Source organism: Mesorhizobium sp. M0815, assembly GCF_040319995.1.
Lineage (GTDB): Bacteria > Pseudomonadota > Alphaproteobacteria > Rhizobiales > Rhizobiaceae > Mesorhizobium.
Window position 1 is genome coordinate 166854 of the sequence record NZ_JAMYOU010000005.1, and the last position, 56404, is coordinate 223257.

The following is a 56404-nucleotide window of genomic DNA, read 5'->3' on the forward strand; positions in this document are numbered from 1 at the left end:
CGGCCGAATAACGCAATTCGCGCAGCGGTTTTACCCGGCTGGTGGTCTCTGCATAGAGCGGATGCGCCTTGTAGGCGGCGAGCGCTGCCTCGTCTTCGAACTCGGCGTAGACGACCACATCGATTTCATCCGAGAGCGGGTCGACCTTGGTGTTGAGCGTCACCTCGAAACGGCGCGAGTGGGGTATCTTGCCGAGCGCCAGCAGACCCGTACGCACCGCCTCGACGTCCACTTTACGACGCGCGCTGAAGAAAACGATATGCCGGATCAACCCAGCCTCCTCGACCGTTGGACCGGCGTTCTTTTGTGTCAGCGGGAGCGTGCCGTCAATCGGCAGGATGTCGCGTCGGCGAACCGTGGCGAAGAAGAGAAACTACACCATACTGGTTACATAGTGCACGACGCGGGTCACCTCCCTGATGGTCCTGTCGAGGTAGCGGCCTTGGTTGTAAATGCCGTCCCAGATCAGGAAGAAGGTGACGGTCGTGATGATGATGACATAACGCATGGCTAAAACTAGCGCATATGGGTGGTTGCAACCATAGTGATTCCGGCCCTGCTGGGACCCTCCCCGAATTTTAACGGTCTTTGGTCTGTCTGCTGCGATGCTTGCTGGCCAAACTGGCGCTACCGCTGCAGGCGGCTTGGAAAGATAACCCCGCTCGGCTTCGACGACCGCTTCAGGAATCATACCATGCGAAAACGGACGATCTCCCTCATTGCAGTTCTTGTCGCTGCAGGCGGCATCTGGCTCAACAACACTTCGCTGCTGTCGAGCCGGCCGGCCGTCACCCCTTCGGTGCTTGCCCATCGCGGCCTGGCTCAGGATTTCGACCGTACGAACCTCGGATCGGAAACATGCACGGCCGATCGCATGCTGACGCCGCGCCATTCCTTCCTCGAAAACACGATACCCTCGATGGAAGCCGCCTTCGCGCTCGGTGCGGACGCGCTCGAACTCGATGTCCATCCCACTACGGACGGCAAGTTCGCCGTCTTCCACGATTGGACGCTGGATTGTCGCACCAACGGCAAGGGAGAAACGCGCCGCCATGCGATGTCCGAATTGAAGACGCTCGATATCGGTTATGGCTACACTGCCGATGGCGGCAAGACCTTTCCGTTTCGCGGCAAGGGTGTCGGCATGATGCCGTCGCTGGATGAAGTCTTGCAGCGCTTCCCGAACCGGCGTTTTAATATCAACATCAAAAGCAACGATCCCAAGGAAGGCGAGATGCTGGCCGCCTGGTTCGCCACATTGACGCCGGCCGAGCGCGCCAATCTGACGGTCTATGGCGGCGACAGGCCTATAGAAGCAGTGAAGGCAGCGTTGCCGGACATGCATACGCTGAGCCGCGCATCCCTGACGCGCTGCATTCTTCGCTATGCTGCGCTCGGCTGGAGTGGCTACGTTCCGGATGCCTGCCGCCAGGGCACCTTGCTCATCCCCGTCAATGTCGCAAAGTGGATGTGGGGCTGGCCCGCCCGTTTTCTCGACCGTATGGACAGCGTCGGCAGCCGCGTCTACCTGCTCGGTCCTTATTCCGGCGGCGGCTTTTCACAAGGCCTCGACGACCCCGCCTCGATCGACCAACTGCCGGACGATTATTCCGGTGGGATTTCGACGGATGCGCTGGATCTGGTCATGCCTGCCGTCAAGCGGCGTTTCGCACCACCTGCCTGAAGAGGCTGCCTGCCTCAAACGGATCGGCCGTATCGGGACAGTATCTTAACGCTGAGACAGTTTCGAGCCGACGCTCAAATCCTCGCCTCAAAGAGTGATGCGGTATTTGGAAAACCCCGCTTCGCCCTCGCCCGCCGGCTCGATCTTCAGCGACTTCACTTGCGCAATAAATTCTCTCGCCTTGGCGCCGGTCTCGAACACGACGCTGGTTTCCGGCAGCGGCGCAAACGACCAGTTGGCATCCGCCGACGGGTTGATGGTGCCTTTGCTGACGATATAGCGCACGATCACGTCGCGGTTGGTGTCGGGCGCTTCGTAGATGATCTTCGAGGCATTGATCTCCGGGAAATTGCCGCCGCCGCCGGCCCGGTAGTTGTTGGTTGCGACGACGAATTTCCGCATGGGATCAATTGGTTTGCCGTCGAACATCAAGTCAATGATGCGGTTCGAGCCGGCGTTCACCAGTCCGCCCTTCGAATCATATTTCGGTGGCTGCGACAGGTCGATCCGGTAGGTGACGCCGTCGATCACGTCGAAATTATAAGACGGGAAGTCGGTGTTGATGAGCGCCTGGTCAGCTTTGCCCGGCTCGATCCGGTTGAAGATGCCGGCCGACATTTCCAGCCATTCCTTCACCTCTGCCCCCGTGATTTCGACGGCGCGCACCGTGTTTGGATAGAGATAGAGGTCGGCGACGTTCTTTATGGCGATATCGCCCACCGGCACGTCGGTGTAATAATCTGCGCCGTTGCGCCCGCCCGCCTTGAACGGTGCCGCCGCTGACAGCAGCGGCATATCCTTCCACTCGGTGTTCTTCAGGATGTCCTTCAAGTACCAGGTCTGCGCCTGGCTGACGATCTGCACCGATGGATCGTCGGCGACCAGCGCAAAATAGGAATAGAGCGGCGCCGAGGTTTTGCCGACCGGCCGACGCACATAGGCAAGCGTCGCCTCGTGGTCCTGTTTGAGCGCGTCGACGATGCGCTGGTCGTCAGCGACGGTCGGCTTGTTCGTCTTGTCGGCCCGCTCAAAGATAGGCCTGGCCTCAGAGGTCGCCGAGACGATTTTCCATGTCGATCCGTCGCGCTCCAGCAACAGATCGATCAGCCCCATATGCGAGCCCCAGAAGCCGGCCATGACGGCGGGCTTACCTTGCAACGTGCCTTTCGCCGTATCGACGGCTTCCAGCGACTGAAAGTCCTTCTTGCCAGGGAAGACCAGATGCTGGTGGCCGGTGAACACAGCATCGATACCTTCGACGCCGGCAACGAAGAAGGAGGCATTCTCCATCATGTCGCCTTGCTTCACGTCGATGCCAGAATGGGAGAGCGCAATGATGATGTCGGCGCCTTCTTCCTTCATCTGCGGCACCCACGCCTTGGCCGCCTCGACGATGTCGCGCGTCTTGACGCTGCCCTCGAGATTTTTCAGATCCCAGACCATGATCTGCGGCGGCAGGAAGCCGATGATGCCGATCCTGATCGGCTGCTCGGCGCCCGACCCGTCTTTGATCTTCCTGTCGAGGATGACGAAAGGTTTGAGATAAAGCTTGTCGTCGCGCGGGTTCGCGGCAAGCTCCGTGCCGCGGATCAAATTCGCGCAGACAAACGGGAAATTGGCACCGGCCAGCACCTTGTCCATGAACGACAGGCCGTAGTTGAACTCGTGGTTGCCGAGCGTCGAGCATTCGTAGCCGAGCAGGTTCATGCCCTTCATCACCGGATGCAGATCGCCGTCCTTCATGCCCCTCTCGTAGGCGATGTAGTCGCCCATCGGGTTGCCTTGCAAAAGGTCGCCATTGTCGATCAGCATCGCGTTGGTTGCTTCCTTGCGCACGGCTTCAATCAATGATGCCGTTCGCGACAGCCCCATCGTGTCGTTAGCTTTGTCGGCGTAGTAATCGTAAGGCAGCACGTTCACGTGGATGTCGGTCGTCTCCATAATCCTCAGATGCGACTGATTGGCTTGAGCCCGGGCGGAGAACGGGTGCAGCATGATCAGCGCTCCACCGGTGGCGACGCCGGCGAGGAAATCGCGGCGTGAGACGAGGTGGCGCAATTGGGACATTCGTTTCTCTTTCTTCCACGACGTGACAAGTCCTGCCCGAAGCAAAGCTTCGCGCCGAAATCCAGCCGAGTCCAGAAGTCGATTCCATCAAGAGGAGGTGACGCGCTGATGAATGTCCGGCAGCGAACAATCAGCCCTTGTCGTCGTCGCCCTGGGTGATCAATCGCGCGCTGCGCTGACCGGTGAAGTAGATCCATAGCCAGCTCAGGGAAACCGCAAGCCGGTTACGAAAGCCGATCAGGAAGTAGATATGCGCCAAGCCCCATAGCCACCAGGCAAGCCGGCCGGTGAGCTTGATCCAGCCGAAATCGATGGCCGCGGCGCGCTTGCCGATCGTCGCCAAATCGCCGTCATGCCTGTAGTGGAACGGACGTACCGTTGTGTCGCCGGCGAGCCTGGCCTTGATTGTCGCGGCGACGTGCCGTCCCTGCTGCTTGGCTGCGGGCGCGACGCCCGGCACCAGGCGGCCATCCGGCCGCAGGACGTGCGCTGCGTCACCGATGACGAAAATCTCCGGATTTCCCGGCACAGTGAGGTCGGGCTCGACAAGCACCCTGCCCGCGCGGTCGGCTGCCGCGCCGAGCCATTCGGCGGCCGGCGAAGCGGCGACGCCCGCCGCCCAAAGAATTGTCCTGGCCGGCAAATGCCTGTCGCCGAAGACGACACCCTCGGCATCGCAGCGCGTAACCGCCCGGCCGAGTTCGACGGTCACGCCGAGCCGTTCGAGCGCCTTCATTGCATAATCGGAGAGGTCCGGCGCGAAATTGGCAAGAACGCGGTCGCCGGCCTCAATCAACACCACACGCGTCTCGCGCGTGTCGATGTTGCGGAACTCGCCGCGCAGCGTGTCATGCGCCAGTTCGGCAATCGTGCCGGCCAATTCCACGCCGGTCGGCCCGCCGCCGACGATCGCCAGCGTCAGCAGTGCCTGGCGCTTGGCGGGATCGGTTTCCCGCTCGGCCTGCTCGAAAGCCAAAAGAATACGCCGTCGGATGGTGGTGGCGTCCTCCAGCGTCTTCAGGCCCGGCGCGAACGGCTCCCATTCGTCATGGCCGAAATAGGCGTGCCGCGCACCGGTGGCCAACAGCAACGTGTCGTAGGCGGCCGCTCCGCCATCATGCAGCAGCACGCGCTTGCCGGTGCGGTCGATGCCAGTCACGGTCGCAAGCAGCGTCGTCACGTCCTTGCGTTTGCGCAGGAGATGGCGGATCGGCCAGGCGACTTCGGAGGTTGCCAGCGCCGTCGTCGCCACTTGGTAGAGTAGCGGCTGAAAGAGGTGATGATTGCGCCTATCGATCATGGTGATGCGCACCGGCGCGCCGGTAAGTGCGCGGGTGAATTCGAGGCCGCCGAATCCGGCGCCTACGACGACGACGTGATGGTTGGCTGTGTTCATCTCACTCATCCCTCTCGCCAAGGCTGATGTAAGTATCCTTGTGCAGTGCAGCAATGCCTGCGCTGCACCTGCCTGGGACTCGTCGCTTGATGTCGTGAATACGCATGCTGCAGACTCATTCCCGGATATAGCCTACGTCCCGGATAGGACTTGGTCGGAACAGTATATTGCAGGTGAATCATGGCTAAGGATGAAGATGAAGGCTCGGGGCAGTACGCCTCGCCGCCTTGTTTTACGCACGAGCTCGATCCGGAGTTCCAAGCGCCGCTGTCCGAATGGACCGATGTCAGGCGCTGGCGCAGGGCCGAGCGCGAGCGGTTGATCGCATCCCGCCTTGCCGTTTCCGCCGACATGCGCACAGCCATGTCGCAGCGCATTGCCGATGGTCTCGATGCGGTGATCGGCGACATCGCCGGGCGCATGGTCAGCCTCTACTGGCCGTTTCGCGGCGAGCCGGACCTGCGCCCGTGGATGGAAACCGTTAACGCGCGAGGTGGCCGCACGGCGCTGCCCGTTGTCGTGGAGAAAGACCGGCCGCTTATCTTTCGCGCCTATACCCACGGAGACCGGCTGGAGAAGGGCGTCTGGAATATCCCGATACCGGCCGAGGGCGATCCGGTACTGCCCGACATCGTCATTTCGCCGATCGTCGGCATCGATCCCGGACATTTTCGCCTGGGCTATGGCGGCGGCTTCTTCGATCGCACGCTTGCCGCGATGCCGTTCAAGCCGCTGGTCGTCGGCGTCGGCTACGAGTTGCAGCGCATCGTGACCATCTACCCGCAGCCGCACGATATTCCGATGGACCGTGTGGTGACCGAGTCATTCAACGTTTAGGCGAGTTTGGGGCCTAGGCTAGCTCAGGCTTCATTCCAACGGCCGTGCGATCGACGATTTCGCGCAAGGCAAAGGACGAATTGATCTTCGTCACATGCGGCATTGCCGAAAGCCACTCCTTGTGGATGCGTTCGTAGTCGACGAGATCCTTCGCCGCGATGCGCAAGATGTAATCATACTCGCCCGACATCAGATGGCAGGACAGGACGTTCGGGCAGCGCTTTATCGCCGCTTCGAAATCCGACAACGTTTTCTCGAACTGCCCGGACAGCGATATATGCACGATCGCCGTCATCTGGTGCCCAAGTGCGGCGTTGGACAGCCGGGCGTGATAGCCGCGGATGGTTCCGGATTTCTCCAGATTGTCCAGCCGCCGCGAACAGGCCGACTGCGACAGGCCGACCTTTTCGGCGAGCGCTGCATTGGGTATCCGCCCATCCTTCTGCAATGTCTCGAGAATGGCGATATCAATCCTGTCGAGCGGCATTTTTGCGGGTTCCTGCGATAATTCTACTGTTTCGCGCAACGATTATCGAACGGTAGTCTCTTCGGCAAGCGCATTCGCAAACACTTCCCGAACGATTCGTGGTTCACTATCTCTAGACAGGGAACAGGCCCTAAAAGGGCCGGATCAGGAGAAAAAAGATGCGCGTCGGTTGCCCCCGGGAAATCAAGAACCATGAATACCGCGTCGGCCTGACACCGGGCTCGGTCCGCGAATATGTCGCGCATGGCCATGAAGTGCTGATCGAGACCGGCGCCGGCGCCGGCATCGGAGCCGACGACAACGCGTACCGCGCCGCCGGCGCCACGATCGCCAAGACGGCGGCCGACGTGTTTGCCAAGTCGGACATGATCGTGAAGGTCAAGGAGCCGCAGCCCAACGAATGGGTTCAGCTCCGCGACGGCCAGATCCTCTACACCTATCTGCATCTCGCCCCGGATCCGGAGCAGACCAAGGGCCTGCTGGCCTCCGGCGTCACCGCAATAGCTTACGAGACCGTCACCGACGAGCGCGGCGGCCTGCCGCTCTTGGCACCGATGTCGGAAGTTGCCGGCCGCCTGTCGATCCAGGCGGGGGCCACGGCGCTGCAAAAGGCCAATGGCGGCCGCGGTGTGCTGCTTGGCGGCGTGCCCGGCGTGCTGCCCGGCAAGGTCACTGTGCTCGGTGGCGGCGTCGTCGGCCTGCATGCTGCACGGATGGCTGCCGGGCTTGGCGCCGACGTCACCATCATCGACCGCTCGATCCCGCGCCTGCGTCAGCTCGACGATATCTTTGGAGGCCGCGTCCACACCCGCTACTCGACCGTCGAGGCGCTGGAGGAAGAATGTTTTTCGGCTGACATCGTCGTCGGCGCCGTGCTGATCCCGGGGGCAGCCGCGCCCAAGCTGGTGACGCGCGAAATGCTCTCGGGCATGAGGAAAGGCGCCGTGCTGGTCGACGTCGCCATCGACCAGGGCGGCTGCTTCGAGACCTCGCACGCCACCACCCATGCCGAGCCGACCTATGCGGTCGACGGCGTCATCCACTATTGCGTCGCCAACATGCCGGGTGCGGTGCCGGTCACATCGGCCCACGCGCTCAACAATGCGACGCTGCACTATGGCCTGCAGCTCGCCGACAAGGGCCTCAAGGCGCTGGTAGACGACCACCATCTGCGCAACGGGCTGAACGTCCACAAGGGCAAGATCACGAATCGCGCAGTGGCCGAAGCACTCGGCTATGAGCTGGTCGAGCCGAAGGCCGTTCTCGCGGCCTGAGCTGTCCGAATCTGCCTCTCCAGTGCCCGTCGGTTTCGTCCGACGGGTTTTTCTTATGTCGAAAAACTGAAAAGTGTCGGGCGCGCGGAATAACCCGACAACAAAAAAGCGGAGCCAAAGCCCCGCTTCCTCGGTTGTCGAGATTTCCGCCGGTTCATCCGCGGTCGGCAAATCGATCGACCATCCCTCTCTATCGCAAGAATACGACGGGAGTACGACAGCCCAAGCCGGTGCAGCCTATCCGGTTACACCCGGTCTATCCGACACTGATAGCAATTGTTGCGGGCCGAGCGGATGTGGACGTAAGCAATGTCGTCGCGCTCGAACAACGTCTCCGCCCGTGCCGCGATGGCATCGGTCGGAATGACGCCGCCGCTGCCATAGACGATGCGGTCGTCCTTGCCGTAGCCGCGCACGATGTAATCGCTGCTTTCGAGTATATCGGGAAGCGTTTCCCCCTCGGCGGCGCGTTCGCATTCCTCCGCATGCAGAAAGATCGGCCCGGTTTCGGCATAAGGCTGCAGTTCCGGAAAAGGCCGATAGGCCAGAACAAGATAGGCTTCTCCCGCAGCAACATTCTTCAGGCAATGACGGCAGGGCACGCCGTCGCCATCCGAAATCTGCCGCTCTGGCTTCAAGTCATAAGCATCAGGCCCGCCGCGCTGAAGCGCGCGAACCGCATCGGTTGGCAAGGCTTTGAATTTTACGGTCATGACGAATCTCCGGTGGCGTCGACCGGAAATTATGCTTTCCATGCAAAGCTTCCCACCCGATTCCTGCCGGATCAGTCCATCAACGCGTCGAGACCACGCACCAGGCCTTTGATCTGCTGTACCCGCCTGATGGCGAGCAGCGTGCCGGCCACGTAAGGCGCCGCGGACGAGCCGGCATCGTGGCGGATGGTCAGCCGCTCGTCTGGCAGGCCGAACAACGCCTCGCAGGACAGGATGTAGGACGGCAGGCGAAGCGCGTGCACTTGCACACCCTCGCCCGCGCCGACCGCAGCACCGCGTGTAGCCGGCACGCCGGAGACCTCGGAGACCGGCTTTGCCGTTGAGGCCTTGCGGATGTCGGCCAGCGCTTCAGCAAGTTCCCGCGCGGTACCGGAGGGCGCGTCGGGCTTCTTTGCACTGGCATAATCGATGACCTCGACATCCGGCACGTATTTTGCCGCCATAAGTGCAAACCGCTTCATCAGCGTAGCGGTGATGGAAAAGTTGCCGGCGGCAACGACGCCGACGCCGTGGGCGCGCGCCGCGGCGTCGATGTCGGCATAGTCGGCAGCACCCAGTCCCGATGTGCCGATCACAGCGTGCCGTCCCTTGTCGATGGCGAGCAGCACATGGTCTTTCACGACATGTGGCTTGGTGAAGTCGACCAGTACGTCCGACGGCGCCTCCAGCGCCTCGGCCAGCGAGGCCGAAACGGAGATACCATTAGCCGGCATGCCAACCAGCAGGCCGGAATCCTGCCCCGCGCCGCTACGTGACACAGCCCCGGCCAGCGCCATGTCACCTTGCGCCCCGATCGCCGGAACCAGCGCCTTGCCGACCCAACCGGTCGCGCCGGCCATTACCACGCGAATTGCCATCGTGCGATCCTCCATCACCATCGGTTTTTAGACGACAGCGATATGGAAAGAGCCCGGCTCATTCAAGTCGGGCTCGCCTTTGAATATTGATCCAGACCTTGAACGGCTAGATCATTTTAACGGATGAAGTCGTCGAAGCGGCGCAGCGTCACCCGGCGATTTCGCCAGTTCTCATTCTGCGTCTGCACGAGCAGGAACTCCTCGCCGTAGCCGACGGTTTCGAGCGCATAGCCCGGCACACCGAATTCACGCAGCAAGGTGCGCTTCAGCGAGGCGGCACGTTGTTCGGACAAAATCTGATTCGACTGGAAGGAGCCCACAGCATCGGTATGGCCTTCGATCAGCACGCGGGCACCCGGATCGCGCCGCAGAATGCGCTGAAGTGCATCGGCGATGTTTTCGATCTTGGCGTATTGCGATTCGGAAATGGCAGCCGAGCCGAGGGCGAAATTGATCGACTGGATATCGATAGAGCGGGCCATGCGCCGCAAGTCCGGCCGCTTCTTGAATTCGCGGATGGTGACGCGCTGATTCGGGCGCAGCTTCACCCGGGGCGCGGCTTCAAGCTGGCGCTCGATCGTGGCGGCCGAAGGCGTGGTCGCCTGGGCAACGGCAAGGGTCGGCATGGCGAGTGCCGCAACCAGCACGGCGGCAAATGTGCGTCGGGTCAGCATGTCTTTTCTCCTTCGGCCCTCGGCCGCATTGTGATGCCGACAAGATGGCAAAGACTAGCTGAAGCTTGGATGAACGAGCCTGAAAATCAGGGCCGCATGACGCTGGCCGCGCGCTCGGCAAAAGGCATCGGATGTACGACCTCCTTTTTTTGCGCCACCGGCGTGAAGCCGAGTTTTTGATAAAGCGGCAAGGCTGCTGGGTGATCAAGGGTGCAGGTCTGCACCGTCACCCGCTTGGGTCCGTGCGCCCAGGCTGCGGCGATTGCCGCACCGAGGAACCAGCGGCCAATGCCTTGCCCGGTCGCGTGCTCCATCATGCCGAAATAAGCGAGTTCCACTTCCTCCGGCAGATGCGGCTTGAGGTCGAAGAAGCCGGCCGGCGCGCCGTCGAGATAAAGCACCCTGATGTCGCGGTCCTCGCGGTGGATGCCCGCCGCAAGCTCCTCGTCATTCAGTCTCAGCACGTTGACCCAGTGCCATTTGCGGCCGACCCGATCCATCAAATAGCGGTAGAAATGCAGCGGAATGTCTTTGGTCTTGAGCAGCGCGATCTGGCGGTTGTACGGCAGCGGCGGCGAATAGGCAGGCGGCACATGCATTTCGAGAAACGTCACGGTGACGTCGATGTCTTCCAGCGCTCCGTTTTTCATCACCGTCGGTCCTTGCCCGTCACGACGGGCGTGTCGGAAAGCCCACCCCATTCCGTCCATGACCCGTCGTAAAGCCTGTTTTCGGCATGGCCAAGCGTCTCCAGGGCCAGCGTGATGGCTGCCGCGGTGACCCCCGAACCGCAGGAGGTGACGACCGGCTTCGACAGATCGATGCCGGCCTCCTCGATCACTTTGCGCAGCCTGTCCTTGGGCAGCAATTCGCCGTTTTCCGAAAGCGCCGAAAACGGCACGTTGTGCGCGCCCGGCATGTGGCCGGAGCGGATGCCGGGGCGCGGCTCCGGCTCGGTGCCGGCAAAACGGCCAGGCGAGCGTGCGTCGGCGATCTGGCTCTCCCCCGTCTCGACGATCCGGCGCATGTCGGCAAGGCTGGCGACGCGGGCGGCATCGAAGTTGGCATAAAACACGCAAGGCGCGATCTTCGTCGGCTCCGCCGTCACCGGCCGTCCGGCGGCTTTCCAACGATCGAAACCGCCGTCGAGTATATAGACCTGGAACACGCCCATAACGCGAAACAACCACCAGGCGCGCGGTGCAGAAAAGAACCCTGGCCCGTCATAGACAACAATCGTGTCGTCGGCCGAAATGCCCATCGCGCCGACATATTGGGCAAAATGCTGCGGCGACGGCAGCGTGTGAGGCAGAGCCGCGTCGGGGTCCGAAACCGCATCCTGGTCGAGGAAGCGGGCGCCTGGAATATGCGCTGCGTCATACTCGGCGCGCGTCGCGCTTTTGCGCCGGCAGATACCAGGACGCGTCGACGATCGTCAGCCCAGGCTCGCCGAGCCGCTTCTGCAACCAATCGGCATCGATGGTGAAAGGACTGTCGTCGGCCATCTTTTCTCTCCTGTCCCGCCTGTCCCAGTCCTATATCAGGCTGGCGGCATCGGGCCAAAGCGAATGCGGAAGCGCCGGTTCTCGCGGCCCTTCTTCTCGATCTTGCCGATATGGATCTCGCCGATTTCGCCGGTGCTCCTCACATGGGTACCGCCGCAAGGCTGGCTGTCGACCGAAGCATTCTCGCCGATGCAGACCAGCCTGATCTTTCCCGTGCCGGCCGGCGGCCGCACATTCTTGGATTTCACCAGGCTTGGATTGGATGCCAGCTCCTCGTCGGAGATCAGCCGGGTGAAGATCGGGTGGTCGGCCCGCACCAGTTCCATCAGCCTGGCCGTCACGTCTTCCTTGGTGAAGCCGGCATCCGGGATGTCGAAATCGATACGGCTGTCGTCCTCGGAAACCGCGGCACCGGTGATCGGGAACGGACAGACGACGGTAAGCAGATGGCAGGCCGAGTGCATACGCATCAGCAGCTGCCGCCGCGGCCAGTCGATGGCGAGCCTCATCCGCTCGCCCAACCGTGGAACCGCCTGCTCCGGCGCCGGCACATGGATGATCTCGTCCTTGGTTTCGCCGGTGATCGTAGCGGCAATCGCAATGCCGGTGCCGTCGGCGCGTTCGAGGCTGCCAGTGTCGCCCGGCTGCCCGCCCGATGTGGCGTAAAACACGGTCCGGTCCAGAATGATGCCGCCGCGATCGTTGACTGCGACGACGGTGGCGTCGGCCGTCCCCAGATAGGCGTCGTCACGAAACAGCGCTTCGGTCTTGTGCGCCATCACGCGACCCTTTCGAACGGCACCGAAATCGTGCTCCGTTGCTCCATCCAGCCCGGCACCGGCAGCTTCTTTTCGCGCAGGAATTCAGGATTGAACAGCTTCGACTGATAGCGCGTGCCGTAGTCGCAAAGCATGGTCACGATGGTTTGGCCGGGGCCTAGCTCGCGCGCCAGGCGAATGGCGCCGGCAATGTTAATGCCGGTCGAGCCGCCAACGCAAAGTCCCTCCTCCTGGATCAAGTCGAATACGATCGGCAGTGCGTCCTCATCGGGGATCTGGAAGGCAAAATCGGGTGTAAAGCCTTGGAGGTTGGCGGTGATCCGCCCCTGCCCGATGCCTTCGGTGATCGAACTGCCCTCGGATTTCAACTCGCCGCTGGTGTAGAAGGAATAGAGCGCAGCCCCCAGCGGATCGGCCAGTGCGATCTTGACCTGGCTGTTCTTGGCCTTCAGCCCGAAGCCAACGCCTGCCAGCGTGCCGCCGGAACCGACCGCCGACACGAAACCATCCACCTTGCCGCCGGTCTGGTTCCAGATTTCTTCGGCTGTGGTGCGGATATGGCCGTCGCGGTTGGCGACATTGTCGAACTGGTTGGCCCAGATCGCGCCGTTCGGCTCGGTCTTCGCCATTTGCTCGGCCAGCCGGCCCGACAGCTTCACGTAGTTGTTCGGGTTCTTGTAGGGCACGGCTGGCACTTCGATCAGCTCGGCGCCGAGCAGTTTGATCGTATCCTTCTTCTCCTGGCTCTGGGTATCGGGAATGACGATCACCGTGCGGTAGCCGAGCGCCTTGGCAACCAGTGTCAATCCGATGCCGGTATTTCCGGCCGTCCCTTCGACGATGACGCCGCCGGGCCGCAGCAGCCCGCGCTGTTCCGCATCGCGGATTATGAACAGGCCGGCGCGGTCCTTGACCGACTGCCCGGGATTCATGAATTCGGCCTTGCCCAGAATCTCGCAGCCGGTTGCTTCCGAGGCCTTGTTGAGGCGGATCAGGGGCGTGTTGCCGATCACGTCGATCACAGAACGGGGCATGGAGATTCCTTTGTGGGTGCGGCGAAACCCTAGAAACCCGACGCTTCGGTTTCAAGGCAAGAATTTGCCTGGTCCAGTCGCATTTCGCACACTGCAATTGCTGCAGCCAGGAGCGCCCGGCCGGCATTCATTTCAACCATGTACCGAAAAGCACTCTTTTCATTCGATTTCTTCACCGCTAGAGCACAGGCTAAGAAGAGCCGGCGGGGCGCAGCATGACACTCTATCGGGCCAATCCGAAGCATGGCGTCGCCTGGATTACGGGCGGCAGCAGCGGTATCGGCCGTTCGCTGGCCAAGGATCTTGCCGCTCAGGGCTATGTCGTCGCAGTGACTGCGCCCGATGACCATCCGATCGATACGCTCATCGTCGAAACGGCGCAGATGGCGGGCCGTGTCGTAGCCTTTCCCTGCGACGTGACCGACGAAAAACGCATGGCAAAGACGGTTGCAGCGATCGAGAAAGATCTCGGTCCGATCGTGTTGGCAGTGTTCAACGCGGGAAGCTATATCGCAACGCCGGGCGAGGATCTTGTCGCGCGCAATTTCCGTCGGTCTTTCGAAGTGAATTATTTCGGCATCATCAATGGCCTGCTGCCGGTCATCGAACGCATGCGCGTGCGCTCGCGCGGCCATGTCGTGCTGATCGGTTCGGTCACCGCCTATTTCGGCTGGCCCACCACCGCCGCCTATGGCGGCACCAAGGCGGCAGTCAATATCTTGGCCGAGTCGCTGAAATATGATTTCGACAAGATGAACGTCCGCATCCAGGTGATGAATCCAGGCTTTGTCGACACGCGGCTGACCGAGAAGAACTTCCTGCCGATGCCGGGCTTGATGCCGGTCAATCTGGCCTCGCGCCGCATCGCGCGAGGCATCGAATGCGGTGGCTTCGAAGTCACTTTCCCACGCCGCCTGAGCTGGACACTGAAGCTGCTCAGGATACTGCCGAGGCCGTTCTGCCGATGGGTGATCAGCACGGTCACCCGCTGGAATGCGCGGCCGCTGAATTTCGACCGCAAGCCACCGGTCGAATAGGATCCGTGATGGGCCGACGGATCATGTTTGCGGCGCTGGGGCTTGTCCTCATCCTTGTCCTGGCCTTGGCGCTTGGTCCGCGCGTCCTCGTCGAAACCACAATCCGTTTCGATCCCTCAGTGATCGGCGACGATCCGCAGGCCTATCTGGCGCGCCAGGAGGCGGCCGTGCCCGGCATCCGCGACGGGCTGGACAAGGAAATCATCTGGGCCGACCCGATGGTCCATGCCAAGACGCCATTCGCGATCGTTTACATCCACGGTTTTTCTGCGTCGAAGGGCGAGATTCGTCCATTGCCCGACGAGGTGGCCGACCAGCTTGACGCCAATCTTTTCTACACGCGCCTGAGGGGACATGGACAGGATGGCGCCGCGATGACGCAAGGCAGCGTCGGTGCCTGGATCAACGACTACGAGGAAGCGCTCGCTATCGGCCGAGCGATCGGCGACAAGGTGATCGTCATAGCCACCTCGACCGGCGGCTCGCTGGCGGCGTGGGCCGCGACGCAGCCAAGCGCATCGAACAGCGTCGCGGCGATCGCATTCATCTCGCCGAATTTCGGCGTCAAGGCTTCCGGCGCCGAATTGCTGACCCTACCGTGGGGCAGACAGATCGTCGAGCTCGTCGCCGGCAAGGAGCGTAGCTTCGTGCCACGCAACGCGCTGCATGAAAGGTTCTGGACCTAACGCTACCCGATCGCCGCGACATTGCCGATGGCGGCGCTGACAGAGCTTGCCTACGGCGCGCCGGTGGAGAAGACGTCCATCCCTGCCCTGTTCATCTTTTCGGATTCGGACAAGGTGGTACGACCAGATCGCACCCGCGAAATCGCGGCTCGCTGGGGCGCCGCACATGAATTGGTGCCGGTCGACGATACCGGCGACCCCGACAACCACGTCATTGCGGGTGACGCGCTGTCGCCATCGACCACGGCTTTCCTGGCGCAGCGGATTGTCGTGTGGGTCGAGGCGGTGGTGAAGTAACCAAAGGCCTCAAAGCAAAAGGGCGCCCCGAGCATCACGCCGGGCGCCCTTTTCAATCGTGAGTGACCAAGCCAAGCTTGGCCGACCGCAACACGGTCAGGCTATGCGGCCCGCGCTGCCGGCCGCTTACCGCCGAAGCGGCGCTTGTTGTTGCCCTTGAAGGGCTTGGCGCCTTCCGGCTTGCGCTCGCCCGCAAAGGCTGGCTTGTCGCCGAACCGCTTCTTGCCGAAGCCGTTGTTTGCGCCGCCGGGCCGCCTGCCGTCGCGACGGCCATTGTGGTCGTTGCGATCATTGGCCGGTTCGAAACTACGCTCGTTCTTCTCGGCGGGATTGCGCTGTGGATCGGGGCTGCCGAGATGGTCGGCAACGATCGGCAGCTTGGTGCGGATGATGCGCTCGACCTGGCGCAGCTTGCTGTTTTCGGACGGGTCGCAGAGCGTGATGGCGATGCCGTCCATGCCGTTACGGCCGGTGCGGCCGATGCGGTGGACATAGCTCTCCGCCTCGTCCGGCAGGTCGAAATTCACCACATGGCTTATGCCCGGCACGTCGATGCCGCGCGCCGCAATGTCGGTCGCCACGAGAATGCGCACCGAACCCTCGCGGAAATCGTTGAGTGCCTTCTGGCGAGCGTTCTGCGACTTGTTGCCGTGGATGACGGCGGCCTTGAAGCCGTCACGCTCGAGATCCTTTGTCACCCTGTCGGCGCCATGCTTGGTGCGCGAAAAGATGATGACGGACTTCATCGCCTCGTCGGCAAGCATGTTGGCCAGCACCTGACGCTTCTGCTTGGTGCGGGCAAAGACGACGCCCTGCACGATCTCGGCGGCCGCGGTGCTGTGAGGAGCGACTTCGACGCGAATCGGGTTCTTCAGCAGGCCTTTCGCCAGTTCGGCGATTTCGGCCGGCATGGTTGCCGAGAACAGCACCGTCTGACGGTCCGGCGCCGTCGCCCTGGCGATGCGCTTGACGTCGTTGATGAAGCCCATGTCGAGCATGCGGTCGCCTTCATCCAGCACCAGCCATTTGGTGTCGGCAAGCACGAGGTCGCCTTCACGCACCAGGTCGGTCAGCCGACCTGGCGTTGCGATCAGGATGTCGACGCCGGGCGCAACCTTCTTCACCTGGCTGAAGCGCGAGACGCCGCCAAGCACCAGCGCTGTCGAGACATGCGCGCCCTTGGCAAGCAGCTTGATCATCTCCTCGATCTGCACGGCGAGTTCGCGCGTCGGCGCCAGGATCAGTGCGCGGGCTGTCTTCGGCCGGCGCTTGGTGCCAAGTGCGATGATCTTCGACAGGATCGGCAGCGCGAACGCCGCCGTCTTGCCCGAGCCGGTCTGGGCGATGCCGAAAATGTCGCGGCCTTCGAGCTGCGGCGGGATCGCCTGGGCCTGGATCGGCTTCGGATCGGTAAAGCCGGCGGCATTCGTGGCCTTGAGCAGTGCGCCGGTAATTCCAAGTGCGGCGAAACCGTTCAGTTCCCCAGCGTCCTTACCGGTCAAAGTGTTTTCATTGGTCAAAATATTCTTCTTTCATGCGGCTCCTGGCCGCAAACATCAATGGCGGCAGGGCGCAACCTGCCGTCGAAAATTGTCATGAAACGACAAGGCGGGCGGACGTTATCGTCCGCACGGCAGCGCTGTCGTGCCCGCAGGCATCATGCCACGGGGCTTTTTCGCCACCTTGCCGATATGTCGGGAAGAGGGAAAACAGACGCAACCAGTCTCATTCATCGAGAAGGCCGGATTATCCCGGCCCAAGCGCCTATGCCGCCGCATATGGCCCAGTTCGCATCGAAATGCAAGGGGCCTGATGCTGCAGCGCAGCAAAAGCCATTAGGAAGCGGCGCTTGCGCTCTCCCCCAGGCATGATTACCACAATCAAGCTTTCCGTTTCGGGGACCGGTCATGAAGGACGTGCTGAAGGAACTCGAGCGCCGCCGCGAGGTCGCTCGCATGGGCGGCGGCCAGGCCCGCATCGACGCCCAGCACAAGAAGGGCAAGCTGACCGCCCGCGAACGCATAGACGTCTTTCTCGACGAGGGCTCGTTCGAGGAGTTCGACATGTATGTCGAGCACCGCTCGACCGATTTCGGCATGGAGAAAACCAAGATCGCCGGCGACGGCGTCGTTACCGGCTGGGGCACCGTCAACGGTCGCCCGGTCTATCTTTTCGCCAAGGATTTCACCGTGTTCGGCGGCTCGCTGTCCGAGGCGCATGCCGAAAAGGTGGTCAAGGTGCAGGAGATGGCACTGCGCAACCGCGCGCCGATCATCGGCCTCTACGACGCCGGCGGCGCCCGCATCCAGGAAGGCGTGGCGGCCCTCGGCGGCTATGCCGAGATCTTCCAGCGCAATGTACTGGCCTCCGGCGTCATTCCGCAGATTTCACTGATCATGGGCCCTTGCGCCGGCGGCGACGTCTATTCGCCGGCGATGACCGACTTCATCTTCATGGTCCGCGACACCTCCTATATGTTCGTCACCGGCCCGGATGTGGTGAAGACCGTCACCAATGAGACGGTCACCGCCGAAAGCCTCGGCGGCGCTTCCGTCCACACGACGAAGTCCTCGATCGCCGACGGAGCCTACGACAATGACGTCGAGGCGCTGCTGCAGATGCGCCGGCTGGTCGATCTGCTGCCCGCCTCCAACACGGCGGAAATTCCCGAGATCGAATGCTACCAATCGGTCACCGATCACGATCTGTCGCTCGACCGGCTGATTCCCGACAATGCCAACAAACCTTACGACATCAAAGAGTTGATCCTTAAAGTTTCCGACGAGGGTGACTTCTTCGAGATCCAACAGAATTTTGCGAAAAACATCGTCACCGGCTTCGGCCGTGTCGAAGGCCGCACAGTCGGCTTCGTGGCCAACCAGCCGATGGTGCTGGCCGGCGTGCTCGATTCGGATGCCAGCCGCAAGGCCGCGCGTTTCGTGCGCTTCTGCGACTGCTTCTCGATCCCGATCGTCACCTTCGTCGACGTGCCGGGCTTCCTGCCCGGTACCGCGCAGGAATATGGCGGGTTGATCAAGCACGGCGCCAAGCTTCTGTTCGCCTATGCCGAAGCGACCGTGCCAAAGATCACCGTCATCACCAGAAAGGCCTATGGCGGCGCCTATGATGTCATGGCGTCAAAACATCTGCGCGGCGATATGAACTATGCCTGGCCAACGGCGCAGATTGCGGTGATGGGCGCCAGGGGCGCGGTCGAGATCATCTATCGCAAGGACATCGGCGACGCGGAGAAAATTGCAGCACACACAAAGGCTTACGAGGATCGCTTTCTATCGCCCTTCGTTGCCGCCGAGCGCGGCTATGTCGACGAGGTGATCATGCCGCATTCGACCCGCCGCCGCATCGCCCGCGCGCTCAGGATGCTGCGCAACAAGGATATGCAAAACCCTTGGAAGAAACACGACAACATCCCGCTGTGAGGGGCTGATGTCGCGCCTGGTCCTCTACATGGGAGCGCGTTTCGGCAGATTTGCCATCCTGCTCTTCGCTCTCCCGCTGTTCTGCCCAATAGTCCTGTGGTTCTGGCTCCTCGATTGGCATCCGCTCGCCGTCATCGCGACTGGTGCTGTTGCAATCCCGGCCGCGATGCTGGCCATCGTTCTGTTGATCGGAACATTGTTCGCCGGTTTTCGACCCAGCAAGGTCAAGGGGATTACTCGGGAATCAGCCCCGAAGCTGTGGGCTGTCTGGGAGAGTATTGCCGGCAAACACCGCGCCAGCCGAACGAGGATCATCCTGAGCGACGATCTCAACGCCAGCGTCGGTGAAGAGCGGCCGTTTCTAGGCTTGCTTGGTCGCAGGGCGATTCTCACCATCGGCCTGCCATTGCTCGCAGCGACCGACCAAAAGGCATTTGCGGCGATCTTGGCTCATGAGGACGCCCATCTGAAAAACAAAGATACAAATGGCGGACTCAACCTGGCCGAACTCGAGAAAAGCTTCGATCTAATCTTCGACTTCGCTCCTCCGGGGAAAACCGTTTCAGGCAGCCTGTTCTACTGGATGCTTGGTCCGCTGTCGCGCACTCTGGAGCGCGAAGAAATACGGTTGTCGCGACGAGCGGAAATTGACGCAGATCGCCATGCAGCGACGTCCGGCGACGCACATGATGCGGCCCGCGCCCTGCTTCTGATCGGTGCCGCCAGTGCGTTCTTCGATGATCAAGTCTATAGCCCGCTCCAGCGTGAACTGCTTGGCGCCATGGCTCCGCCCCGTCCACCACTCGAAAGGGTCCTGGCGGCCGCCGCTCACTTGTCGAGACTTCCCATTCTGCAGGAGTATGCTCAAAAAGCGTGGGACGCGCGAGATAACGAAAGTGCGGACCATCCGCCCTGGTCCGAACGTCTGATTGCTCTTGGATTTAGCTCGGCTCCAGAGATAGAACCAATTCTGGTTTCTGCCTTGTCGAGCCTGCTGAGCGATGCGTTCGTCGCCGAACGCGTCCGCCATTTCGACGGCGAATGGACATCGAACATCGCCGACGACCTCGATCGATAGCTATCCACCTGGAACCACTGCGGCCAATGCCTCAGTCGGTGGCCTATTCCTCTTCCGCAGCACCGAACCCGGCCCCCATCGTCGCGCGGGCAGCGCCCGACCACGGCGTGGCGTGATTGTCGATGCGCATCTGGAAGATAAAATAGGTCGGCGAGCAGAAGCCGATGCCTTTCACCTTGCCGATACCGGGCGTATCGGGTGGCAGCGACTGGCACATGTAATCCTCGCGGCAGAAATGGTCGGCCGAGCAGGCAGGACGATTGCCGCGATTGACGGCACCGCCCAGGCACTGGTCGAAATTATTGGTCGCCACGCAGGTGTCGAATTTTTTGCCGCCAACCAGCCCGCAAATCTCGTTCGGCATCGGCTTGCCCGGTTTGAAGGCGGCAAAGCTGCGATCCCGGTCGTCGCAGCCGCGATAGGCGATACCCGCCGGCACGCCGATCTTTGGCGGTCGGCAGGTGTAGCCGGCACGCGAAATGCTTGGCGCGAACGCCGCGAACTGGCCGGTGATGGTATAGCGGTCATTGAAAGGCTGTGCCGGGTTGCTGGCGATCGAGCCGGTCAGGCATGGATGGCCGGAAAACATGTTTTCGCTGTCCTTGGGCAGCAGGCATTGCGCCAGCTTGGTGCGCACGCCGGACACGGTCGCCAGCGGCGTGCAGACGGTGCCGCCGCCGCATTGCCGAGTCGCGCCAAAGCGGGCCGCATCCGCCGGCATCAGGCACGGCATCGCCATCTCGGCCGGCGAATAGGCGATCTGTCCAGCATCGCTCCATGTCGCCGGCGGCGCGAAGGACAGCGGGCGGAAGCGGTTCGGTTCCTTGCCGTCGGCAGTCGCGTGCAGCCAGGCGACGCGACGCGGGATGTCGGCGTGGAGATGCGGCGAGATGCCGACCTCGATGCGGTTGAGCGGCGAGGTCGTCTTGTCATCGAGGCCGATGAAATGGAAACCGGCGGTCGAGCCCGCCTGATGGCAGCCTTGGCAGGCGCCGTTGTCCAGCCGCTCGACCAATGCCTCTGGCGTGCGCACCAGCTTCAGCACAGAGAAATCGAGCCCTTCGAAATCCGCGGGCTGGAACAGCGGCGTGAACGGGTGGTTGGCCTGCCTTGCGCTGCCGAAGGTCGACCACGAAATGACCTTCCTTGCCAAAAACTCATCGGGGATTTGGTAGACGCCTAGATCGACCGCCGCAACATTGGTGCGGACATAGTCGGCAAGTCTTGCTTTCAGCGCGGCGTCTTCGGCAAGACGTGCCATGTCGGGCGTGTTTTCCAGCGGCTTTTCGCTGACAGCCGTTCCGTCGATGCCGAAAATTCGCATGAGATAGGCAGCCTGCCCGCCGAATTCGGTCTCCTGGCCGGAGGGGAAGCGGACCACTTGCGCATTGAGCTCGAGCTGCTTGAAGGTGAGCGCCGCTCTTTCCAGCGGCCCACCGATCAGCCAGCCGGCATCGACGCTCTCGTCGAGCTGTGGTGCCCAGCGTCCGGCGACGCCGACACAGCCGCCATCGACATCCGGCGTGGCATTGTAGACGGCACTGAAATTGAACGGCAGGCGCGAGGCCAAAACCTTGCCGTTCTTCTTGAAGCTGTAGGCGAGGCGATAGATGAAGCGCACTTCGCCGCAACTCCCGTCGCCTTTCAGCGCGGCGAAGTCGCGCCGGTCGAGCCGGTTGACCACGCCGACGAGACGGAAGCGCGCTGCGTCGGTCCTCAGCCAGCGCATGTCCATGACACGGCCAGCATTGCCGTCGGTCACCTCGTACAGCGGCCGGCCGCCGGCCTTCATCTCGGTCCGCAATGCTGCGACGTCGCTTGCAATCGTTTCGACGATCGCGTGGTAAGCCGGCGCCTTGTCATAAAGCGTCTTCAAATCGCCCTTGCCGTCGACGCCGAAAATGCCGGCGAAGCCAAAGCCCTTGGCATCGAGAGCAGCAAGTACCGCTGGATCATCGACGATGGTCACCGGCTGCTCAGCGGCATTCGCCGACAGTGTCGCCAAAGCGGCCATGACGAGCGTGGTGAAAAGGAGTGCAATGCGTCTCATCGAAGGTCCGGCTGGCTTTCGATCAATTCCCGCAGCACTGGCACCAGAGCCGACGGTAGATCCTCGGCGATCAAGCCGGGCCCGAAACGACGGCCGGCCTCGGCGTGGATCCAGACCGCCGCGCAGGCAGCCTGGAAGGCCGCCATGCCTTGCGCCAGCAATCCGGCCGCGATCCCCGACAGAACGTCACCAGAGCCAGCCGTGGCCAGCCACGGCGCACCGTTGGCATTGATCGCGGCCCTGCCGTCGGGCGCCGCGATCACCGTGTCGGCACCCTTGTAGACGACAATGGCATTGGCGCGCTTTGCTGCTTCGCGCGCCTTGGTCACTTTGGACTGTTTTTTGTTCCCAGCGATATCTGGAAAAAGCCTGGCGAATTCACCCTCATGTGGCGTCAGCACCAGTGCCGGCGACCATGTCTGACGCGCTGCGTCGAACAGTGCCTGAGGCTGAAGCGCCAACGAGGTGATGGCGTCGGCATCCAGAACGATGGCACTGGCGTGAATTTCAGGCGTAGCCGCTGATGCGCGGGTCAGATCCGCGATCGCCGCAATCAACTGCAATGCGAAATCGCCGACCTTGGGTTTCGGCCCGAGCCCCGGTCCGAACACCAGCGCCTCGGGATGCCGCGCCACGAGGAATTCCTGCACCTCTTCGAGCGAGCCGGCCTCGCGCAGCATGATCGAGGTCAGATGCGCGGTGTTCACCTGCATGGCGTTTCCAGGTGAAAGCACAGTTACTGCCCCTGCCCCACTGCGAGCCGCGGCCATGGCCGACAACCTCGCTGCGCCCGTCGCACTCGGTCCGCCGGAAAAGACAGCAACATGGCCACGCTTGTATTTATGCGAATCGACAGCCGTTCTCGGGTAGTACCATCGCAGCCAAAGTTCCGGTGTGTTCTCGAACGCCGTGACCTTGAGCTGATCGATGATCCCATCCGGAATGCCGATATCGGCGACGATGATCTCGCCGCACAGCTCGCGCCCCGGCATCAGCAGATGGCCTGGCTTTTTCCGCACGAAAGTCACCGTGACCTCGGCCTGGAAGTGAGCGTTAGTCAAGCCGGTCTCGCCTGACACACCCGAAGGCAAATCGATCGAGACCACCGGGACGCGCTCAGCGCTGCTCAAGCCTGAGACGGCCAACGCATGCATCGAAATGTCCTTGGACAGTCCCGCGCCGTAGAGTGCGTCCACGACCACTTCACCCGCTTCCGGGTAGCAATGGCCAATGTGTTCCACGGGCAAGTTGCAGGCATCAGAGGCCAACGCGGCATCGCTTCCGGGTTTCTGCTTGCCTTCGGCCCATACGGCAACGTTCATGCCGGCCTCTGCCAACAACCGCGCCACGACATAGCCGTCGCCGCCATTGTTGCCGGGGCCGCACAGGACATGGACGCGTCTCGCCTGGGGATAGCGCGCCAGGACGACGGCAGCGACCGCTTCGCCGGCGCGCCGCATGAGGCCGAAGCCATCGAGTGGCCCGGCCGCAATCGCCAGCCGATCGGCCTCGGCCATTTCAGACGGAGACAAAAGTTCGTTGCTCATGGAATATCAGGCGACATGCACATCATTTCCCCAAGCATTGTCCAGTTTTTGATCCGACGCAAACAACGAAGGTCCCTAAGCAAAGTTGGCGGCGTACCTCGTTCGGGACGACGGCGCGCAGCTGCTCATGAAATATCCGATCTGCCCAATTTTTGTGCGGACGGCAGGACCGGCGGTGTGTAGGCTCGCGGTGTTCATGGCGCATCCGACGCAGCGAATGATGCGAATGTACATTCCTGCGCGGCATGGTATCCAAATCATGTGAGGCTGCTCGGCGCCCCATCAATTGGCACAGTTCGTGCTTGATTGAAGCGCAAGCGGGGCTCACAACCCGTCTTTTTTGGCAGTGGAGGCCACTTTTTACATGAAAAAGATCGAAGCGATCATCAAGCCGTTCAAGCTAGACGAAGTGAAAGAAGCGCTTCAGGAGGCCGGGCTGCAAGGTATCACCGTTACCGAGGCCAAAGGGTTTGGCCGCCAGAAGGGCCATACCGAGCTTTATCGCGGTGCCGAATATGTCGTCGACTTCCTGCCGAAGGTGAAAATCGAGGTCGTGCTCGGCGACGATGCGGTCGAAGCCGCGATCGAAGCCATCCGCAAGGCGGCCCAGACCGGTCGCATTGGCGACGGCAAGATCTTCGTCTCCAACATTGAGGAAGTCGTGCGCATCCGCACCGGCGAAACCGGCATGGACGCGGTCTGAATTTTCCCGTTAAAAGGCCATGTTCAAAACGTCATCACATAGGGAAGCAGGGACATGACGACAGCCAAAGACATCATGAAGCAGATCAAGGACAACGACGTGAAGTTCGTCGATCTGCGCTTCACCGATCCGAAGGGCAAACTGCAGCACGTTACGATGGATGTCGTCGAGGTCGAGGAAGACATGTTTGCCGATGGTGTCATGTTCGACGGTTCCTCGATCGCCGGCTGGAAGGCGATCAACGAGTCCGACATGGTGCTGATGCCCGATCCCGATACGGTGCATATGGACCCGTTCTTCGCTCAGTCGACCATGGTCATCCTGTGCGACATCCTCGACCCGATCTCGGGAGAATCCTACAACCGCGACCCGCGCGGCACCGCCAAAAAGGCCGAGGCCTACATGAAGGCGGAAGGCATCGGCGACCAGATCTTCGTCGGTCCTGAAGCCGAGTTCTTCGTGTTCGACGACGTCAAGTACAAGGCCGATCCCTATAATACCGGCTTCCGGCTGGATTCGACCGAATTGCCGTCCAATGACGACACCGATTACGAGACGGGTAACCTCGGCCACCGGCCGCGCATCAAGGGCGGCTATTTCCCGGTGCCGCCGATCGATTCGGCACAGGACATGCGCTCGGAAATGCTCACCGTGCTCGCCGAGATGGGCGTGCGCGTCGAAAAGCACCACCATGAAGTGGCCGCCGCCCAGCACGAGCTCGGGATCAAGTTCGACACGCTGGTCCGCAACGCCGACAAGATGCTGATCTACAAATACGTCGTGCACCAGGTCGCCAATGCGTATGGCAAGACGGCCACTTTCATGCCGAAGCCAGTATTCGGCGACAATGGCTCTGGCATGCACGTCCACCAGTCGATCTGGAAGGAAGGCAAGCCGACCTTCGCCGGCAACGAATATGCCGGCCTGTCCGAGAGCTGCCTGTTCTACATCGGTGGTATCATCAAGCATGCCAAGGCGATCAACGCCTTCACCAACCCGCTGACCAACTCCTACAAGCGCCTGGTACCCGGCTATGAAGCGCCGGTGCTGCTCGCCTATTCGGCACGCAACCGCTCGGCCTCGTGCCGTATTCCGTTCGGCTCGTCGCCGAAGGCCAAGCGCGTCGAGGTCCGCTTCCCCGATCCGGGCGCGAACCCCTATCTTGCCTTCGCCGCCATGCTGATGGCCGGCCTCGACGGCATCAAGAACAAGATCCACCCGGGACAGCCGATGGACAAGGATCTCTACGACCTTCCGCCGAAGGAATTGAAGAAGATCCCGACCGTCTGCGGCTCGCTGCGCGAAGCCCTGCAGAGCCTCGACAAGGACCGCGGCTTCCTGAAGGCCGGCGGCGTCTTCGACGACGACCAGATCGACAGCTACATCGAGCTTAAGATGGCCGAGGTGATGCGCTTCGAAATGACCCCGCATCCGGTCGAATACGATATGTACTACTCAGTTTGACCCTACACCCCTTGGAAATGCTGGCAACCCCAGCCTTTCCAAGGGTTTGGGTTGCAATGTGGTGTGAAATCTGGTTAGGAATTCTGGTTAGGAAACGCCGGATTTCGAGGCCCACATGGGACGCCAGACCGCTAAGACCTACATCAAATATCGGAAGGGATCGAAGGTCCCGGAATATGACCGCGACGTGCCTGCTGATGTCAGGCACATCGTCGGCAAGGCGAAGTGGAAGAAATCCCTTCGATCGTTTTCATATGACGACGGGCTCGCCGAGGCGCGCCGCCTCGCCAGTGAGCATGACAAGATCATTGCTGCCGCACGGGATAAGACTCCCCTGCCCTCGCCCCCGCTTGGGTCCGACGCGACCGTCCTGAAATGGTTCAACCGTCGGGGCATCGAGTCGACATGGCTGCTTCAGGAAGCCCAGTCCCTACGCGAGTTCGTGACATCGGACGGTCCACCCGACGAAATTCCCGATCCTGACTGGGTGGAATCCCATACCGCTGCATTGGATACCGAGCGCCACCATATCAATCGGCAACTGGCCCGTGATGTGGTGACCTTCAAGGCACAGGGCACGACGCCGGACGCTCTCCGCAACAGCCGCCTCTATGCCGCCGCCGATGTCATGGAAGCCAATCCGCGCGACCGGGATAGGATCACCCTTAGCGGTGTGCTGGAGGAATGGAAGTCTGTCAGCTTTGCGACGGCCACCGAGCAATACGAATATCCCGTGAGGCTCTTCGAGGAACTGCACGGCGCGCTGCCGGTGAAGGATATCACTGCTGTCCACGTTCTCGAATTCCGCAATGCCCTAATGAAGATGCCTCCGGCGTCTGGTGGCAAGTTCGACGACATGACAATGCAACAGATAATTCAGAAGGCCGAAGCCGAGGGTCTGAAGCCGTTGAAGGCGTCCACGTCCAGCAAGCATTTCCGATGCCTGAAGACGATCTTCGCCTTTGCCGTGGAAGACCTATATGTCACGACCGACGTTGCTGCTGGAATCCGCTTCCGTGGCGTCAGAGGCAAGCATTCCGAGGCGAAGAAGCAGAAGCGGCGGACGTTCAGCCCGACCGAAATGAAGAAGCTTTTCGCAGGGGCCGAAAACCACAAGTGGCGCGATGCGAAAGAGAACCTGTGGTTCCTCCGGCTGTTGACGTACACCGGGGCGCGGCCGGAGGAATTGGCACAGCTATCATCCGTCGATCTGGTGAAGTCAGGCGGGCACCTGTGCCTAGATATTCATGATCTCGGCGAGAACCATTCGAAGAACGAATCCTCGATACGCCGGGTGCCGGTACATCCCGAATTGCTACGTCTCGGCTTCGAGGATTTCGTCAAAGCGGCAGGCAATCAACCGTATCTTTTCTCAACCTTGAATCGGGATAAACGTGGCAGGCTCTATTCGGCCATGCAGCGCCGGCTATCGGCGCTCATCGACGGCAAGGTGTCCAAAGACCCACGATTGGTTCCCTACTCGCTACGACACGGCTTTAAGGATGCCCTTCGGCTTGTTCCCGGCTATGATCGGGAAGTTGCCGAGATGATCATGGGACATAGCAATCCACATCATCAAACCGGGCGAGGATACGGGACGGAACAGATCGTGGTGATGGCCGAACTTCTGGCAAAGGCAGACCCATTCGACAAACGCCGGGTGGTGTCCGAATTCGAGGAAGAGGAAGTCGAGGACGCGGTTGACGAATTGGAATTTGAGGGAAGTTGATGGCTAGTCTCGCCTGACCTGTCCACTATGCTTCCGGTGCAATTGAGTCGGGAGGATGCGATGGGGATTGCCAGAGTGACGTGCAATAAATGCGGCTTCGAACTCGAACATGCATCATCCGGAAACAGGGATTTCATCTCGATAGAGATGGATGAATGGGTTCTTCTGTGTGGCTTCCCGGCGAGTGAGAAGCCGGGTGATTGTCCATATCTGGATTCGGCTCGGCAAAAGGCGGGGATTCTCTCCAAACCATAGTCCAAGGCCCTTGTAGCCATGTCCCATCTTCCTGTTTGAACAACTCTGCTACAGCATACTCTTTCAGCATCTCGATACTCCTGGAATTGGGGATAGGAAGCCGACCGTTTTCTGAAACGGCCGGCTCAAACAAGCTCTGCCGTGCGAGGACCAGAGCTATTCCTTCAAATATTTCTTCACGATGACACTCCCGCCAAGCACCCGCCATCGCGCGGTTTGACCTTCGAGGAGTAGATGCCCTGCCGTTTCAGGATCGACGCTTTCGGATGAGGTGATCGCCACGAAAGCATCGCCGTCGAGAGCGGAAACCACGACAGTGAAAAAGCCACCATCCCAATCGACCGACAGCGGCGTCATACCGTCTTCATTGATCCGCATTGCAGGTGCAAGAGCGCGGCGCAAGCAACTGTGATCGGGACCGCTGGTCAGCCAAGATTCAGCACGTAGCAGCATGGTCAGGCCCTCATTTCCGCGCGTTTCATCGCCGAGAGCATCTGCCGCTGAGTCTCTTGTTTTGACTTTTTGAAGGTATCGAAGTCGCGGATTCCGTTCAGATGGAACGTATTGTGCTGGACGGGACGTTCGCGGCTGCGATCGTTCGACCGGTTATCGTTCCCAAGGTCCACTGGAATCTCCCGACCACGAGTGAGAGGGATCACGGCCTCGTTAGGGTGGAGCACCGCAGGCATGCCGCCAGAGGTGTTGGCAGTGCCTTCCGCATAGTGTGGCGCGTTCGACCAAACGCCGGCCGGCAGAGAAGCCCGCGCCAGTGGCGACGTTGAATAGCCGCCTTCCGAGAACAGGCCACCGAGCATGCTGCCAATGCCCCCTCCGCCCATCATGGATTGGAGAAGCTGCATGATCATGCCACCGAACTGACCAAGACCCGGAATAGCGGACGCCAGAGGGCCTAGCAGGCTGCTGATGCCCTGTCCGAAGCCGCCGACACCGGATGCACCGGCTTGCGCCTGTGTGCCCGCTGTAGCCGCCTGTTGGCCGGCTGTAGCAATCGACTGCCCTGCCGTGGTGAACTGCGGCGAGGCACTTCCTGCCAACGTGCCAGCCGTCTGGACCTGAACGCCCGTCATCGTAGAGGCCGTGGCGAGGTTCTGATTTGCGGCGCGCATGGTGTCGAAGGCCGGAGCAGTTGCCGTAGCTGTCGTGCCAATGGTCTTCAATTTGGCGTTCAGAGCATCAATGCCTTGGGTCGTCGCGGGATCGATGCGCGGTGGCGTCAATTGGGTCTCGCGACCGATCCGGAAACCTTCAACCGCTTCCTGTTTGGCCATCAGAGCACGACGCTGTTCAGCCGTCATGTCGGACATGCGCGTCTGGGTGCTGACGCCGGCAGCGGCGGCAAGCTGGTCGGTGTAATTGCGGGTGTTATTTTCGGACGGCGGCGCATATTTAGCGACCGCAGCCTCCAGCGTCTTGTTCCTGTAGCCGGGCGAATTGAACAGAAGGTTCTCACGAGCAGCGCGGCCATGCTCCAGTGTGTCGAAGGCGGCGAACCGACCACCACCAGGCAGAAAGCCGGGTTGTGATGCAGTGAACTTGCCGGCCTCGATATTGCCGGGGTTGTTGTTGCGCCAAGCAAACGTACCGTCGCGGCGGACGGTGCTGCCATCCACCCGCATGAACGAGGTCGTTCTGTTGCCGGCGGCGATGACCTTGGTGAACCCAGCCCCCATGGACTCGCCGGCACGGGCCAGATCACCATTGTTCGGTGTAATGCCCGGCGCGAAGCGTTCAGGATCGACGTAGCCGATGCGATTGGTCTTGGCCGTGGTGTTCGCGCCGATCGGGCCAGTTGCTGCCCATCCTGCCGGCAAGGCTCTGCCCGGCTCGATTGGGAAGCGATCTGTTCCAAGCGGCATGCGTGGGGCAACGCTGCTGCCTGGGATATCCGCCAGCGGCGCACGGGTGATCTTGGACATAGGGCCAAGGCCGCCATCGACCGGCATGCCATTGATGGATAGACCGGTCGTGTAGACGTTGGTCATGGCAGTTGAGATCGTGCTGCCGATGTTGGCGAGCTTCGCCAGTGCGGCATCCGCCATGCTGCCGCCGTTGGTCTGACCATCCATGCCGAGCCCGGCAAACATGTCCTTGAGCAGGCTGTTGAGGCTGATCTGGACGAAGGTCTTAAGGATCGAACGCGCCAGTCCTGCGAAGTCGGACTCTGCGCCGGTCACGAAATTGGTTAGTTCGTCGGACAATCCGCCAATGCCATCCTTGATCGCGTTCTGAATGCTGTCATTGAAGTCGCCGACAGACGTGGTCCAGCGCTCGATACCATTGCCAATTTCTCCGTTCATACGACCGACACCACGGTAATAATCCTGCAAAGCGGCAAGGCCGGAAGCGCCGATGTCCTGACCTTTCTTAAGGAGGTCGTTGTAATCCCTCTGGGCATCGTTGAGGGCCTTCTGTTCGCCTGTCTTGGCGCGAAGGTTGGCGAGATCGTCGCCGTGGTCACGTGCCAGTGCTCCAGCCGGATTGCGGTCATCAAGAGTCTTGACAGCAAGCGCCTTTTTCCACGGTGCGGCATCGATGCCTTTCTTGGCAGCGATGGCGTCAAGGAGGACAAGCTGTTTCTGGTACTCGTCGTTAGCCTTGCCAACGGCGTTGACCTCATCCCAGACGGCTTGCTGGGCATCTGTGAGGGCAGAGAGCTTGGCCGCAGCATTGCTGGCCTCACGAGTAGCGTTTCGGTTGAGTAGGTCTTGGTTCAAGAGGTCCGCGTCTTGGATTGCCTTGGCGTATTTGTCGGTCTCGGCCATGGCAGCGCCGAAGGCCTTGGACACGCCATCGGCAAGCCCTGCGCCGAAGCTGGCCACCTTAACGGACAGGGCCGTGAAGACCGCGCCAGCGCCATCGATCAATGCCTTGGTGGCTCTACTGTCGTTGAAGGCCGAATCGATGGCGGCAGCGAAGAGTCCAAGGGCGGCGACCGTCAGCATGACCTCGCTGGTCAGAACCGCAAACGCCGCGCCGATGCCACCCACGGCTGCCAGAGTCTCGCCACCGGCGAAGATCATCATAGCTGTTTTCAAACCGCGAAAGGCCACAGTCGCGCCGGTTACCAGCGGGGCCATCAGGGTAATTGGAAGGACCAACAATCGTAGAGCGCCGGCGGCAGCGGTGATCGCAGCATAACCTGCGAATGCCTTCATGAAGGTGGCGACGGTGTCAGTGTTGTCCGAGAGGATTTTGACCGTTGCGCCGATCACGCGGAAGGCTGATCCGAGGTAGGTGCCAATATCAGCGGCGAACTTCTTCACCGGGTCGCTGTTCAACGCGGCGGCCAACTGCTTTGCGAGCGCGCCCAGACCAGCGTTGAAGCCATTGTCGAACAGAGTCCGCTGGAAAGTCGTCCAAGCATTCTGGAGCCCTACGATGGATGCCTGCGATGATTGCATTGCGGACGCCATAGCCGGCCCGAACTGCGACTGGAGTCGCGCGGACATCTTGACCAGAGCGTCCGACCCGACTTCGCCGGCCTGCATCATTTTCTGGAGTTTGAGCGTGGTCACGCCAAGGCTGTCGGCGAGAATCTGGGCCGCTCCGGGCATCGCCTCGGCCAACTGGCCTCTAAGCTCTTCCATCTGGATGGTGCCCTTCGACATCATTTGCGTGAGCGCAAGGAAGGCGTTCTTCTGCTGCTCCGTGCTCGTGCCCATGGCAGCGAAGGCGGTCGAGAACGACGAGAAAATCTTCTGGGTATCTGCGACACTGACGCCGGACAGACGAGCGGCAGTCGCGAACTGGCCATAGCTGGTAGCCACGGCGTCCAACGAGATGGGCATCTGGGCAGTGAGGTTCTGTAGAAACCGCATCTGCTGTCCAACTTCGTCGGAGGACGATGCAACCGTGCCCAGAGTTCTCTGCAAACTGATGAAGGCGCTGCCCGTCTGGTACACGCCGCGTGCTGCTGCAACCGCACCAATGCCTGCCAAGGCGCTCCGCAAGAGGTTCGCGGCGGACGTGGTGGATGACATCTGCGACGCGAAACCACGAAGTGAATTCGTGGACTTCGAGAAGTCGGGCATGCTCCCACGGCCGACGCGAAGGCTTAGACCATTGAGGCGCGATAGCGCTGCGGCGGCAGCATTGATGCGAGCGGGGTTGGCTACGGCAAGCCCGGCGACAAGGGCGTTGAGGTTGCGGACTGCCGCCAGTGGTGGCCCGCGAAATCCAACTAGGGCCGCTTTGATCTGGGTGAGCGCAGTAACAAGTCGGCCGTCGATGCGGATGCGGTTCAAGTTCGCCAAGGCAATCGGTACGGCCTTCATGGCGGCTGCATTGAAACGGAAGTTGGCGAGGGCCTTCTGGAGAGTGGCGAGGTTGGTGACGAGCGCCTTTGAAACCTTGACCCTGTTGAGGGCTTCGAGCGCCTGTGCGGTCCCCCTGGCTGACTTGGCGAGGCTGCCCAAATTGGTGCGGCCGAGCTTGTCGAGCGACGCAAAGGCGCTCTTCGACACGGAGTCGAACTGCCGAAGGGCTTTGAGGGAATCCGAGACGGAGCGGGTGAATTGTGTGACGCCGGTTTGAGCCTTGCGGCTATCGACGCCAATCTGGATTTGAAAATCTGACATGGGACTCCCGTGCGCTTCGAGAGCGCGTGACGATTAGGTACTGTCGGGAGTGAGGCGCACCGCGCCGGAGGCTTATCGTTGAGGGCTCGGCCACCTTGCCGGGAGGGGGAACGGCAAGGTGGCCGGCTAACCCCGAAGTCTATGCCTAAGCTTCGGGGATTGGTTGATTAGATGCCCGGCAGGCGGCGAAGTGTCTGCTTCGGAACGGAGCCGGCCGGGCTCCCCGAAAACGGATAGCGCGCTTTCGAGGGATTTCGGTGCGGCGACTGGCGAAGGACCCGCACCAGTCGCCGCCGAGTAGGTCACGCTTGCGGGGTGTCAGGCGCGACACTCGTTTCGTTTATTTCTGCGGCCTGCCCCGCGTCGGGTCCGGGGCGTTGCCGGGTTGATGGTCATTGGGGTCGGACGTGGGTGCTCGATGGGCGTTGTCGGAATGCGCAGACAGAGCGAGATCATTTCCTCAGCCATGGCTCCACCATGAGTCTGTCGGATTCCGAAGCGCGTGCCGGGTTTGCCTTGTAACGGGTCCAAGCCTCATACACGGCCAGTCGCATATCAGGATGCGCGTTTGCCCAGAGAGCTTGGCCGTCGAGCACTAGCCGGACACTGGTCTTAGGCTCTTCGACGGGTACCTCTGCCGGCTCTTCGGCTTTGGGCTTGAGAGTGCCCAGCCATTCCATGTTTTTCTGGTCGGACTCGGTCATCTGCGACAACGGCCGGCCTCCGAGGTAATCTTTCTGTAAAACATTGAGTTCGATGACGGGCTCCGGGGCGTCAACGTGATCCTTCCGGTTATCGAACTCGAGTCGGATATTCGGGTCGGCAGTCGGAAGTGTCTTCTCGGTGAGTCCATGAAGCTGGAGCAGTTCGCCCTGTCGGCTATTCATTGGTGCGGTCCTTTTCGCTGTAGTTTAGTTCTGGCGAGCTTCTCTAGCGCGGCGCGCCGCAACCATTCGGTGCGATCGAGTCCATCAGCCTTTGCTGCGGTATGGACGCGATCGGCCATCGACGCTCCTTCGCTGGTCCATTCGCTATCGAGGGCACGTTGCAATGCGAGTCTCAACCAGTCGCCTTTGTCGGTATTGGCGCAGGCGGATTCGATAGCCCGGTGCATGGACTCTGGTATAGCGATGACGATGCGCTGGAAGCCTTCTTGCGAGATGGTCATCGGCCCGCTTCCTGCTCGGCGAGATATTGGTTCACGGCCCTGCGTACTACGTCGCCTCGCGATACCCTTTCCAGCCGGCATTGCTGCGCTAGACGGTAGACGAGGGCAGCGGGCATTATCACGCCGACTGTCTGGGTTACTTTGGTCATCAGCATGCCCCTTCATTGTCCGCGATCTCGGCTTCGATTGCCGCCGCGCGCGCTGCCTTGGCGTCTGCCGAGACCTTGTCCTGCAACAGCGCCAGAGCCTTGCGAAAAACATGAGCGCGACCAAGCCCGGTGATTGCGGCTTGGCGGTTGACGAACTTCAACTGCGAATCCGTAATGGAGACTACAAATCTATTGTGGCTGACGCCTCGGCCGATTGTCATACGAGGGCCCCCACCTTGCCGCCGTGGGTAACGAAGTCCCTTTCGACAATTAGACGGAGCGCCGCCGTAAATGGCACCAAGTCTCTTAGGGCTAGGGCATCAATATAGTCAACCTGATGTTCAGGGAGCGTGATGCTTTTGCTGATGCTGCCAGAAGGGCGCATCGAATTCTTACTAGTAGTCATAGTGGTTCTCGTTAATTGGGGAATCGAGACGCAGCGGCTACCAGCCGACAGGCGCACAGTACCACTATGGCCAAGGTCCCTGAGTATGCTTATCGTACAGAGAACAATACGTTCTGTCAAGAAAAGCTTGACAGCGTCCCAAAAATAACGGGTGGTGCCTAGGATATATGGGAATGATGGTGCGATTAACCAACCTGATCTCTGCATGACTCGGTCTGCACTCAACCAATCAATCGCTATTGGCCAAAGGCAGGCGGGGAGTTGGCGGGATTTGTAGGGGATGGGGTTGAGTGCAGATAAGTGTAGATGTGGTTGAGTGCAGATGAGACTAAACTTATAGTAGACAGACATGGTTGATCGCAAACTAAATCAGCTATGTGACTTTATTTAGCACAGACAATCACCGTGAAGCGGCCGAAATGGCTTTGCCAAACACCCCTCTGGGACCCCGACGAGTAAGATTTAAACTAAGTTCATATCAGATTTCGAGCTAATAAACCTTAGGGGGGTATGCGGTCTCGGCCGGTGTGTGGCCGATGTCTGCCCTCAACCACTTCGACCACAAGCCGGGACAGCAAAAGGCCCGGACGATTGCCGGGCCTTCTCGTGGATGGTGATGACGTGATGGCTATGCGGCCTTTGCCTCTGCCTCGCCCGCCTGCTTGGCGATGATCTTCTGCACCGTGGCCTTGGAGAACCCGATCTCTTTGGCAATGGCGCGGATCGATACGTTGTCAGCCCTCAGAGCCGCCACACGGGCCTCTGTGGCATCGTCCAGCCGCTTCGGCCGGCCGCCTGTCCTGCCTGCCGCTTTGGCCTTGGCGATGCCCTCCATCTGTCGCTCTTTCCGAAGCTCGGTCTCAAAGGACGCGATGCTGGCGAGGATGGAGAAGACCAAGCGGCCGGTGCGCGTGGTCGTGTCAAGGCTGGGATCGTCCAGCACCTTGAAGGCTACACCCTTCCGCTCCAGTTCGTCCGCGATCCTGTGCAGATGCAGCGTTGAACGCGCCAGTCTATCGAGCTTCGTGATGATAAGGGTATCACCATCACGTACGTATTCGAGGCAGCGCGCCAGTTCCGGCCGATCATCGTCCAGGCCGGACAGCTTCTCTTTGAATATCTTGATCGCGCCTGCGGCTGTCAGTCGGTCCACCTGCGTCTGGTAGTCCTGCGATCGGCTTGAGACTCTGCAATAACCAACCAGTTCACCCATACCCGTACCCTTCTGTCTAAGACATTTATGGACTGACCATAGTGTACGCGAAGGGTACGGTCAACGGCTAAGTGTCCAGAATGTAAACATTTGTGGACGCCGTAGAGGGCGGAGTTCCGGGGTTTTGGAGGGTCAGCCGGTCTCAGAGTGAGAGGTCCCGCGATCGATTGGCGAGGTCACCGTTAACGCTGAGAGGTAGGGTTAACGCGCCCGGTTGAGCGCAGATAATTCGATCCAAATTTTAATGACCGCAGATGTGACCATATAACCACATCTTTATGTCTTGATACAAATTGGATCGTACCGCTCGGTACGGCTCCAGAGGTCGCTGTCGGCAGATCGAAATCCGCGTCGAAAACTATTGCGGAAAAATTTATCGAGGCGCGCTTTTTGAAGTGCCTACGGTGCCCCTTGGCTGGCCCAGTCGAGTCCTCAGCGCTGGATACCAGCGACTCCCTTGACGGTCTGAGCAAGATGTCATAAGCGCGAATTGGCTATCTCGGAAGGTGGAGCGATGGTGCGCATTGGTAGAATTATGGAAGAAAAAGACATCCCCGCGTTCGTCCAAGCAATTGTCGACCTTGGCTGTGATATATCCGCCGTCGGCCATTTCGGTTATGTTATAGGAGACACCGACTTGCCACGATCTAAGCAAATCGCCATCGAACCACAACTACGATCGATCAGTGAGGCTTTCGGAGAACGTGACCATCTCATGCCAAAAATAATCGCATACTTGCGATCGATCGGACGCTATATCGAGGTGCCGCAGCCAAGAGGTTAGTGACGGCAACCGCACCGCTATGATCGAGGTAAGCGTTTTCGTTTTACGTGAATTTGAGGAGGAGGTTTCGAAAGAGCCTCAGGCAACAGCAGTCTTTTAGGCGCTGTCAGAGGGCCAGAAATCGAGTTGTCCTCAATGACACAGCAAAGAACCCAAAGATTGGTCTCCACTAGCCGTATCTCATGGGCAACCCGTCTGAGGCTGGCCAAATCACTCTTAAAAGCTAATGGATCGATGGCGTCAATTTTCTTGCTCTTACGCGCTAGTACATATTCTCCGTCGAACTGGCCGGCCGTCCAGGCATGAGCAACGGTGTTTCTGTTTTGCCGGTTAATGTCGTATGCGTCTAACGCGTTGAGGATCAATGCAACACCGTCCGCGTGAAACACACGGTTCGCCAAAAGCGCCTTGATGCGGCTGCAAATCGCGATATCGCCTAGGTCGTAGACGAGTGCCCACGCGTCTTTCTGGTCAATACCGGAGACCTTGCAAAACAGTAGAAAAAGCCAGAACTCACACTGGTTCCATCGAAATGTTATAAGTCCGATGGCGTGTAATCGCTCGGGTGAGAGTGGAGAGTTCTCGGCAATCCAAGGATCTGATTTCATGTCAGCTAATGACCAGTTTGAATCCGGCGCAATTATGTGTTTCGACATCGGGGCGAACTCCGATATGCCTATCCCGAATCATAGGAGGAAGTGCAGTGTTTTTCCATGACGATGCCGAGATTGAGGAAGTGGTCAAAACAACCGTGGACGTGCTCAAAGGAGCGGCTCGTCAAATCGGGAAGGCTGATCGGAGTATCAGTACAGAGCAAATTGCGCGAATAGAGGAAGCCTTCCAACAAGTACACAGCACGCTCGACTTCAAGAAAAAAATTAACGCCAATCGGGCCTAAGGGAGATATGCGCGATGACCCCTAATGAAAGAGATACCGAAGGCGATGGCAAGGCGCTTGCCGGGTTGTACCTATTCGAAGCGTTCGCAAACACGCTCATTGCCAAGGGTGTAATCGATAAGAGCGATTGGATTCAATCTGTGAAGACTGCCTCGGAAGCTGCTAGAGGCGGTACCCTGACAACCCCAGAGCGTCAGAATGCCAAGGTAATTCTACAGGACATCCACGCCAGACTCAGTGGTCAGAAGAAGTAGGCCGGGCTCCTTAGGTGCCAGCCCAAGGCGGTGGCGGCCCGCTTGGGAACTTCCATTCGTGACCGGTCTTCTGCGTCAGCTTTTCCAGAAGTTTACCGAGCCGCTCGAACATCAGTTGGTCGAGGAAGGCGACCAACTCCCCCCATTCGTCCGCGCCTCTGACATAGTACCCCATTCGGAAAGAGACGTTCAGGTCGAAACGTCCATTTTCGAATCCGATTTCAAGCATTCCCTCGACGGACTCGTGCCCCACGTTGTGGGCGAACCGTTTGTTGCGCAGTTCCACGATTTCATCGTGTGCTCGCCGAAGATGCGTGGGGAGAGCGTTGCGCGAGACGCCGCTTCCTTGGCCGCCATCCATGAGGCGAACATATGCAATCACGAATGCCGTTGTAAGCATTTCGTGTTCCAAGATGGTATCAGTAGTCGGCTCAAAGACGGCCGTGGATAGCCGATGCTGGCTGTAGCGGAGACTCGTCATGGCCGGAAACGCACCAACCAGCCGGATCACCTTCTTGATGTCGCTATCTACGGCCTCCAAAACCGCGCGGCCGTCAGCAACAATTGTCCGCAACGCATCGCGCCACTCCGGGGGTAGGAACTGAACCGCCTCTTCGGGCATCACGAAATACTCGCCGCCCCCCGTGTCATCTTCAACCGCTTCGGCATTCATGGGCATCCATAAGCCCTAACCGCCAGCCCAAATCAACTATGGATAGGAGGCAGGAGCGGTGGACTGTCGCAGTGAAAAGGGCCAGAGGCATCTGCACTCAACCCTCTAATGGGTTAAGGTCGTCACCATCGCACTTGGCTATCGCGGTCTGCTTCTGCGCTCATCCTCTCGGTGACAGAGGCGTGCGAATGCACACGGTCCAGCCGGTAAGCGTCAAGGTTGAGTGCAGATCGAAGAGCAGAGCGATAGTGGAACCATTTGTGGACAATTGTGGAAATCGCGGGAAAATGTCCACAATTTATTCCTCAATGTTTTCATGGACTTGCGAGTCAATTGTGGAAATTGTGGAAATTGTGGACTTATAGGAAGAAGAGACCCCTAGAGACCGCACACAGACCGCCAGATGGAGAAATGCGCGCAAGACTCTACGTCAGATCATAAGACCCTCTCTCATCTGCCAAAACGTCCACAATTTCCACAATTTCCACAATTGACCGCTATCTCATTGTTTTTGCTGACATCGCATTTTTGCGCTTAGCTCTTCGAAGTCCACAATTCGACGCGCGCCATTCCACAATTCGGCGCGCGCCATATGAGGATGATGGTCAGGCGGCTTTTTTGGTCCGGGCTCGTGGCCGACCATTCTCGGGTCTGGGCTTCGCCGGCTTGACAGCCTCGTCGTTCGGTGCCGGCGATGGCACTGCATCTGCATCTGCATCTGCATCCGACTCGGGCTCAACCTTCTCAGTGCCCTCGGCTTCGATCGTGTCTACCGCCAGATAGAAAGCCGAGACAACGCGATAGTTCTTGACCTTCTCGGCAGAACCATCGCGCACCGGTAGCTCGTCGTGGAACAGGTTCTTCCCCTTCATTCTGAGGTAACCCGCGTCCCGGAGGTACTGTGCAATCTCGGTCTCGGAACAGATGTTGCCGGCCATGCCGCGAAGCGCATCGGCATTGATGATAAGTTCCTCGCCAACGCGTGCCTGGTAGAAAAAGCCAGCCCAAGGCCGATTGACGCGTTCAACGTCTTTGTCAAGGGATGATCCGCCGAAGGCGTCAGGATCGAACGACTCCCATCGGTAGAGGTCGATCTTGCGACGACGCGAGATCGAAGTGCGCAGAGCCGACAAGACACGCTCCGATACAGGCTTCGATGCATCGTTGACCCGGTTGTCACGCGCCCAGCGGATGACGCGGCCAACGCTGAACTCGGCCGGGATGATGCCAAGCTTCTTGCCGAGGATGCCGCCAAGCCAGACCCATGCCAACGATTCCAGGGATCTCGATTCCAGCCCAAGAGCGTCCTTGCCGACGAGAGCCGTTGTCAGCCGCCCGACTTTTTTCGCCAACGTTTTCGCGTCTGCATTCAAGAGCGCTCTAACGACCATGGGCAGCGCCCAGCCATTGTTCCGTTCGACGCCATACAACCTCGTCGTCAGCGCCGTCGCCTCGCCCTTGGGGTAGTCCTTCACGCCGGCCACGTTGATATCGAGCACGCGGGCGTCGAAGCCCGGCGACACGTCAACGTCGGCGTCTTTGAGTTTCTGTGCCCATGGCTTTTCGTTCGCCATCATGGCAAGGCCGCCAAACCGGCGCACCTGCCTTGCGCTACGGGTCTGTGTAGCAGCGATCTTCCCCGAGCCGGCTTCCATCATGAACACCAGTTCGTTGGCATGCTCGGCCTTCATGTGCTGTCCCTCGTCGAGGGCGAGCGTATGGCCGGACAGGTCCGGCAACGTCGCCTCGATACCATTCGAGGTTGCACGCAGATTGAGGTAGCAGCCATCTCCACTTGGCGGACCTGATACGCTGGCAAGGAGCTTTGAGGCCAGACTCTTGCCGCGCGAGGTCGGTCCATGCAGAGACAGCATACGGAAGCCGTTCGGATGGCAGCGGCCGAAGATCGGCCCGGCCAAGCCCATCATGATCGCAAGGGCAAGGTGCTCGCGTCCAACGGCATTGCCTTCCCAGACCGCGCCAACGGCATCGGTCCAGCCTTTGAACTCGCCCATAGGGCCGAATTCCCGACGAGTGGTCTCACGCATGCGCATGGTGAGCGTCGATGATTCTTCCGGCTTGATGGTCTCACCACCGAGGGTCAGAAATGCGCCACCATGCCAGCCGCGCTGACTGACCCATTGGCCGGTTAGCGGCGGCTTGATGTTCTGGAGCAACGTTTGCGTCGCGTCCTGATTGAAAATCCGAAAGTTCATGCCCGCTAGATCGCGAATGGCCGGGCTGCCGTAGCCGTAGAGGTCGCGGTTCTCGATGGCAATGACTTTCGTCTTGCCCATGGACTTGAACTTCAGAAACAGTGTGGCGTTGTCGCCGCTGTCGTCCTCAAAATGGCCTTCGATGTCGAACGGCTGACAGACAGGCGAGCCTTCACGATCGCAGATGAATTCACCCTTCTTGTCGAGGTGAAAGCCGGTCCCCTTCAAGAACCCTTTGCCTCGATCGCCCTCACCCTTCAACTCAATCGCCTTGAACAGGCTGTTCAACATCGGCAATGGAATACCGGATTTCTTGTGGAGCAGAGTGATAATACGCTGGCGGTCGAACTGCCCCATAGGGAGAAGCTGCTTGAGGATGGCGCTGATCTTGTCCGAGGCCATACCGACCTCCGCCTTGTTGGCGAGGTCCATGGCTCTAGCAATATCGGCCGTGGTCGCTGTGCCGCCTTCAATTACCTCTTCCTCGGCCTCCTCTTGAGTGGGCTGCTCTTCTGCCGTCGTCTCTTCGCCCTCTTCCTCCTCATCGGCTCCGCTGATGTCGTAGGCCGGGTCGGTCAGAACGTCGTCGGTGAACCATCCGTCAACCATTGCCTTTTCAAGCATGGCCAAGCGATCGTGGCCGGCGCAGCTATCATGGCTGCACCGGAACGTGAAGCTCTCGGCATCCATGCCGGCGTCTTGAATGAAGCAGCCGGGATCGTCCGGATCGCCGGCATTGCTGTGGTCGTCGTCGAACGGGCATTCGACCGTGTACTTGCCGGGACCAGTCTCGACACGGATGCGATCATCGCAGTGATCCTTGAACACCGAACTGATCTGGAACCCATGTGCGCGTTCGGAAGCCCACTTCTGGAGATGCAACCCCTTCTGCGGCGACAGGATTTGGCCACGGATTTTACCACCCATGATGCTGGCGGCTTGGTCGAACGGGTCGGAGGAGACGGTGCCGGCCACGTCGATCTTGGTAATTGATTTCAAATCCAGTGCCTTACCGGCCGAAACGACCACACGAGCGTTCGTTGCGCCTTTGGCAGTAGAAGGAAGGTAGAACAATCGAGCGGGATCGGTGGCCGCGCGATCGACGCTGATGCCAAGCTGCGCACCCATGCCGAGGATCATATTGCCCCATGCCTTGATGGCGTCTTTCTGCGTACCCGGCTGTTTGGAAATGTCGTAAGGCTCATCGAGCACAAAGAGCAGGCGAAACTTGTCTATCGGCCGGGTGGTGATGATCAACTGGATGCCGCTGGTCTCGTGCGACGTGTTCACCATCGAGACCGAGGCGATCACGTCCTCGGTGTATTTGCCTTCGTTTGTCAAGAAAAGCTTGACAGTCTCAACAGACGCTTCGGTCGGGTGCCCATTGTCATCCGCCCACTTGAAGAACTTGTCCTTCTTGACCTCCAGCGTCGTGGTGCCATGCGAGTGGGTGGTGTAGGCGACGAAGAATAGCCCCATGGTCTGGAGCTTTCGCATGGTGTCTTCCATGCTCGCGCCGGAATCGACATCGAGCCCCATCATGTAGAGCTTGGTGACAGCCTGATTTAGGCGTCGCCCGTCTTTCAAGATGCCGGGCACCAGACAGGCACCATCCTTCATGCCGGTTCTGATTTTGGACAAGTTCGAAATCAAAATGTCGCTGAAACGAAGTTCCGGCGACACTTTGAAAAACTTCTCTTCACGCTTCTTGGCGACCGACACGAACAGCGGCTTGTCGAGTATCGCCTGCGGAATCTCCCCGTAGACCTCCGCATCGTTCAGAGTTTGCGTGGGCTCGCCGTCAATGGACACGACCTCGCTTTCTGCACTCAACCCTTCATCTTTGACGCCTGATGGATCGTCGTCATCGAACTCCTCCACCTTGCAGACCCTGAAATTCTCGCCGGGCTTCAGCGCCTCCAGCGCAGCCAAGTCATCCGCATGCAGCCCGTACTCGCCATAGGCCAGCGGCACGTCGTCATCCGTGTAGGCGTCGTCGGTATCGCTCTTGCGGCGTTTGGTGAGGAGCGTGGCCAGCCGATCGGACGGCTTCATGGGATAGACAAGATGGATGCTGCCACCGGGGCCATCGAGCGCGTAGGAGGGCTCTGGAAGATCGGTTGCGGCATTGGCGCTGGCTTTGTCCTTGAACGCCAGCCGGAGCCCTGTGAGGGCTGCAAACACATGGTTGTCGCCGGCCAAGTGCCGGGCTTCATGGATAGCTGCTGCAATATCGGCAATTGGCTTGGTGACGATGCCCTCGCGTTTGCCCTCATCGTTGCGATGGAACAGTGTCACAGTCGAGGCACCCGGCAGCATAGCGCGCAGTTGTCGTGCGGCTTGCGAGGGCTCGAATGAATGGATGGAAGCGGATGGCTGGGTGGTGTTGGAGGACTTGTTCTTGGCCGAAGGGGACTTGGACATGGTTTTCGTTACCCTAGATCATGACGCGCGAATCCGCTGGACGCACCAATGCGGCGCGCGCCTGTTAAGTCGGTGTCAGCGATCTAGGGGAGGTTTTTGCCGATCTCCGCGACGATACGCTAACGGTGAGGGCGATCTTTTTGGCGACCCCGTCACCGAAAACTCGCGTACGTCAGCCAATACATGGCTGCGGCCGGTGCCCGATGGTGACGCCACCGACATTTCTGTCAGCGGCGTCGGGTATCGTGGCGGATCGGCAAGATTGGTATGCGCTCGCTTTAATAATCAGTCAAGGAAATGGTGACAGTGGCTCACGACGAGTTAGACACGCTTGACAGACTGACCGCATATGCGGGACGTTACCAAGTGGTAATCTCTCTCTATACTCGCATTCTGCTTTGGTAACTTTCAACTTGACCGCATCGCATTCTGCGAGGTCTTTCGGCGTAATCTTTCGGCCGATGCACGTTAACGGTGCCAGCGTAATGGCGGCACACTCTCTCAGAGTGCGATGTGAAAACTGGTTAGGAATCAGGGTAGAAAATTGGTTAGTATCGCTCTCGCGCGATACCATAGGATATCTCTTAACAGCCTTGTTTTATAATGATATTCATACGTCTCAAAAAGACTCTAGGAAGCAAAAAGCGCAGTCCGATATGTACTATTCGGTCTGATCTGGATCGTTGCAGCCAACAAAAAAACCCCGGCGGAGACGCCGGGGTTTTTTTTTATTGCGATGCGATCGGAGAGAACGTCACGGCGCAGACCTGAGGTCTACGCCGGGACGAATGTTCAAGCCGCGGCCGAAACCTCGGCGCTGGTCGGGACGGAGGCGATCGTCTTCAATATCTGCGAGGCAATCTGGTAGGGGTCGCCCTGCGAGTTCGGACGGCGATCCTCGAGATAGCCCTTGTAGCCGTTGTTGATGAAGGAGTGCGGCACACGGATCGAGGCGCCGCGGTCGGCGATGCCGTAGCTGAACCTGTTCCACGGCGCGGTCTCGTGCTTGCCGGTCAAACGCTTGTCGTTGTCCGGACCGTAGACGGCGATGTGATCCATCAGGTTCTTGTCGAAAGCCGCCATCAGCGCTTCGAAATACGCCTTGCCGCCGACTTCTCGCATATAGGCGGTCGAGAAGTTGGCATGCATGCCGGAGCCGTTCCAGTCGGTATCGCCGAGCGGCTTGCAGTGATATTCGATGTCGATGCCGTATTTCTCGGTCAGGCGCTGCATCAGATAGCGTGCCATCCACATCTGGTCGGCGGCCTTCTTGGAGCCCTTGCCGAAAATCTGGAATTCCCACTGGCCTTTGGCCACTTCGGCGTTGATGCCTTCATGGTTGATGCCGGCGGCGAGGCAAAGGTCGAGATGCTCCTCGACGATCTGCCTGGCGACGGAGCCGACATTGCTGTAGCCGACGCCGGTGTAGTACGGGCCTTGCGGCGCCGGATAGCCACTCTCGGGGAAGCCGAGCGGGCGGCCGTCCTTGTAGAAGAAATACTCCTGCTCGAAGCCAAACCAGGCACCCTCGTCGTCGAGGATGGTGGCGCGCTTGTTGGATGCATGCGGCGTCACGCCGTCCGGCATCATGACCTCGCACATGACGAGCGCGCCATTGGTGCGGGCGGGATCCGGATAGACGGCGACCGGCTTCAAAACGCAGTCGGAGCTGTGGCCCTCGGCCTGCATGGTCGAAGAACCGTCGAAGCCCCACAGCGGAAGCTGGTCGAGCGTCGGAAACTCGGCATAGTCCTTGACCTGCGTCTTTCCGCGAAGATTGGGAACCGGGGTGTATCCATCGAGCCAAATGTACTCGAGCTTGTATTTCGTCATTCTAGCCTCTCGTTGCTTGATCACCGAACCCTGGATGGCGCCGGGGCGAGCCGGCCTATCCAGCAGCCGACCTGCCGACTGTTAAAATGCAATTCGTGTGCCATTTGGCTGGCGACGGGTGCGGCAAAAGCGATGTAGTGTCGGCGCAAAATTGCTGAGCCGTCGTAATTGTGCGATCGGATCGCTCACAAGCATAGTTTGCATAAATATTGTGCAGCTACTGATCTTTTTATAATCATGTTGCCTAATTCGATTGCGAAACCTATCTTGGGGAAAGGTTGAATCGGCAAGGTTGTGCCGAAGAAAGGAAACCGACAATGGAAATCACTTCCACTCCTCAGTCGGCCAAAATCCTGATGTTCCCGGTGGCAGCGCGCGCTTCTGCCTCAAATTTAAGCGGAAAGGCTAAGTTCGCAGCAGAACTTGCTTCTTTGCGCAACCGCACGGATTTCGGAAGTGCCTGGTATCATGAGGCAGCGATCGAGGAAGCGAAACAGGATCGGAAGAGCTAAGCCCTGCACTCGATAAATTGAAAAAGCCCGGCGCGATCGCTCGCGCCGGGCCTTGCTTTGAACCAGGACAGGCCGGCTATTGCTTGGTATGCAGGTCCGTTCCGAGCGTATCCCTTACGAAGATCATGCCGATGATCAGCGACATCGCTGCAACGGCGACCGGATACCACAGGCCGTAGTAGATGTTGCCCTTAGCCGCGCTCAGCGCGAAGACGGTCACCGGCAGTAAACCGCCAAACCAGCCATTGCCAATATGGTAAGGCAGCGACATGCCGGTGTACCGGATTCGGGTCGGGAACATCTCGACCAGGATCGCAGCGATCGGCCCGTAAACCATGGTCACGTACAGAACCAGGATGAACAGGATGCCGATAGTCAGCGGCCAGTTGATCTGTGCCGGATCCGCGAACATGGCAAATGCGCCGGACGCGGGAATGTTGTAGACTGTCACCTCGGTTGCGCCAGCCGCTTCTTCCTTGGTCAGGATCTTGTCCGCGACTGCCTTGTCTGTCGGGACGGTCGTTTTTTCGCCGGCACGAATCGCGGTGGCATCGAGTTTAAGCTCGGGATTGGCAGCCACAAAAGCGTCGAGCTTCTGGTCGGCCACTTTCGATGCCGCACGCTTTAGAGGATAACCTCCATCCTGTAAGGCGATATTGATTGCCTTGCCGAAGGCTGTCTCCTTGGCCTTCAACTGGTCGCCAGCCGCGACCGCGTCATAGGCTTCAGCCGTTTCGTTGCCGATCTTGACCGTTGCAGCAGTTCCGGGCGCGGCTGTCGTGACCACATCGTATGGCACGGAACTCTTCGCAAGGAATGCCGTGGCCACATCGCACGAGCTGGTGAATTTCCATGTTCCGGTAAGATTGAACTGGAAACTGCAGTCGCCCGGTGCCGCGGTGACGGTTGCTCGAACATTTTCCTGCGCGGTAGCTAGAGTGGGATTAGCGGCGCGGGTCAGTGCCTTGAACAGTGGAAAGGTGGTGACGATCGCCAGCGCCAAACCCGCCATGATGATCGGTTTGCGGCCGATCTTGTCGGAGAGCCAGCCGAACACGACGAAGAAGATGGTGCCAAGCGCCAGCGCGATCGCGATCATGATGTTGACCGACTGCGGATCGACCTTGAGCACGTTCTGCAGGAAGAACAGCGCGTAGAACTGGCCGTTGTACCAGACCACGGCCTGGCCAGCGGTAAGGCCAAGCAGTGCCAGCAATGCGATCTTGGCGTTTTTCCACTGGCCGAAGGCTTCGGACAGGGGTGCCTTGGAGCCTTTGCCCTCGGCCTTCATACGCTGGAAGGTCGGAGACTCGGCAAGTGACAGGCGAATCCAGACCGAGATGGCGAGCAGGACCGCGGAAACCAGGAACGGAATGCGCCAGCCCCAAGCTGTGAAATCTTCCTTGCTGAGGGAATTCTGCACAATCAGAATCACGATCAGCGACAGGAACAGGCCGAGCGTTGCGGTGGTCTGGATCCATGAGGTGTAGAAGCCACGGCGGTCATCTGGAGCGTGCTCGGCGACGTAGGTCGCGGCGCCGCCATATTCGCCGCCAAGCGCCAGACCCTGCAGCAGACGGAGCGCAATCAGCATGATCGGCGCGGCAATGCCCCAACTGGCGGAGCCGGGAAGCAGGCCGACCAGGAAGGTCGACAGACCCATGATCATGATGGTGACAAGAAATGTGTACTTGCGGCCGACGAGATCGCCGATACGGCCGAACACCAGGGCACCGAGCGGGCGAACGATGAAGCCTGCGGCAAACGCCAGAAGCACGAAGATATTTCTCGTTGTTTCCGGATAGGAGTTGAAGAATGCCGTGCCGATCGCGGCCGCCAATGCACCGTAGAGATAGAAATCATACCATTCGAAAATGGTGCCGAGCGAGGAAGCGAAGATGACCTTCTTCTCCTCGCGCGTCATGCCGCGGCTTGTTTTGCCGGCGGTCGATGCCATTGCCATGAGTGTATCCTCCCGTGTGATTCCGTCAGTCCTCGATGCTGCACGTCATCGTCCGCGTTTCCTCGGAACGCAGACTCAGTGCAGCCACCGGTGCAAAAAATGACAGAAAGCAGTGCCCAGAGGCAGACCGCCTTTGGGATTATGACTTTGGTCTAATGTGCAGTGCGAAATAGCGGGCGGTGCCGTCAGCCTTTGAGCGCTTCGAGCAGGCTGACTGCCGCCATCATGTCGCGCTTGCGGGCCGCGCGGCGGGCGACGGCCTCGGCATCATGGCCCCATTGCTCGGCCTGCCAGTCCTCGTCGACATGGCCGGCAGCCCAGGCCACCTCGCCGTCGAGCTCGCCGAAATCGACGGCCAGCGCCAGCAGCGCCGATCCGGTCAGCGAGGTCATGACGTGGATGGCAGCAAGGCGCAGCGGATCGGCACGTTGGGCTAGATGCTGGCCAAGCAGCGCGATACTCTCGCGCGGCTGCTCGACGTGGATCACGCCTTCGGCGAGCTGGAACCGGGCGCCGAGCGCGCTGCGCGCCCAGTCGATGACCGGATCCCAATGCTCGTTCTGCCGGTCGACCAGCCCCTGTGGTGTATCCGCGCGGTAGCAGAGCAGATCTGATGAGGCGAAGCGCAGGATGTCCTCCAGCACCGCCTGGGGATCACTGGCGACCCCATCGATTGCGGTGTTGACCAGACGCATCACCGGCATCGTTACCGGGTCGATGGTCTCCTCCTGTGCGGCGAATTCCTCGGCGACGAGAGCAGCCGCCTTTTCGGTCGGCAGCGCCAGCAGCGCCTTGGCCGGTGTGCGGACGGGCTTGCCATCGAGATGGACGGCAAAACCATCCTCGACCGGTGCCACCGCGACGGTCTTGTAGAAGCGCTTCGGCAGTTGCGTCTTCATCTGGATTTGGGCACGGCGTACCGGATCCGGATCGGAGAGCTGTTTTCCAGCTTCGAGGTGGTTCAATATATCGCGCATGCTCATCCGGGGCTTTGTTTTCGGGCCGGCCGGTTGACGATGATAAGACCGGCGGCGATGAGGCCGAGTGCCAGGAAGATACGAACGGTCAACGGCTCGTTCAAGAAGACAGCGCCGCAGAGCACGCCGAACACCGGCGACAGGAAGGTGAAGCTCGACAGTCCAGATGCAGGGTAGCGCCGCAGCAGCCAGAACCACAGAACATAGGTGAAGGCGACAACGTAGACGGCCTGGAACAACAGCGCCAAGGTCGGCAGAAGGGTAAAGCTGCGGACGGGCGGCCCGGCAAAGGGCATCACCAAAATGCCGACGGCGGCGGCACCGGCCAGCTGATAGAGCAGCAGCTTTTCGGCGCTGGCCTCCACCAGTTTCGACCGCTTGATGACAATGTTGGTCACGGCCCACAGAATGCCGGCGCCGAGACTGAGCAGGTCGCCGCTCAACGTCTCGCCACCATTAGCGCTCAGTTTCTCGGAAAACACCGCGACCAGCCCGGCTAAAGCGAGCAGAAGCCCAACGAGCTTGCGTGCCGTGATGCTTTCATCCAGCAGGAAATGGCCGCCGACCAGCATCCAGAACGGCATGGTGTTGACCAGCAAGGTGTTGCGCACGACCGTCGTATGCTCGAGCCCGACATAGAGAAACAGGAACTCGAGACCGAAAAGCGCGCCTGCCAGAATGCCGGCGACGAGGGTCTTGTCGGACGTGAACAGCGCGATGTGGCGCCAGCGGCACCAGCCGAAAACACACAGGCCGCCGATTACCGAGCGGGCGATGGACAGGAAAACAGGGTCGTAGCCGGCATAGGAGATCTTGGCGGCGACGTAGTTCAGGCCCCAGGAAAAGGTCAGCCCGACCATGATAACGGCGGCGGCAGCGTCAACGGAACTGCGGCGGTCCATTGCGGTTGCTGCGGTCATTGCTTGGACTGGCTTTCCAGTTTCGCGAGCAGCGCCTTCAGCACTTCGGTATTCTACCTTACCGCTTCGGTGTTCTCACGGCCGATTTCGGCCATCGACCCCTGCCGGGTTGCAACGCGGCGCATATAAGCGAACCAGACGACGAGAATCAGGATGAATGGCAACCAGTTCACCAACTGACGAACGAGCGACGCCTCATCCATGGTTTACTCCCTCGCTCATTTAATCCTCCGCGCTCGCGTCGTCGAAACCGAGTAGGTTCCAGCTCTGGCGCATATGCGGCGGCATCGGTGCGGTGACGTCGACAAAACCCTTGTCGGGATGAGGGATGACGATGCGGCGTGCGTGCAGATGCAGGCGGTTTTGCATGCCGCCTGGAAAATCCCAATTGGTGTCGGCTTCGAAATATTTGGGGTCGCCGATGATCGGGCAACCGATATGGGCGGCATGAACACGAAGCTGATGAGTGCGCCCGGTATAGGGTTCCATCTCCAGCCATGACAGGGTCTGCGCCGCCTGTTCGACGATGCGGTAATAAGACACGGCGTGGTCGGCGCCCTTTTCGCCATGCTTGGCGATGCGCACGCGATCGCCGTCGGGCGTCGGTTCCTTGATCAACCAGGTCGAGATCTTGTCCTCGCGCTTCGGCGGCACACCTTTGACCAGCGCCCAGTAGGTTTTCTTCGTCTCACGCGCCCGGAACGCTTCGGCGAGCTTCATGGCGGCGAGCCTTGTACGGGCGACAACCAGCACACCCGACGTGTCGCGGTCGAGCCGGTGCACCAGGCGCGGCTTCTCGCCCTTCTGGTTGCGCCAGGCTTCCAGCATGTCGTCGACATTGCGGGTAACGCCCGAACCGCCCTGAACCGCTAGGCCGGCCGGCTTGTTGAAGACGAAGACCTTCGGGTCCTCATGGATCAGCATCTTGGCCAAGACATCGGCATCGCCCTGGTTGCGTATCGAATGGCCGGTGAGCGGGCTTTCGCCTTTCTTGTCCACTTCGAGCGGCGGCACACGCACCGTCTGGCCGGCTTCGACGCGTGTATCGGCCTTCACCCTGCCGCCGTCGACGCGGATCTGGCCGGAACGCAGCAGCTTCTGCAGATGACCGAAACCGAGACCGGGGAAATGGGTCTTGAACCAGCGGTCGAGCCGCATGCCCGCCTCACCGGTATCCACTGTGATCTGTTCAACGCCTGCCATGATTCCAATCGCCGTTTTGCGAACATGCAACGGCATTCGCCGGCACCCGCAATCTCACTCGGTTATTCGTTGTCGGTTCCATATTGCAGAACCTGAACTTTCTCCAGCGTGATCAAGCCACTTGTCATGATTGTTTCAAGCACGGGCAGAAAAGCGGCCAATTTTTCCTCGTCGTCGACGATCTCGATGACAAGGGGAAGGTCCTCCGAGAGACGGAGGATCTTCGTGGTGTGAAGTCGGCTGGAATGGCCAAATCCCATCGCCCCGCGCAGGACGGTCGCGCCGGCAATCTGCATTTCGCGGGCCTTCAGCACGATGACCTCATACAGCGGACGGCCATCTGCCCTGTCGTTTTCGCCGATAAATATGCGCAGCAATTGTGCCTGTGGTGGTATCTTCATTGCCTGGATCCTCTCAGCCGGTTGAGGCGCACTGCAAAGATGTGGCCAAGCCAGACGGCGGCAAGCCAGGCCACCACGGAGATCGCGATATTGAGTGCCGCCGCCACAAGCTTCCCGCTTTGCGCGAGGGTGAGTGTTTCAAGGCTGAAAGCGGAGAAGGTCGTCAGGCCACCGCAGAAGCCGGCCATGAAGAACTGGCGCTGCAGCGGACTGGCGAAGACGCGACCATCCGGTCCCGTCAATGTCGCATAGAAGCCGATGAGGAATGAGCCGACAATGTTGACGAGGAGCGTGCCGAAGGGAAATCCAGTGCCCCACCAGGCGGTGCTCGCCAATGAGGCGAGCGCCCGCAGCACGCCGCCGATCATGCTGCCAGCGGCCACGGTCGCATAGATACGAACCGTTTGGCTCGTTCGGCGCCAGCCAATGAGGCGCGCCGCACGCCCCGCCATCCCGTCGGAGCGGAGCTTCTGCGGGCCGCTCATGGCACCCCGCTGCCAATCAGAAGACTTCCCGCGGCAAAGCCCAGCGTCACGCCGCCGAGGCTCAGGAAAACCGAAAGCAGCACATTTCCGCCGGCGCGCAGCCATTCGCCCTCACGCGCCAGCGCCAGCGTCTGCAGGCTGAATGAAGAGACCGTGGTGTAGCAGCCGAGGCCGCCGGTGACGACAAAGGCCCAAAGGGCAGGCATGCCGTCGCGCGCCACGGCATGCGCAACGACGCCGATTGCAAACGCCCCCGACACATTGACGACCATCGTGCCCCAAGGAAAGGTCTCGCCGACCCGGCGGGCGACGAAGCCGGACAGGAAGAAGCGGGCCATTGCACCGATCGCGCCACCAAGACAGACAAGCAACAGATGATACATCGTGCTCCCTCGCGCCAGTTACGCTACGGTGTCAGGCAGCTCCGACCTTCTTCGGCTTGCTGGAGGCGATCATCTTCCAGTTCTTGTAGAACATGGCATTGATGCGCTCGACGCTGACCGAAACAATGGCGAGGAGCGTCGAGATCAGACCGGGAAACGGCGATGGGCGAATGATGTCCATGAACACGCAGTAGCGGCGCCCGTCATACTCGTTGACCGAGCGATGAAGCAGCGTGTCGTCGAAGATGAACAGCGGGTTCTCGTGCCAGTAATTCTTGGCGTTGCCACACTGGACGAACACTTCCGATTTCACCGGGATGAGGTTGTAGAGAATGCGCAGGCTGAGCCGGAGCGGGCCAAAGTGCCAGGAAGTCGATTCCCTGCCGCTGAACACAGAGACGGCAATCGTCTTGATGTATTTGAAATCCTTGTTGAATTCGGCGACGTTGTCTATTTTGTGCTTGCCATACCACTGATAGACATACATGCCGCGCCGGCCGCTGCCGAAATTGGCGTCGATGTCGGCGATGATCTCGTCCTTGCGTGCCTTGAAGACATCCAGGACCTCGTTGACCTCGCGCTGGTAGTCCGGAGGAAACTGGTCCAATTTCCAGACACCGCGGTTTCTATAGCACAGCAGATCCACCAGCAGATTGAAGGGCGAAAGCAGCCAGGTGAAGATGCCGTTGCCCAGGAAATAACCACTGAACAGCGCCCAATTCTTGTTGTCGTTGCGCAACACGTCGATCAGGCCGAGGACGATGAAAATCGTCGTCAGAATGGGAATGACATAGAAGCCGAGCGCCAGCAGCGGAATGGCTATGGCGAACTTCCGAAGGGTTTTGCGGGATTTTTTTGTCATTTTTCCACGCGCCAGGCGCGATTCCGTTCTGAATATCGTCGGTACGTTTCTGGCCTGCCGCCGGCCGAAGGCGCATCTTGATAGGGTTTTTTATCCCATCAGACAACGGCGATCACACCAGTGTGCGACTGGCAGCTACTTTTCCCGCTCGCTGCGCAGCTTCGCCCAATAGTCCAGCCGCTTCCTGATATCGCGCTCGAAGCCGCGCTCGGGCGGATCGTAGAATGTCTGCCTTCCCATCTTCTCAGGAAAATAGTCCTGGCCGGAAAAAGCGTCGGGCTCGTCGTGGTCGTAGCGATAGCCGGCGCCGTAATCTTCCTGTTTCATCAGCTTGGTCGGCGCATTGAGAATGTGCTTGGGCGGCAGCAGCGAACCGAATTCCTTGGCCGCCTGTGTGGCGGCCTTGAATGCGGTATAGACTGCATTGGATTTCGGCGCGGTAGCGAGATAGACGGTAGCCTCGGCGAAGGCCAGTTCGCCCTCGGGCGAGCCCAGATAGTCGTAGGCGTCCTTGGCGGCGTTGGCGACGACGAGTGCCTGCGGGTCGGCCAGCCCGATATCCTCCATCGCCATGCGCACCAACCGGCGCCCGAGATAGAGCGGATCCTCGCCGGCGTCGAACATGCGGGCCAGATAGTAGAGTGCCGCGTCGGGGTCGGAGCCGCGCACCGATTTGTGCAAGGCGGAGATCAAATTGTAATGGCCGTCCTGGCCCTTGTCGTAGATCGGCGCGCGGCGCTGGACGATGCGCTGTAAGGCCTCGGCGCCAAACACTTCACCTGATTTGGCGGCACGCCAGACCTCTTCGGCCAGTGTCAGCGCCGCGCGGCCGTCGCCGTCGCTCATGCGGATGAGCATCGCCCGCGCCTCGTCATCGAGCGGCAGCGCCCTGCCCTCTGCCTCCTCGGCCCGCGCCAGGAGCTTGGCGATGCTGTCCTCGCCGAGCGAGTGAAAGACCAGGACGCGCGCGCGCGACAACAGCGCGGCGTTAAGCTCGAAGGACGGGTTCTCCGTGGTGGCGCCGACCAGCACGACGGTGCCGTCTTCCATCACGGGCAGAAAACTGTCCTGCTGGGCGCGGTTGAAGCGATGGATCTCGTCGACGAACAGCAGTGTCTGGCGGCCGTTGGAGCGGCGCAGCTTCGCTGCCTCGAATACTTTCTTCAGGTCGGCAACGCCGGAAAACACGGCCGAGATCTGTTCGAAAGCGAGGCTTGTCTCGCCGGCAAGCAGCCGTGCGACCGTGGTCTTGCCGGTGCCGGGCGGGCCCCAGAAAATCATCGAGCCGAGCGAACCGGAGCCGATCAGCCGCGTCAGCGCGCCGTCGGGTCCGGTCAGATGCTCCTGGCCGACGACCTCGCCGAGGTTCTTCGGGCGCAGGCGGTCGGCCAGCGGCCTGCCGGGCGGCGTCTTTTCCGGTTCATCGACACTGAACAGATCGGCCATGCAACTTCTTCTGCCTGGAGCCCGACCATGCTGACGTCGGGCTTAGTAACGCAACACCTGGCGCAGTATCTGCCCGCCGCGCTCGACGGTAAAGCGCCACCAGCGTGTATCCTGCTGGGCTATCTGTTCCAGGGTCGCCGCCTTGTCGATCGTCAGGCCATTGACCTCACGCACGATGTCGCCCGGCTGGAAACCAAAATCGGCAGCGGGCGAATCGCGGTTGATATCGACGACGGTGACGCCTTTGACATCGGTGCGCAGACCAAGCCGCTGGGCAAGCCGTGGCGATAGTTCGGCAACCCTGGCACCGGAAAACGGGCTACGGCCGCGCAATGTGAGCTCCGCAGCTTTGGCGCCCTCAGGCGGCCGTTCCAGCGCGATGTCCATCGTCGCCTGCTGACCCTTGCTTAGAACGCCGAAGCTGGCATTCGTACCGATCGACAGCGTCGCCATCCGGTAGTCCAGCGCCCCGACGCTCTCGACCGGCTTGCCGTTGAGCGACAGCACCACGTCACCAGGCTTGAGCCCTGCCTTGGCAGCGGGTCCTGCCTCTTCGACCGAAGAAACCAGCGAGCCGGCCGGTTTGTCCATGCCGAGCGATTCGGCAATCTGCGGCGTCACCGCCTCGAACTCGGCACCGACATACGGCCGCTCGAAGAAGTCGAGCCCGGCCTTGGCCGCATCGGCGAAGGCGCGAACCATGTTCGAAGGGATGGCAAAGCCGATACCGATCGAGCCGCCGCTACGGCTATAGATCGCAGTGTTGATGCCGATCAGTTGACCACCCATGTTGACCAGCGCGCCACCGGAATTGCCCGGGTTGATGGCGGCGTCGGTCTGGATGAAGAAGCTGGAATCGGAGACGCCGATATGGCTGCGCGCCACAGCCGAAATGATGCCGCTGGTGGTGGTCTGGCCGACACCGAACGGATTGCCGATCGCCAGCACCAGGTCGCCGACCTCGAGCGCGTCGGAATCGCCAATGGCGATCACCGGGAACGGCTTGTCGGAAGAAATCTTGAGCACGGCGAGGTCGAGCGTCTCATCCTTGAGCAGCACCTTGCTGTCGAATTCGCGCCCGTCGGCGGTCGCGACCTTGACCTGGTCGGCGTCCTTGACGACGTGGAAATTGGTGACCACGACGCCGGTCGGATCGACCAGCACCCCCGAACCGAGCGAAGACTGCGCGCGCGGCTGCGAGCGGCCGAAGAACTCCTCGAAGAACGGATCGCCATCAAAGGGCGACGTCACCTTGGCGGTTTGCGAGGCGTAGACATTGACCACGGCCGGGGCCGTCTGCTTGACCAGCGGCGCGAAGGACAGCTGCACCTCCTCGCGGCCGAACGGCACGCGCTTGTCGGGGCCGGAGGTGGCGTTTTCGCCTTCGACGCCATGCAGCATATCGGTCAGCACGTCGGACAGACCGGGATCTGGCTTGGTCTCCTCCGCCAGCGCGTGCCTGGCCGCCGGCACGACGGCCAGCGCCATCAAGGCGCAGATCAGAACAAGGGACAGCCGTTTAACGCGCATTCCGAATCCTCCAAGTCGGGCGCCATTGTCCTGACGATTGTGCAAAATGAAAGGCTAAGCCGCTGAAATCCGATTATTTTGGATAGTCGCCGCAAAAACCGGTGACAAAACCCCTGCAAGCCCTGCCCGGCAGCTTCGGAAACAGAAAAAGGGGCCCGCAGGCCCCTTTGAACTTCTCAGAAAAACCGAAGCTTATGCGGCTGCGGCTTCCTCTTCGGTGCCTTCGGCCTCGATGCGGGCGCGGTCGCCGGCGCCTTTGGCCGAGGTGTCGCGGTCGACGAATTCGATGACGGCCATTGCGGCATTGTCACCGTGACGGAAGCCGGCCTTCATGATGCGCAGATAGCCGCCATTGCGAGTGGCGTAACGTGGCGCGATTGTGTCGAACAGACGCTTGACGACGCCCTCATTGCCGATCTGGGCAATCACTTGGCGGCGGGCGTGCAGGTCGCCGCGCTTGCCGAGCGTCACCAGCTTCTCGACGATCGGACGCAGATCTTTCGCCTTCGGCAGCGTGGTGAGGATCTGCTCGTGCTCGATAAGCGACACGGCAAGGTTGGCAAACATCGACTTGCGATGGCTTATGCTGCGGGCGAACCGGCGGCCTTTAAATCCGTGGCGCATGGCTCTTCTCCTTCATTGCGGGTTCAAGAGGCCTGAGCCTCAGTATTGATCTTCGTAACGCTTGGCGAGGTCTTCGATGTTTTCCGGCGGCCAGTCCGGCACTTCCATGCCGAGATGCAGGCCCATCGCCGCCAGGACTTCCTTGATCTCGTTCAGCGACTTGCGGCCGAAGTTCGGGGTGCGCAGCATCTCGGCTTCGGTCTTCTGGATCAGATCGCCGATATAGACGATGTTGTCGTTCTTCAGGCAGTTGGCCGAACGCACCGAAAGCTCGAGTTCGTCGACCTTCTTGAGCAGCGCCGGGTTGAAGGCAAGCTCGGTAACCTGTTCGGCAGCGACTTCCTTCTGCGGCTCGTCGAAATTGACGAACAGGCCGAGCTGGTCCTGCAGGATGCGAGCGGCGAAGGCCACCGCGTCCTCGCCCGAGATCGAACCATCGGTCTCGATGGTCATGGTCAGCTTGTCATAATCGAGAACCTGCCCCTCACGGGTGTTCTCGACCTTGTAGGAGACCTTCTTGACCGGCGAATACAGGCTGTCGACCGGGATCAGCCCTATCGGCGCGTCTTCGGCGCGGTTGCGGTCGGCCGGCACATAGCCCTTGCCGGTGTCGACGGTGAATTCCATGCGGATCTCAGCGCCTTCGTCCAGCGTGCAGATGACGTGGTCGGGATTGAGGATCTCGACGTCGCCGACCGTCTGGATGTCGCCGGCGAGAACCGCGCCCGGTCCCTGCTTGCGCACGACCATGCGCTTGGGGCCATCGCCTTCCATGCGGATGGCGATTTCCTTGATGTTCAACACGATGTCGGTCACGTCCTCGCGCACGCCGGCGATGGACGAGAATTCATGCAGAACGCCGTCGATC

Annotated in this window: 51 protein-coding genes and 2 pseudogenes (2 of these 53 only partly in view); 14 read left to right on the top strand and 39 right to left on the bottom strand. The window is 60.3% G+C overall.

Features of this window, described 5'->3' with window-relative positions:
• Both NKI01_RS08890 and NKI01_RS08895 read right to left on the bottom strand, forming a co-directional pair.
• Positions 1-271, bottom strand: partial view of a Dabb family protein gene (locus tag NKI01_RS08890; RefSeq protein ID WP_023717556.1) — the 5' portion only. Its footprint begins 17 nt before the window's first position; only the first 271 of its 288 coding nucleotides appear in the window; it begins with the start codon at positions 269-271; its stop codon lies beyond the left edge, outside the window.
• A 102-nt stretch (positions 272-373) separates the two neighbouring features.
• Positions 374-508: a hypothetical protein gene (locus NKI01_RS08895; protein WP_023675095.1), complete on the bottom strand. Its 135-nt coding sequence runs from the start codon at positions 506-508 to the stop codon at positions 374-376.
• 186 nt (positions 509-694) lie between these two features.
• On the opposite strand from NKI01_RS08895, the gene NKI01_RS08900 reads away from it, so the two are divergent.
• A complete protein-coding gene (locus NKI01_RS08900; RefSeq protein ID WP_352962832.1) occupies positions 695-1684 on the top strand; it encodes a glycerophosphodiester phosphodiesterase family protein in 990 nt (329 codons plus the stop codon).
• A gap of 87 nt (positions 1685-1771) precedes the next feature.
• Here the strand turns inward: NKI01_RS08900 and NKI01_RS08905 are convergent, their stop codons facing one another.
• The gene (locus NKI01_RS08905; RefSeq protein WP_352962834.1) at positions 1772-3751 is read right to left on the bottom strand and encodes a bifunctional 2',3'-cyclic-nucleotide 2'-phosphodiesterase/3'-nucleotidase; all 1980 of its coding nucleotides are present in this window, start codon (positions 3749-3751) and stop codon (positions 1772-1774) included.
• Positions 3752-3881: 130 nt separating this feature from the next.
• Complete coding sequence (locus NKI01_RS08910) at positions 3882-5147, bottom strand: NAD(P)/FAD-dependent oxidoreductase (RefSeq protein ID WP_352962836.1); 1266 nt, start codon at positions 5145-5147, stop codon at positions 3882-3884.
• A 180-nt stretch (positions 5148-5327) separates the two neighbouring features.
• On the opposite strand from NKI01_RS08910, the gene NKI01_RS08915 reads away from it, so the two are divergent.
• A complete protein-coding gene (locus NKI01_RS08915; protein WP_352962838.1) occupies positions 5328-5984 on the top strand; it encodes a 5-formyltetrahydrofolate cyclo-ligase in 657 nt (218 codons plus the stop codon).
• 13 nt (positions 5985-5997) lie between these two features.
• Here NKI01_RS08915 and NKI01_RS08920 read toward each other — a convergent pair whose 3' ends face one another.
• Positions 5998-6471 (bottom strand): Lrp/AsnC family transcriptional regulator, encoded by a 474-nt coding sequence (locus NKI01_RS08920; RefSeq protein WP_023675099.1) that lies wholly within the window; start codon positions 6469-6471, stop codon positions 5998-6000.
• Positions 6472-6629: 158 nt separating this feature from the next.
• On the opposite strand from NKI01_RS08920, the gene ald reads away from it, so the two are divergent.
• Positions 6630-7745 carry an alanine dehydrogenase gene (ald, locus tag NKI01_RS08925; RefSeq protein WP_352496510.1) on the top strand — a complete coding sequence of 372 codons (1116 nt, stop codon included), beginning with the start codon at positions 6630-6632 and terminating at the stop codon, positions 7743-7745.
• 245 nt (positions 7746-7990) lie between these two features.
• Here the strand turns inward: ald and NKI01_RS08930 are convergent, their stop codons facing one another.
• The 7 genes and pseudogenes from NKI01_RS08930 to NKI01_RS08960 all read right to left on the bottom strand — a co-directional run bounded on the left by NKI01_RS08930 (position 7991) and on the right by NKI01_RS08960 (position 13328).
• On the bottom strand, positions 7991-8458 hold the full coding sequence (locus NKI01_RS08930) for a DUF1203 domain-containing protein (RefSeq protein WP_352547207.1): 468 nt from the start codon (positions 8456-8458) through the stop codon (positions 7991-7993).
• A gap of 71 nt (positions 8459-8529) precedes the next feature.
• Positions 8530-9336 (bottom strand): 4-hydroxy-tetrahydrodipicolinate reductase, encoded by an 807-nt coding sequence (gene dapB, locus NKI01_RS08935; RefSeq protein WP_023717549.1) that lies wholly within the window; start codon positions 9334-9336, stop codon positions 8530-8532.
• A 116-nt stretch (positions 9337-9452) separates the two neighbouring features.
• Positions 9453-10010 (bottom strand): OmpA family protein, encoded by a 558-nt coding sequence (locus NKI01_RS08940; RefSeq protein WP_023717548.1) that lies wholly within the window; start codon positions 10008-10010, stop codon positions 9453-9455.
• An 86-nt stretch (positions 10011-10096) separates the two neighbouring features.
• Complete coding sequence (locus NKI01_RS08945) at positions 10097-10660, bottom strand: GNAT family N-acetyltransferase (RefSeq protein WP_023717547.1); 564 nt, start codon at positions 10658-10660, stop codon at positions 10097-10099.
• Positions 10660-11515, bottom strand: a pseudogene (gene sseA, locus NKI01_RS08950) (3-mercaptopyruvate sulfurtransferase). The gene NKI01_RS08945 and the pseudogene sseA overlap by 1 nt, the downstream one beginning before the upstream one ends.
• Before the next feature lie 35 nt (positions 11516-11550).
• Complete coding sequence (locus NKI01_RS08955; protein WP_023717545.1) at positions 11551-12294, bottom strand: alanyl-tRNA editing protein; 744 nt, start codon at positions 12292-12294, stop codon at positions 11551-11553.
• The gene (locus tag NKI01_RS08960) at positions 12294-13328 is read right to left on the bottom strand and encodes a cysteine synthase A (RefSeq protein WP_023717544.1); all 1035 of its coding nucleotides are present in this window, start codon (positions 13326-13328) and stop codon (positions 12294-12296) included. Before NKI01_RS08960 ends, NKI01_RS08955 begins: the two co-directional genes overlap by 1 nt.
• 215 nt (positions 13329-13543) lie before the next feature.
• Between NKI01_RS08960 and NKI01_RS08965 the strand changes: the two genes are divergently transcribed.
• Positions 13544-14365, top strand: a complete 822-nt coding sequence (locus NKI01_RS08965; RefSeq protein WP_352482520.1) for an SDR family oxidoreductase — start codon at positions 13544-13546, stop codon at positions 14363-14365.
• Positions 14366-14373: 8 nt separating this feature from the next.
• Positions 14374-15348: pseudogene (locus NKI01_RS08970) on the top strand (alpha/beta hydrolase).
• 101 nt (positions 15349-15449) lie between these two features.
• On the opposite strand, the gene NKI01_RS08975 reads toward NKI01_RS08970, so the two are convergent.
• Positions 15450-16868 (bottom strand): DEAD/DEAH box helicase, encoded by a 1419-nt coding sequence (locus NKI01_RS08975; RefSeq protein ID WP_023717542.1) that lies wholly within the window; start codon positions 16866-16868, stop codon positions 15450-15452.
• A 387-nt stretch (positions 16869-17255) separates the two neighbouring features.
• On the opposite strand from NKI01_RS08975, the gene NKI01_RS08980 reads away from it, so the two are divergent.
• Positions 17256-18788, top strand: coding sequence for an acyl-CoA carboxylase subunit beta (locus NKI01_RS08980; protein ID WP_023717541.1), 1533 nt, complete (start codon positions 17256-17258; stop codon positions 18786-18788).
• A gap of 7 nt (positions 18789-18795) precedes the next feature.
• On the top strand, positions 18796-19866 hold the full coding sequence (locus NKI01_RS08985; protein ID WP_352482518.1) for a M48 family metallopeptidase: 1071 nt from the start codon (positions 18796-18798) through the stop codon (positions 19864-19866).
• Positions 19867-19909: 43 nt separating this feature from the next.
• Here the strand turns inward: NKI01_RS08985 and NKI01_RS08990 are convergent, their stop codons facing one another.
• Both NKI01_RS08990 and NKI01_RS08995 read right to left on the bottom strand, forming a co-directional pair.
• Positions 19910-21916: a hypothetical protein gene (locus tag NKI01_RS08990; RefSeq protein WP_352962840.1), complete on the bottom strand. Its 2007-nt coding sequence runs from the start codon at positions 21914-21916 to the stop codon at positions 19910-19912.
• Positions 21913-23463, bottom strand: a complete 1551-nt coding sequence (locus tag NKI01_RS08995) for an NAD(P)H-hydrate dehydratase (RefSeq protein ID WP_352962842.1) — start codon at positions 23461-23463, stop codon at positions 21913-21915. The genes NKI01_RS08990 and NKI01_RS08995 overlap by 4 nt, the downstream gene beginning before the upstream one ends.
• A 364-nt stretch (positions 23464-23827) precedes the next feature.
• On the opposite strand from NKI01_RS08995, the gene NKI01_RS09000 reads away from it, so the two are divergent.
• The 3 genes from NKI01_RS09000 to NKI01_RS09010 all read left to right on the top strand — a co-directional run bounded on the left by NKI01_RS09000 (position 23828) and on the right by NKI01_RS09010 (position 27359).
• Positions 23828-24166: a P-II family nitrogen regulator gene (locus NKI01_RS09000; RefSeq protein ID WP_019857988.1), complete on the top strand. Its 339-nt coding sequence runs from the start codon at positions 23828-23830 to the stop codon at positions 24164-24166.
• A 54-nt stretch (positions 24167-24220) separates the two neighbouring features.
• Positions 24221-25630: a type I glutamate--ammonia ligase gene (glnA, locus tag NKI01_RS09005; RefSeq protein ID WP_023717536.1), complete on the top strand. Its 1410-nt coding sequence runs from the start codon at positions 24221-24223 to the stop codon at positions 25628-25630.
• A 115-nt stretch (positions 25631-25745) separates the two neighbouring features.
• Complete coding sequence (locus NKI01_RS09010; RefSeq protein WP_352962845.1) at positions 25746-27359, top strand: DUF6538 domain-containing protein; 1614 nt, start codon at positions 25746-25748, stop codon at positions 27357-27359.
• 411 nt (positions 27360-27770) lie between these two features.
• Here NKI01_RS09010 and NKI01_RS09015 read toward each other — a convergent pair whose 3' ends face one another.
• The 7 genes from NKI01_RS09015 to NKI01_RS09045 all read right to left on the bottom strand — a co-directional run bounded on the left by NKI01_RS09015 (position 27771) and on the right by NKI01_RS09045 (position 35148).
• Positions 27771-28067 (bottom strand): hypothetical protein, encoded by a 297-nt coding sequence (locus tag NKI01_RS09015; RefSeq protein WP_352962847.1) that lies wholly within the window; start codon positions 28065-28067, stop codon positions 27771-27773.
• Positions 28068-28069: 2 nt separating this feature from the next.
• On the bottom strand, positions 28070-32212 hold the full coding sequence (locus NKI01_RS09020) for a tape measure protein (RefSeq protein ID WP_352962849.1): 4143 nt from the start codon (positions 32210-32212) through the stop codon (positions 28070-28072).
• A 452-nt stretch (positions 32213-32664) separates the two neighbouring features.
• Entirely contained in the window at positions 32665-33099 is a 435-nt protein-coding gene (locus tag NKI01_RS09025) for a hypothetical protein (protein WP_352962851.1), read from the bottom strand.
• Positions 33096-33380 carry a hypothetical protein gene (locus tag NKI01_RS09030; protein ID WP_352962853.1) on the bottom strand — a complete coding sequence of 95 codons (285 nt, stop codon included), beginning with the start codon at positions 33378-33380 and terminating at the stop codon, positions 33096-33098. The genes NKI01_RS09025 and NKI01_RS09030 overlap by 4 nt, the downstream gene beginning before the upstream one ends.
• Positions 33377-33535, bottom strand: a complete 159-nt coding sequence (locus NKI01_RS09035) for a ribbon-helix-helix protein, CopG family (protein ID WP_352962856.1) — start codon at positions 33533-33535, stop codon at positions 33377-33379. The genes NKI01_RS09030 and NKI01_RS09035 overlap by 4 nt, the downstream gene beginning before the upstream one ends.
• Entirely contained in the window at positions 33529-33750 is a 222-nt protein-coding gene (locus NKI01_RS09040; RefSeq protein WP_352962858.1) for a hypothetical protein, read from the bottom strand. Before NKI01_RS09040 ends, NKI01_RS09035 begins: the two co-directional genes overlap by 7 nt.
• 813 nt (positions 33751-34563) lie before the next feature.
• Positions 34564-35148, bottom strand: coding sequence for a recombinase family protein (locus NKI01_RS09045; RefSeq protein WP_352962860.1), 585 nt, complete (start codon positions 35146-35148; stop codon positions 34564-34566).
• Between the two features lie 535 nt (positions 35149-35683).
• Here NKI01_RS09045 and NKI01_RS30855 point away from each other — a divergent pair.
• Entirely contained in the window at positions 35684-35932 is a 249-nt protein-coding gene (locus NKI01_RS30855) for a Y4lK-related protein (RefSeq protein WP_502899428.1), read from the top strand.
• Positions 35933-35949: 17 nt separating this feature from the next.
• On the opposite strand, the gene NKI01_RS09050 is transcribed toward NKI01_RS30855, so the two are convergent.
• On the bottom strand, positions 35950-36588 hold the full coding sequence (locus tag NKI01_RS09050; protein WP_352962862.1) for a hypothetical protein: 639 nt from the start codon (positions 36586-36588) through the stop codon (positions 35950-35952).
• Positions 36589-36635: 47 nt separating this feature from the next.
• Between NKI01_RS09050 and NKI01_RS09055 the strand changes: the two genes are divergently transcribed.
• Both NKI01_RS09055 and NKI01_RS09060 read left to right on the top strand, forming a co-directional pair.
• Positions 36636-36830, top strand: coding sequence for a hypothetical protein (locus NKI01_RS09055; RefSeq protein WP_352962865.1), 195 nt, complete (start codon positions 36636-36638; stop codon positions 36828-36830).
• Positions 36831-36844: 14 nt separating this feature from the next.
• A complete protein-coding gene (locus tag NKI01_RS09060; protein ID WP_352962868.1) occupies positions 36845-37084 on the top strand; it encodes a hypothetical protein in 240 nt (79 codons plus the stop codon).
• A 10-nt stretch (positions 37085-37094) separates the two neighbouring features.
• Here NKI01_RS09060 and NKI01_RS09065 read toward each other — a convergent pair whose 3' ends face one another.
• The 3 genes from NKI01_RS09065 to NKI01_RS09075 all read right to left on the bottom strand — a co-directional run bounded on the left by NKI01_RS09065 (position 37095) and on the right by NKI01_RS09075 (position 44230).
• On the bottom strand, positions 37095-37757 hold the full coding sequence (locus tag NKI01_RS09065; protein ID WP_352962871.1) for a hypothetical protein: 663 nt from the start codon (positions 37755-37757) through the stop codon (positions 37095-37097).
• A 605-nt stretch (positions 37758-38362) separates the two neighbouring features.
• Positions 38363-42397 (bottom strand): DUF927 domain-containing protein, encoded by a 4035-nt coding sequence (locus NKI01_RS09070; protein WP_352962875.1) that lies wholly within the window; start codon positions 42395-42397, stop codon positions 38363-38365.
• Positions 42398-43189: 792 nt separating this feature from the next.
• Positions 43190-44230, bottom strand: a complete 1041-nt coding sequence (locus tag NKI01_RS09075) for a glutamine synthetase beta-grasp domain-containing protein (RefSeq protein ID WP_023717535.1) — start codon at positions 44228-44230, stop codon at positions 43190-43192.
• A 317-nt stretch (positions 44231-44547) separates the two neighbouring features.
• Here NKI01_RS09075 and NKI01_RS09080 point away from each other — a divergent pair, with 317 nt between their 5' ends.
• Positions 44548-44742, top strand: coding sequence for a DUF2735 domain-containing protein (locus tag NKI01_RS09080; RefSeq protein ID WP_352482514.1), 195 nt, complete (start codon positions 44548-44550; stop codon positions 44740-44742).
• 76 nt (positions 44743-44818) lie between these two features.
• On the opposite strand, the gene NKI01_RS09085 is transcribed toward NKI01_RS09080, so the two are convergent.
• From NKI01_RS09085 to NKI01_RS09145, 13 genes are all read right to left on the bottom strand, one after another.
• Positions 44819-46705 (bottom strand): MFS transporter, encoded by a 1887-nt coding sequence (locus tag NKI01_RS09085; protein WP_352815515.1) that lies wholly within the window; start codon positions 46703-46705, stop codon positions 44819-44821.
• A gap of 185 nt (positions 46706-46890) precedes the next feature.
• Entirely contained in the window at positions 46891-47682 is a 792-nt protein-coding gene (locus NKI01_RS09090; protein ID WP_352482512.1) for an ATP12 family chaperone protein, read from the bottom strand.
• A gap of 2 nt (positions 47683-47684) precedes the next feature.
• Entirely contained in the window at positions 47685-48602 is a 918-nt protein-coding gene (locus NKI01_RS09095) for a DMT family transporter (RefSeq protein WP_352962879.1), read from the bottom strand.
• Positions 48603-48655: 53 nt separating this feature from the next.
• A complete protein-coding gene (locus NKI01_RS09100; RefSeq protein WP_352962882.1) occupies positions 48656-48805 on the bottom strand; it encodes a hypothetical protein in 150 nt (49 codons plus the stop codon).
• 19 nt (positions 48806-48824) lie between these two features.
• A complete protein-coding gene (locus tag NKI01_RS09105; protein ID WP_352962885.1) occupies positions 48825-49805 on the bottom strand; it encodes an RluA family pseudouridine synthase in 981 nt (326 codons plus the stop codon).
• Between the two features lie 62 nt (positions 49806-49867).
• Entirely contained in the window at positions 49868-50206 is a 339-nt protein-coding gene (locus NKI01_RS09110; protein WP_023717530.1) for a DUF190 domain-containing protein, read from the bottom strand.
• Positions 50203-50658 (bottom strand): fluoride efflux transporter CrcB, encoded by a 456-nt coding sequence (gene crcB, locus NKI01_RS09115; protein ID WP_352643161.1) that lies wholly within the window; start codon positions 50656-50658, stop codon positions 50203-50205. The genes NKI01_RS09110 and crcB (NKI01_RS09115) overlap by 4 nt, the downstream gene beginning before the upstream one ends.
• 29 nt (positions 50659-50687) lie before the next feature.
• Positions 50688-51074 (bottom strand): fluoride efflux transporter CrcB, encoded by a 387-nt coding sequence (gene crcB, locus NKI01_RS09120; protein ID WP_352962888.1) that lies wholly within the window; start codon positions 51072-51074, stop codon positions 50688-50690.
• Between the two features lie 31 nt (positions 51075-51105).
• On the bottom strand, positions 51106-51936 hold the full coding sequence (locus NKI01_RS09125) for an aspartyl/asparaginyl beta-hydroxylase domain-containing protein (RefSeq protein WP_023717527.1): 831 nt from the start codon (positions 51934-51936) through the stop codon (positions 51106-51108).
• Between the two features lie 135 nt (positions 51937-52071).
• Entirely contained in the window at positions 52072-53382 is a 1311-nt protein-coding gene (locus NKI01_RS09130) for a replication-associated recombination protein A (RefSeq protein WP_023717526.1), read from the bottom strand.
• Between the two features lie 42 nt (positions 53383-53424).
• Positions 53425-54912 carry a DegQ family serine endoprotease gene (locus tag NKI01_RS09135; protein WP_352908406.1) on the bottom strand — a complete coding sequence of 496 codons (1488 nt, stop codon included), beginning with the start codon at positions 54910-54912 and terminating at the stop codon, positions 53425-53427.
• A 192-nt stretch (positions 54913-55104) separates the two neighbouring features.
• Entirely contained in the window at positions 55105-55536 is a 432-nt protein-coding gene (rplQ, locus tag NKI01_RS09140; RefSeq protein WP_023675127.1) for a 50S ribosomal protein L17, read from the bottom strand.
• Between the two features lie 39 nt (positions 55537-55575).
• On the bottom strand, positions 55576-56404 hold the 3' portion of the coding sequence (locus NKI01_RS09145) for a DNA-directed RNA polymerase subunit alpha (protein WP_023675128.1). It continues 182 nt past the right edge of the window; the window shows 829 of its 1011 coding nt (coding positions 183-1011); its start codon lies beyond the right edge, outside the window; its stop codon occupies positions 55576-55578.

What these genes read in the sequence shown, in the direction of transcription:
- NKI01_RS08995 (WP_352962842.1), bottom strand. Translation starts at nt 23,463, where the DNA reads ATGAGCAACGAACTTTTGTCTCCGTCTGAAATGGCCGAGGCCGATCGG.
- NKI01_RS09050 (WP_352962862.1), bottom strand. Translation starts at nt 36,588, where the DNA reads ATGTCGAAACACATAATTGCGCCGGATTCAAACTGGTCATTAGCTGAC.
- NKI01_RS09135 (WP_352908406.1), bottom strand. Translation starts at nt 54,912, where the DNA reads ATGCGCGTTAAACGGCTGTCCCTTGTTCTGATCTGCGCCTTGATGGCG.
- crcB (WP_352643161.1), bottom strand. Translation starts at nt 50,658, where the DNA reads ATGGCGGGGCGTGCGGCGCGCCTCATTGGCTGGCGCCGAACGAGCCAA.
- NKI01_RS09025 (WP_352962851.1), bottom strand. Translation starts at nt 33,099, where the DNA reads ATGAATAGCCGACAGGGCGAACTGCTCCAGCTTCATGGACTCACCGAG.
- NKI01_RS08930 (WP_352547207.1), bottom strand. Translation starts at nt 8,458, where the DNA reads ATGACCGTAAAATTCAAAGCCTTGCCAACCGATGCGGTTCGCGCGCTT.
- NKI01_RS09090 (WP_352482512.1), bottom strand. Translation starts at nt 47,682, where the DNA reads ATGCGCGATATATTGAACCACCTCGAAGCTGGAAAACAGCTCTCCGAT.
- NKI01_RS09030 (WP_352962853.1), bottom strand. Translation starts at nt 33,380, where the DNA reads ATGACCATCTCGCAAGAAGGCTTCCAGCGCATCGTCATCGCTATACCA.
- NKI01_RS08910 (WP_352962836.1), bottom strand. Translation starts at nt 5,147, where the DNA reads ATGAACACAGCCAACCATCACGTCGTCGTCGTAGGCGCCGGATTCGGC.
- NKI01_RS09060 (WP_352962868.1), top strand. Translation starts at nt 36,845, where the DNA reads ATGACCCCTAATGAAAGAGATACCGAAGGCGATGGCAAGGCGCTTGCC.
- glnA (WP_023717536.1), top strand. Translation starts at nt 24,221, where the DNA reads ATGACGACAGCCAAAGACATCATGAAGCAGATCAAGGACAACGACGTG.
- NKI01_RS09105 (WP_352962885.1), bottom strand. Translation starts at nt 49,805, where the DNA reads ATGGCAGGCGTTGAACAGATCACAGTGGATACCGGTGAGGCGGGCATG.
- NKI01_RS09040 (WP_352962858.1), bottom strand. Translation starts at nt 33,750, where the DNA reads ATGACAATCGGCCGAGGCGTCAGCCACAATAGATTTGTAGTCTCCATT.
- rplQ (WP_023675127.1), bottom strand. Translation starts at nt 55,536, where the DNA reads ATGCGCCACGGATTTAAAGGCCGCCGGTTCGCCCGCAGCATAAGCCAT.
- NKI01_RS08895 (WP_023675095.1), bottom strand. Translation starts at nt 508, where the DNA reads ATGCGTTATGTCATCATCATCACGACCGTCACCTTCTTCCTGATCTGG.
- crcB (WP_352962888.1), bottom strand. Translation starts at nt 51,074, where the DNA reads ATGTATCATCTGTTGCTTGTCTGTCTTGGTGGCGCGATCGGTGCAATG.
- NKI01_RS09125 (WP_023717527.1), bottom strand. Translation starts at nt 51,936, where the DNA reads ATGACAAAAAAATCCCGCAAAACCCTTCGGAAGTTCGCCATAGCCATT.
- NKI01_RS09130 (WP_023717526.1), bottom strand. Translation starts at nt 53,382, where the DNA reads ATGGCCGATCTGTTCAGTGTCGATGAACCGGAAAAGACGCCGCCCGGC.
- NKI01_RS08905 (WP_352962834.1), bottom strand. Translation starts at nt 3,751, where the DNA reads ATGTCCCAATTGCGCCACCTCGTCTCACGCCGCGATTTCCTCGCCGGC.
- NKI01_RS08915 (WP_352962838.1), top strand. Translation starts at nt 5,328, where the DNA reads ATGGCTAAGGATGAAGATGAAGGCTCGGGGCAGTACGCCTCGCCGCCT.
- NKI01_RS08985 (WP_352482518.1), top strand. Translation starts at nt 18,796, where the DNA reads ATGTCGCGCCTGGTCCTCTACATGGGAGCGCGTTTCGGCAGATTTGCC.
- ald (WP_352496510.1), top strand. Translation starts at nt 6,630, where the DNA reads ATGCGCGTCGGTTGCCCCCGGGAAATCAAGAACCATGAATACCGCGTC.
- NKI01_RS09035 (WP_352962856.1), bottom strand. Translation starts at nt 33,535, where the DNA reads ATGCTGATGACCAAAGTAACCCAGACAGTCGGCGTGATAATGCCCGCT.
- NKI01_RS09080 (WP_352482514.1), top strand. Translation starts at nt 44,548, where the DNA reads ATGGAAATCACTTCCACTCCTCAGTCGGCCAAAATCCTGATGTTCCCG.
- NKI01_RS09010 (WP_352962845.1), top strand. Translation starts at nt 25,746, where the DNA reads ATGGGACGCCAGACCGCTAAGACCTACATCAAATATCGGAAGGGATCG.
- NKI01_RS09100 (WP_352962882.1), bottom strand. Translation starts at nt 48,805, where the DNA reads ATGGATGAGGCGTCGCTCGTTCGTCAGTTGGTGAACTGGTTGCCATTC.
- NKI01_RS09110 (WP_023717530.1), bottom strand. Translation starts at nt 50,206, where the DNA reads ATGAAGATACCACCACAGGCACAATTGCTGCGCATATTTATCGGCGAA.
- dapB (WP_023717549.1), bottom strand. Translation starts at nt 9,336, where the DNA reads ATGGCAATTCGCGTGGTAATGGCCGGCGCGACCGGTTGGGTCGGCAAG.
- NKI01_RS09045 (WP_352962860.1), bottom strand. Translation starts at nt 35,148, where the DNA reads ATGGGTGAACTGGTTGGTTATTGCAGAGTCTCAAGCCGATCGCAGGAC.
- NKI01_RS09020 (WP_352962849.1), bottom strand. Translation starts at nt 32,212, where the DNA reads ATGTCAGATTTTCAAATCCAGATTGGCGTCGATAGCCGCAAGGCTCAA.
- NKI01_RS08965 (WP_352482520.1), top strand. Translation starts at nt 13,544, where the DNA reads ATGACACTCTATCGGGCCAATCCGAAGCATGGCGTCGCCTGGATTACG.
- NKI01_RS08945 (WP_023717547.1), bottom strand. Translation starts at nt 10,660, where the DNA reads ATGAAAAACGGAGCGCTGGAAGACATCGACGTCACCGTGACGTTTCTC.
- NKI01_RS30855 (WP_502899428.1), top strand. Translation starts at nt 35,684, where the DNA reads ATGGAAGAAAAAGACATCCCCGCGTTCGTCCAAGCAATTGTCGACCTT.
- NKI01_RS09085 (WP_352815515.1), bottom strand. Translation starts at nt 46,705, where the DNA reads ATGGCAATGGCATCGACCGCCGGCAAAACAAGCCGCGGCATGACGCGC.
- NKI01_RS09075 (WP_023717535.1), bottom strand. Translation starts at nt 44,230, where the DNA reads ATGACGAAATACAAGCTCGAGTACATTTGGCTCGATGGATACACCCCG.
- NKI01_RS09065 (WP_352962871.1), bottom strand. Translation starts at nt 37,757, where the DNA reads ATGAATGCCGAAGCGGTTGAAGATGACACGGGGGGCGGCGAGTATTTC.
- NKI01_RS08990 (WP_352962840.1), bottom strand. Translation starts at nt 21,916, where the DNA reads ATGAGACGCATTGCACTCCTTTTCACCACGCTCGTCATGGCCGCTTTG.
- NKI01_RS08955 (WP_023717545.1), bottom strand. Translation starts at nt 12,294, where the DNA reads ATGGCGCACAAGACCGAAGCGCTGTTTCGTGACGACGCCTATCTGGGG.
- NKI01_RS08980 (WP_023717541.1), top strand. Translation starts at nt 17,256, where the DNA reads ATGAAGGACGTGCTGAAGGAACTCGAGCGCCGCCGCGAGGTCGCTCGC.
- NKI01_RS09095 (WP_352962879.1), bottom strand. Translation starts at nt 48,602, where the DNA reads ATGACCGCAGCAACCGCAATGGACCGCCGCAGTTCCGTTGACGCTGCC.
- NKI01_RS08920 (WP_023675099.1), bottom strand. Translation starts at nt 6,471, where the DNA reads ATGCCGCTCGACAGGATTGATATCGCCATTCTCGAGACATTGCAGAAG.
- NKI01_RS09015 (WP_352962847.1), bottom strand. Translation starts at nt 28,067, where the DNA reads ATGCTGCTACGTGCTGAATCTTGGCTGACCAGCGGTCCCGATCACAGT.
- NKI01_RS09000 (WP_019857988.1), top strand. Translation starts at nt 23,828, where the DNA reads ATGAAAAAGATCGAAGCGATCATCAAGCCGTTCAAGCTAGACGAAGTG.
- NKI01_RS08900 (WP_352962832.1), top strand. Translation starts at nt 695, where the DNA reads ATGCGAAAACGGACGATCTCCCTCATTGCAGTTCTTGTCGCTGCAGGC.
- NKI01_RS09070 (WP_352962875.1), bottom strand. Translation starts at nt 42,397, where the DNA reads ATGTCCAAGTCCCCTTCGGCCAAGAACAAGTCCTCCAACACCACCCAG.
- NKI01_RS08960 (WP_023717544.1), bottom strand. Translation starts at nt 13,328, where the DNA reads ATGCCCCGTTCTGTGATCGACGTGATCGGCAACACGCCCCTGATCCGC.
- NKI01_RS08940 (WP_023717548.1), bottom strand. Translation starts at nt 10,010, where the DNA reads ATGCTGACCCGACGCACATTTGCCGCCGTGCTGGTTGCGGCACTCGCC.